We start from the raw sequence: 47215 nt of genomic DNA, 5'->3' as shown, positions 1-47215 counted from the left end.
TAAAAAGCCTGTTTAGCTAAAGACATTGAAAGCATGCTGGGTATATAAAGGGATTAGCGTTAATTATGTGATCCAGTGCACGCTTCTTTGTCGGGGGATGAAATAACCGAACCAAAGTAAAAAGGGCAAATTCAGCTATAGTTTGGTTGGCAAAATAGTGATGAAGAGGAAAATTTAAATAATTGTTCACCTTTTCGCTACTTATCCATTGAATTCGTTCCTGTGCCCCGTATAATTTGCTCGGTTTTTGCTGCTTGACTCAAAACAGTAAAGGCAGTGATATACGGCATTCAGTATACCTCCAGCTAGGTACTCGATACGGAGAGAACAAACGTCATGTCTGTATCCGGTATTTTACACAGTACACAGAGTGTGAAGGTTGCCAGAAAGCTATTGATACTGCAGTTATTGACCTTTGTTCTGCTCAGTGCAGTATTTGGTTTAAAAAGCCTGGAATGGACCCTATCGGCTCTTATGGGTGGGTTGGCCGCTTGGTTACCAAATATACTGTTCATGCTGTTTGCATGGCGTCATCAGGCGCAAACAACGGTCTCTGGACGGGTTGCCTGGTCCTTTGCAATTGGAGAAGCGCTGAAGGTGCTGGCTACGGTGATCTTAATGATTATCGCACTTGGCCTGTTTAAAGCGGCTTTTGCTCCGTTGGGGTTGGCCTATTTATCGGTGTTGATGACTCAGATTTTGGCACCGGCCGTCATTAACAGTTACCGTACTTAACTACTAAAGGGTAAGAGGCATCATGTCTGCATCAGGAGAAATCTCTACTCCACAAGAGTATATCAGTCACCATCTGACTCAGCTTCAGATCGGGACGGGATTCTGGTCGATTAACATCGATTCGATGTTTTTCTCCGTGTTCCTCGGAGTACTCTTTCTGGTTATTTTCCATCGCGTAGCCAAAAACGCCACCAGCGGTGTCCCGGGGAAGCTGCAAACCGCAGTTGAACTGGTCGTTGGTTTCGTCGACAGCAGCGTGCGTGACATGTATCACGGCAAAAGCAAAGTGATTGCACCTCTCGCGCTGACCGTCTTCGTCTGGGTGTTTATGATGAACCTGATGGATTTGCTGCCAATTGATTTGCTGCCGACTATCGGTGAAAAATTGCTTGGTCTGCCTGCGTTGCGTGTGGTTCCAACGGCTGACGTGAACATCACGTTGTCCATGGCGCTTGGCGTATTCATTCTGATTCTTTTCTATAGCATTAAGATGAAAGGCTTTGGCGGTTTCATCAAAGAACTGACAATGCAGCCATTCAATCATCCGGTTTTCATTCCGATTAACCTGATTCTTGAAGGTGTCAGCCTGCTGTCTAAACCAGTTTCACTGGGTCTGCGACTGTTTGGCAATATGTATGCGGGTGAGTTGATCTTCATCCTTATTGCTGGCCTGTTGCCGTGGTGGTCACAGTGGATCCTGAATGTGCCTTGGGCCATTTTCCACATCCTGATCATTACGCTGCAAGCCTTTATTTTCATGGTTCTGACGATCGTCTATCTCTCGATGGCATCTGAAAAACACTGATTTTCTTTCAACACTACTGCGTTTTAACTGAAACAAACTGGAGACTGTCATGGAAAACCTGAGTATGGATCTGCTGTACATGGCTGCCGCTGTGATGATGGGCCTGGCGGCAATCGGTGCTGCAATCGGTATCGGCATCTTGGGTGGTAAATTCTTGGAAGGTGCTGCACGTCAGCCTGACCTGATCCCTCTGTTGCGTACACAGTTCTTTATCGTTATGGGTCTGGTCGATGCAATCCCAATGATTGCGGTTGGTCTGGGTCTGTACGTGATGTTTGCTGTCGCCTAACATTGAGCTTGCTCACTGTTAATCGAACTACATCAAATAATTCACTTTGAAAGAGGCATTGTGCTGTGAATCTTAACGCAACAATCCTCGGCCAGGCTATCGCGTTCGTCCTGTTTGTCGTGTTCTGCATGAAGTACGTATGGCCGCCAATTATGGCTGCCATCGAAAAACGTCAGAAAGAAATTTCTGAAGGTTTATCTTCCGCAGAACGCGCAAAAAAAGAGCTGGACTTAGCGCAAGCCGATGCGACCGACCAACTGAAGAAAGCCAAAGCTGAAGCTCAGGTAATCATCGATCAGGCGAACAAGCGTAAAGCCCAAATCGTCGACGAAGCAAAAGCTGAAGCCGAGCAGGAACGTAACAAGATCGTGACGCAAGCCAAGGCAGAGATTGACGCCGAACGCCAACGCGCCCGTGAAGAGTTGCGTAAGCAAGTCGGGATTTTGGCCATTGCTGGCGCCGAGAAGATCATCGAACGTTCCGTGGATGAAGCTGCTAACAGCGACATCGTTGATAAACTGGTCGCTGAACTGTAAGGAGGGAGGGGCTGATGTCTGAATTTGTAACTGTAGCTCGCCCCTACGCCAAAGCAGCTTTTGACTTTGCCGTTGAGCACCAAAGCTTAGACCGCTGGCAGTCCATGTTAGCGTTCACGGCTGAAGTCACGCGCAATGAACAAATCGAAGAACTGCTTTCCGGTGCTAGCGCGCCTGAAACTTTGTCTAAAACGTTTATTGCCGTATGTGGTGACGAACTCGACGACGCAGGCCAAAACCTGATTAAGGTGATGGCTGAAAATGGACGTTTACGCGTTCTACCGCAAGTACTGGAGCAGTTTATTGAACTGCGCGCCTCTCTTGAGGCTGTTGCTGAAGTTGAAGTAACTTCAGCAAATCCGCTTACGGAAGAACAGCAGGCAAAAATTGCCGCTGCGATGGAAAAACGTCTGTCTCGCAAAGTTAAGCTGAATTGCAAAATTGACAAGTCTGTTCTTGCCGGTGTCGTAATCCGTGCAGGTGATATGGTGATTGATGGCAGCGTTCGCAGTCGTCTGGAACGCCTGGCAGACGTCTTGCAGTCTTAAGGGGACTGGAGCATGCAACTGAATTCCACCGAAATCAGCGAACTGATCAAGCAGCGCATTGCTCAGTTCAATGTGGTGAGCGAAGCTCACAATGAAGGTACTATCGTTTCCGTCAGTGACGGGATCATCCGCGTGCACGGCTTAGCCGATGTCATGCAAGGCGAAATGATTGCGTTGCCGGGTAACCGTTACGCTATCGCCCTGAACCTGGAGCGCGACTCTGTAGGTGCCGTTGTAATGGGCCCTTACGCTGACCTCGCCGAAGGTATGAAAGTAAAATGTACTGGCCGTATCCTGGAAGTTCCTGTTGGCCGTGGCCTGTTAGGTCGCGTTGTTAACACCTTGGGTGCGCCAATTGATGGTAAAGGTCCGGTAGAGCACGACGGCTTCTCAGCTGTTGAAGCGATCGCACCTGGCGTTATCGAACGTCAGTCCGTCGATGAACCTGTGCAGACAGGTTATAAGTCCGTTGATGCCATGATCCCAATCGGTCGTGGTCAACGTGAACTGGTCATCGGCGACCGTCAAACCGGTAAAACCGCTCTGGCGATCGATGCGATCATTAACCAGCGTGATTCCGGCATCAAATGTATCTATGTGGCTATCGGCCAGAAAGCGTCCACTATTTCTAACGTGGTTCGTAAACTGGAAGAGCACGGCGCACTGGCAAACACCATCGTTGTTGTTGCAACTGCATCAGAATCTGCTGCACTGCAATACCTGGCACCGTACTCCGGTTGCGCAATGGGTGAATACTTCCGTGACCGCGGTGAAGACGCACTGATCGTTTATGATGACCTGTCTAAACAGGCTGTTGCTTACCGTCAGATCTCCCTGTTGCTTCGTCGTCCACCAGGTCGTGAAGCTTACCCAGGCGACGTTTTCTATCTCCACTCCCGTCTGCTGGAACGTGCTGCGCGTGTAAACGCCGAGTATGTTGAAGCATTCACCAAGGGTGAAGTGAAAGGCAAAACGGGTTCCCTGACTGCGCTTCCAATCATCGAAACGCAAGCGGGCGACGTTTCCGCGTTCGTTCCGACCAACGTAATTTCGATTACTGATGGTCAGATCTTCCTGGAATCTAACCTGTTCAACGCCGGTATTCGTCCTGCGGTTAACCCGGGTATTTCGGTATCCCGTGTGGGTGGTGCTGCTCAGACTAAGATCATGAAGAAACTGTCCGGTGGTATTCGTACCGCTCTGGCACAGTATCGTGAGCTGGCTGCGTTCTCGCAGTTCGCTTCAGATCTGGATGAGGCAACCCGTAAACAGCTGAACCACGGTCAGAAAGTGACTGAGCTGCTGAAACAGAAACAATACGCTCCGATGTCAATCGTTGCGCAGTCTCTGATTATCTTCGCAGCAGAACGTGGTTATCTGGAAGACGTTGAGTTGTCTAAAGTCGGTAGCTTCGAAGCGGCACTGTTGGCTTACGCCGACCGTGAGCACGGCGAGCTTCTGCAGCAAATCAACCAAACTGGTGCGTATAACGATGAGATCGAGGGTAAATTCAAAAATATCCTTGATACCTTCAAAGCAACCCAGTCCTGGTAACACCTCGCGGCCTTGCTGCCCTGCCTCTGGCAGATAAGCAGCAGGCCGTTTGGTAATGAGGAGAAGCAGAGATGGCCGGCGGAAAAGAGATACGTAGTAAGATCAGCAGCGTGCAAAACACGCAAAAGATCACTAAAGCGATGGAAATGGTCGCCGCCTCCAAAATGCGTAAAACGCAGGATCGCATGGCGGCCAGCCGTCCTTATGCAGAAACCATTCGTGAAGTGATTGGTCACCTTGCGCTTGGGAATCTGGAATACAAGCACCCGTACCTGGATGAGCGTGAAATTAAGCGCGTCGGGTATCTGGTGGTGTCTACCGACCGTGGTCTTTGTGGTGGTCTGAACATTAACCTGTTCAAGAAACTGCTGTCAGAGATGAAAGGCTGGTCCGAAAAAGGTGTTGAAGTTGATCTCGCACTGATCGGTTCCAAAGCAGCTTCTTTCTTCGGCTCCGTTGGGGGCAACGTTGTTGCTCAGGTGACTGGCATGGGGGATAACCCTTCTCTGTCAGAACTGATCGGGCCGGTGAAAGTGATGTTGCAGGCTTTCGACGAAGGTCGTTTAGACAAGTTATGCGTTGTTAGCAATAAGTTCGTCAATACCATGTCCCAGGAACCACGTATCGTTCAGTTGTTGCCTCTGCCACCTGCAGAAGACGGCGAACTGGCGAAAAAATCCTGGGATTACCTGTATGAGCCGGACCCTAAAGCACTGCTGGATACTCTCCTGCGTCGCTATGTGGAATCCCAGGTTTATCAGGGCGTCGTAGAAAACCTGGCCAGCGAACAGGCCGCGCGAATGGTAGCGATGAAAGCCGCAACCGATAACGGCGGCAGCCTGATCAAAGAGCTGCAGTTGGTATACAACAAAGCTCGTCAGGCCAGCATCACTCAGGAACTCACCGAGATCGTCGGGGGAGCCTCCGCGGTTTAAGCTAGGTTTACGAATTACGTAGAGGATTCAAGATGGCTACTGGAAAGATTATCCAGGTAATCGGCGCCGTGGTGGACGTCGAGTTCCCTCAGGATGCAGTACCGAACGTGTACAATGCTCTTGAGGTAGAAAACGGTACCTCCAAACTGGTGCTGGAAGTACAGCAACAGTTAGGCGGCGGCGTTGTTCGTTGTATCGCAATGGGTACCTCAGACGGCCTGCGTCGCGGTCTGAAAGTGAACAACCTGGAACACCCAATTGAAGTACCGGTGGGTAAAGCGACTCTGGGTCGTATCATGAACGTATTGGGTGAACCAATCGACATGAAAGGTGCAATCGGCGAAGAAGAACGTCGTGCGATTCACCGTGCTGCGCCTTCTTATGAAGAGCTGGCAAACTCTCAGGAATTGCTGGAAACCGGTATCAAAGTTATGGACCTGATGTGTCCGTTCGCTAAGGGCGGTAAAGTCGGTCTGTTCGGTGGTGCGGGTGTAGGTAAAACTGTAAACATGATGGAGCTGATCCGTAACATCGCGATCGAGCACTCCGGTTATTCTGTGTTTGCAGGCGTGGGTGAGCGTACTCGTGAGGGTAATGACTTCTACCACGAAATGACTGACTCCAACGTTATCGACAAAGTTTCCCTGGTGTATGGTCAGATGAATGAGCCACCAGGTAACCGTCTGCGTGTTGCACTGACCGGCCTGACTATGGCGGAGAAATTCCGTGATGAAGGTCGTGACGTACTGCTGTTCGTTGACAACATTTACCGTTACACCCTGGCCGGTACCGAAGTGTCCGCACTTCTGGGCCGTATGCCATCGGCGGTAGGTTATCAGCCAACGCTGGCGGAAGAGATGGGCGCTCTGCAAGAACGTATCACCTCTACCAAAAGTGGTTCCATCACCTCCGTACAGGCCGTTTACGTTCCTGCGGATGACTTGACTGACCCATCACCTGCTACCACCTTCGCTCACTTAGATGCGACCGTGGTTCTGAGTCGTCAGATCGCGTCACTGGGTATTTACCCGGCGGTTGACCCACTGGATTCCACCAGCCGTCAGCTGGATCCACTGGTTGTTGGTCAGGAACACTACGATGTGGCTCGTGGCGTGCAGTCTATTCTGCAACGTTACCAGGAACTGAAAGACATCATCGCGATCCTGGGTATGGACGAGTTGTCAGAAGATGACAAACTGGTTGTATCCCGTGCGCGTAAAATTCAGCGTTTCCTGTCCCAGCCATTCTTCGTGGCCGAAGTCTTTACCGGTTCTCCGGGCAAGTTCGTATCGCTGAAAGATACCATTCGTGGTTTCAAAGGCATTATGGACGGCGACTACGATCACCTGCCGGAACAAGCGTTCTACATGGTTGGCACCATTGATGAAGCAGTGGAAAAAGCCAAAAAACTGTAACGCTAGCTTGTTGTGAGAGAGGATGACATGGCTGAAAAAGCTTACCATCTGGATGTTGTCAGTGCGGAAAAACGTATGTTTGCCGGCATGGTACAAAAGATCCAGGTGACGGGTAGCGAAGGCGAACTGGGTATTTTCCCGGGGCATGCTCCGCTGCTCACCGCCATCAAGCCTGGCATGGTGCGCATTGTTAAAGAACACGGTGAAGAAGAGTATATCTATCTTTCCGGCGGCATCCTTGAGGTGCAACCGAATGCAACGACCGTGTTGGCTGATACTGCAATCCGTGGGCAAGACCTCGACGAAGCGCGAGCGCTTGAAGCTAAGCGCAAAGCGGAAGAACACATTAGTGGTTCTCACGGCGACGTTGATTACGCTCAGGCGTCAGCGGAACTGGCTAAGGCGATCGCGAAACTTCGCGTTATCGAACTAACCAGAAAAGCGATGTAACTAAATCAGTTTAAAAAGCGACCTTCGGGTCGCTTTTTTTTTGTTTTTAAAAAAGCGTATTTTCAGTCATTTCCCCAAGGTTAATTTTCGATTTTAGTGGAATACTTGGACGATTAGTGGACGCTTTACCCTCCGTTTTTTTGCTGTAGTCTATGTCGTGTTCAACCCTTGCTGGCTGCGGCTTTCGGGTGGTTTTTGAAGCGAAATATGTAGTAATCCGTCCATTGAACGGATTACATTTGTCACTCAAATTGGATTTGTCAGGTTACCTATGTCGAACAGCACACTGAGTGTGGTGATCCTTGCCGCGGGCAAGGGAACACGCATGTATTCCAACCTTCCAAAAGTTCTTCATTCCTTGGCGGGCAAGCCAATGGTCCAGCACGTTATTGATGCGGCTACGCAGGTCGGCGCGCGCAACGTGCATCTGGTCTATGGTCACGGTGGCGATTTATTGAAGAAAAATCTGGCGGGCAGTGATCTGAACTGGGTATTGCAGGCAGAGCAACTGGGGACCGGTCATGCGATGCAGCAGGCGGCGCCTTATTTTGCCGATGACGAAGATATCCTGATGCTGTACGGCGATGTTCCGCTGATTTCCGTCGATACGCTGAATAATTTACTGCAAGCCAAACCGGAAGGTGGCATAGGTTTACTGACGGTGGTGCTGGATGATCCCACTGGCTATGGGCGTATCGTCCGTGAGAATGGCATCGTTACCGGCATCATTGAGCAAAAAGATGCCAGCGAAGAACAGCTGAAAATCCGTGAAATTAACACCGGCATCCTGGTCGCCAATGGCGCGTCATTAAAACGCTGGCTCAGCCAACTGAGCAACAACAATGCGCAGGGTGAATACTACATCACTGACATTATTGCGATGGCGCACGCCGAAGGACATATCATCGCGACGGTGCATCCGGCGCGTAACAGTGAGGTGGATGGTGTGAATAACCGCCTGCAACTGTCCCGTCTTGAACGCGTATATCAGAGTGAACAGGCAGAGCGTCTGTTGCTCGAAGGCGTAATGCTGATGGATCCGGCGCGGTTTGATCTGCGTGGCGAACTGTCGCACGGTATCGACGTACTGATAGATACCAATGTCATTATCGAAGGTCACGTAAAACTGGGTGACCGCGTCAAGATCGGCGCAGGCTGTGTGCTGAAAAATTGCGTTATCGGCGACGATTGCGAAGTCAGTCCGTACAGCGTATTCGAAGATGCAGTGCTGGAAAGCGGCTGTACGGTCGGGCCTTTTGCCCGTCTGCGTCCCGGCGCTGAACTGGCAGAAGGTGCGCATGTTGGCAATTTCGTTGAAATCAAAAAAGCGCGTCTCGGCAAAGGCTCAAAAGCGGGCCATCTCTCCTATCTTGGCGATGCTGATATAGGGGATAACGTCAATATCGGCGCAGGTACCATTACCTGTAACTACGACGGCGTAAATAAGCATAAGACCATCATCGGGAATGATGTCTTTGTAGGTTCAGATTCTCAACTGGTCGCGCCCGTGACAGTGGGGAATAACGTGACCATCGCCGCCGGTACAACGGTCACCCGCGACGTGCCGGACAAAGGTTTAGTGTTAAGCCGGGTGCCTCAGTTACATAAACCAGACTGGCAGAAACCGGTAAAGAAAAAATAAGCTGTTCATAATAATTCCCCACTCTCTACAAGGCTCGGGGAACCGCAAGTACACCGGAAAACGGGGCTTGTGGATAAATCAGGTCAGGCATCAAAAAAGGTCCCGAAAGGACCTTCATTAGGAATAAAACTGATGTGTGGAATTGTAGGCGCAGTAGCGCAACGCGATATTGCTGAAATTCTGTTGGAAGGTTTACGTCGTCTCGAATACCGCGGTTATGACTCCGCCGGGCTGGCTGTCATTGATGCTGCGGGAAAAATGGGCCGCTTACGTCGTCTGGGTAAAGTCCAGATGCTGGCTGATGCACTGGACGAACATCCTTTGCAGGGCGGCACCGGTATTGCTCACACGCGATGGGCCACTCATGGCGAACCTTCTGAAGCGAATGCTCACCCGCATGTATCTGATTACATTGCCGTCGTGCATAACGGTATTATCGAAAACCACGAACCTCTGCGTGAATTACTGACTGAACGCGGCTACCGTTTTGATTCTGAAACGGATACTGAAGTGATCGCACATCTGGTGCATTGGGAACAACTTCAGGGCGGTACGCTGCTGGAAGTCGTACAGCGTGTGATCCCGCAACTGCGTGGCGCTTACGGTACTGTGGTGATGGACAGGCGCGACCCGTCTGTCCTGGTGGCCGCCCGTTCCGGTAGCCCGCTGGTGATTGGTCGTGGCGTTGGGGAAAACTTCATTGCTTCCGACCAGTTGGCACTGTTACCTGTGACCCGTCGCTTCCTGTTCCTTGAAGAAGGGGATGTGGCTGAAATTAAACGCCGTTCTGTCAGCGTTTATGATAAAACCGGCCATGCCGTTGAGCGTGAAGAAATTGAATCTAAAGTGCAGTACGACGCTGGTGATAAAGGCGTATACCGTCACTATATGCAAAAAGAGATCTACGAACAGCCGCTGGCAATCAAAAACACCCTGGAAGGGCGTTTCAGCCACGGTGAAGTGAACCTCAGCGAGCTGGGCGAAAAAGCGGACGAAATCTTATCGCGTGTTCAACATGTGCAGATTATCGCCTGTGGCACGTCATATAACTCGGGAATGGTGGCGCGTTACTGGTTTGAGTCACTGGCTGGCATGCCTTGTGATGTTGAGATCGCTTCAGAGTTTCGCTATCGCAAATCTGCCGTTCGTCCGGGCAGCCTGATCATCACGCTTTCTCAGTCTGGTGAAACGGCAGATACGCTGGCCGCGCTGCGTTTGTCAAAAGAGCTGGGTTATCTCGGTTCTCTGGCAGTGTGTAACGTAGCCGGTTCTTCACTGGTGCGTGAATCCGATCTGGCGCTGATGACCAAAGCAGGCACCGAAATCGGCGTGGCATCAACCAAAGCGTTCACCACACAACTGACCGTTCTGCTGATGCTGGTGGCGCGTATGGGGCGCCTGAAAGGGATGAATCCGCAAGTTGAGCACGATATTGTTCACGCGCTCCAGGCGTTGCCTGCGCGTATCGAACAAATGTTGTCGCTGGATAAAACCATCGAAACGCTGGCCGAAGGTTTTTCTGATAAACATCACGCTCTGTTCCTCGGCCGTGGTGATCAGTATCCGATTGCGATGGAAGGTGCGCTGAAGCTGAAAGAGATTTCTTATATTCACGCGGAAGCCTATGCGGCGGGTGAGCTGAAGCATGGTCCGCTGGCGCTGATTGACGCAGATATGCCGGTGATCGTGGTGGCACCAAATAACGAATTGCTGGAAAAACTGAAATCGAATATCGAAGAAGTGCGCGCCCGTGGCGGTTTGCTGTATGTCTTTGCCGATCAGGATGCCGGTTTTACCGACAGTGAAGGCATGAAGATTATCCAGCTGCCACACGTTGAGGAAATTGTCGCACCTATTTTCTATACCGTTCCGCTACAGTTGCTGTCCTACTACGTTGCCCTGATTAAAGGTACCGACGTTGACCAGCCACGTAACCTGGCGAAATCTGTGACTGTCGAATAAGACTGTCCGGTTTCAGCTATGCGATATATAAGCGCCTCCCGGGGCGCTTTTCTATTTTCAGAATGTTTTTGCCTGATTCCCCACTTTCCCGGCAGCCGATCACGATTCTCCCCTCTCAGGCTTCGTAACCCGCCCCGGATAAGGTATAGTTCGCGTTTTTCTGAAGGTACCCCGCTGAATGCTGACCAATTCCTCCATTCGTCTTAACAAATACATCAGCGAGAGCGGAATTTGCTCGCGCCGCGATGCCGATCGTTACATCGAACAGGGAAATGTTTTTATTAACGGCAGGCGTGCCGCGGTAGGCGCTCAGGTATTTGCCGGCGATGTGGTGAAAGTGAATGGTCAGGTTATCGAACCGCGAGATGAAGAAGATCTGGTACTGATCGCGCTGAACAAACCTGTCGGCATCATCACCACGATGGAAGAAGGTGAGCGGGACAACATCCGTGATTTCGTTAACCACAGCAAACGCGTCTTCCCGATTGGCCGTCTGGATAAAGATTCCCAGGGCCTGATTTTACTGACCAATCACGGTGATCTGGTCAACAAAATCCTGCGTGCCGGTAACGACCACGAAAAAGAATACATCGTCACCGTCAACAAGCCGATCACAGACGAGTTTATTGCCGGTATGGGCGCGGGCGTGCCGATGCTTGGCACGGTGACCAAGAAATGCAAAGTAAAGAAAGAAGCACCCATGGTGTTTCGTATTACGCTGGTACAGGGGCTTAACCGACAGATCCGCCGTATGTGTAAGCACTTCGGTTATGAAGTCACTAAGCTTGAGCGCGTGCGTATTATGAACATCAACCTGAAAGGTGTTCCACCGGGAGAATGGCGGGATTTAACCGATGATGAATTGATCGAGTTATTCAGGCTGATTGAAAACTCCTCGTCTGAAGATAAACCGGCGAAAAAAACGCAGGCAAAGCATACTCAGGCTAAAAAAGCGGTTGTCACAAAACCGGCTGCCACAAAAACAAAAAATACCGAAAAACCTGAAGCTAATTCTGCATCCCGCAAGCGTTTTGCCCAGCCTGGTCGTAAGAAAAAAGGGCGTTAATTTACCTGTTTTTCATTATCTGCCGGTGTAATAACCGGCTTTTCCCGCTTAAAACACCTTCATATTGCCCGGGTGGTTCGAATTGTGAACGGTGTCATAAAACTGTCATATAACGTACATTTTACTGTCACTAAACTGTCCTATTTTCCTCCTGTGCCAAACACTTTAATTAACGTCGACATCAGTCGGGAAGTTTAAAACCACCAGGAGTGGAACATGAAATTGATGCGTAACACCGTCGCCGGTCTTGTAGCAGCGACTTTCTCCCTCACAGCAATGTCTGCTTTCGCTGCCACTAACCTGACTGGCGCTGGCGGCACCTTCCCCGCACCTGTCTACGCTAAGTGGGCTGACGCATATCAGAAAGCAACCGGTACTCAGGTGAACTACCAGGGCATCGGTTCTTCCGGCGGCGTAAAACAAATCATCGCCAAGACCGTTGATTTCGGCGCATCTGATGCACCGATGAAAGAAGAAGATCTGAATAAAAATGGCCTGTTCCAGTTCCCTACCGTGATCGGTGGCGTGGTGCTGGCTGTTAACATCCCTGGCATCAAATCTGGTCAGCTGACACTCGATGGCGCAACGCTGGGTGACATTTACCTCGGTAAAATCAAAAAGTGGAACGACGCAGCGATCACTAAGCTGAACCCGGGTGTGAAATTGCCAGACACCAACATCGCAGTGGTGCGTCGTGCTGACGGTTCCGGTACTTCGTTCGTATTCACCAGCTATCTGGCGAAAGTCAACAGCGAGTGGAAAGACAAAATCGGTGCAGGTTCAACGGTGAACTGGCCAACGGGTCTCGGTGGCAAAGGCAATGACGGTGTGGCCGCATTCGTACAGCGTCTGCCAGGTTCAATCGGTTACGTTGAATATGCTTATGCTAAGCAAAATAACCTGGCTTATACCAAGTTGGTCGATGCAGACGGCAAAGCTATCAGCCCGACGGAAGCCTCCTTCAGTGCAGCTGCTAAAGGCGCTGACTGGAGCAAAACCTTCGCTCAGGACCTGACCAATCAGAAAGGTGATAATGCGTGGCCAATCAGCTCCACCACTTTCATCCTGGTTTACAAAGATCAGCAAGATGCAGCGAAGGGCGCAGAAGTGCTGAAGTTCTTCGACTGGGCCTACAAAAATGGCACCAAACTGACAACTGATTTGGACTATGCCGCACTGCCAGCCTCTGTTGTAGAGCAGATCCGTGCAGCCTGGAAGACCAACATCAAAGACAGCAGCGGTAAAGCACTGTACTAGGAATACCCGTCATACCTGAAGCTGCACCGGCGTTAGCTGCGCTCGTTCACCCGAATCACTTACTTGAGTAAGCTCATCGGGATTCACTTGCTTGCTGCCTTGGTGCAACTCCAATTATTTTGGGTATAGTAACTCTGCTTCATTCCCTCTCCGGCCGGGGAGGGAATTAAATCTGAATTAAAAGAGAGTGGTATGGCTGAATACAAGCCGGCTATCAAGGCACCTGGCAAAAACGGTGACATCATCTTCGGCGCGCTGGTTAAACTGGCAGCGCTGATAGTGCTATTTATGCTGGGCGGCATTATCGTCTCGCTGTTTATTGCTTCTCTGCCGAGCATTGAAAAGTTCGGATTATCCTTCCTGTGGACGAAAACCTGGGATGCGCCGAACCAACAATTTGGTGCACTGGTGCCGATTTATGGCACGGTTGTAACCTCCATTATTGCCCTGCTGATTGCTGTTCCGGTGAGCTTTGGCATCGCATTATTTCTCACCGAGCTTGCACCTAACTGGATGAAGCGCCCGCTGGGGATTGCTATTGAACTGCTGGCGGCTATCCCCAGTATTGTTTATGGCATGTGGGGTCTGTTCGTTTTCGCCCCGCTGTTTGCGCAATATTTCCAGACGCCGGTGGGCGACGTGCTTTCCGGTATCCCGATTGTTGGCGAACTGTTTGCCGGCCCGGGTTTCGGTATCGGTATTCTGGCGGCAGGTGTCATTCTCGCCATTATGATCATCCCGTATATAGCTTCCGTTATGCGTGATGTATTCGAACAAACGCCGGTGATGATGAAAGAATCTGCTTACGGCATTGGTTGCACCACATGGGAGGTGATCTGGCGCATCGTGCTGCCGTTCACCAAAAATGGTGTGATTGGTGGCGTGATGTTAGGCCTGGGACGCGCACTTGGCGAGACCATGGCGGTGACCTTCATTATCGGTAACACCTACCAGCTCGACAGCGCATCGCTGTACGCGCCGGGCAACAGTATTACCTCCGCACTGGCGAACGAATTTGCCGAAGCGGAAGCCGGATTGCACACCTCTGCACTGATGGAACTGGGACTGATCCTGTTCGTCATTACCTTTATTGTTCTGGCGCTGTCGAAAATGATGATCCTGCGTCTGGCTAAGAAAGAGGGCCGTTAAGATGACGACACTCGACATGCAAAGTACCCCGGCGCTGCTGGAATCGCGTCGAAAACGTCAGGCGTGGCGCCGTCAGAAAAACCGTCTGGCACTGATGATCTCCATGCTGACCATGGCGTTTGGCCTGTTCTGGCTGGTGTGGATCCTGTTCACCACTATCGTTAAAGGTGTTGACGGAATGTCGCTGGCGCTGTTCATGCAGAACACCCCGCCACCGAATACGGCAGGCGGTGGTCTGGCTAATGCCATTGCGGGCAGCGGATTACTGATTTTATGGGCCACGTTGATTGGTACGCCACTGGGCGTCATGGCCGGGATTTATCTCGCCGAATATGGTCGTAAATCCTGGCTGGCGGAATTCATCCGTTTTATTAACGACATCCTGCTCTCCGCGCCATCGATTGTGGTGGGCTTGTTTGTGTACACCATCATGGTGGCAAAAATGGGGCATTTCTCAGGATGGGCGGGTGTGCTGGCGCTGGCGCTGTTACAGATCCCGATTGTTATCCGCACCACGGAAAATATGCTGAAACTGGTGCCGGACAGCCTGCGTGAAGCGGCTTATGCGCTGGGTACGCCGAAGTGGAAAATGATCTCAGCCATCACGCTGAAAGCCTCTGTTTCCGGCATTATTACCGGGATACTGTTGGCGATTGCCCGTATTGCCGGTGAAACCGCGCCGCTGCTGTTCACCTCGCTCTCCAATCAGTTCTGGAGCACCGACATGATGCAGCCGATTGCTAACCTGCCGGTCACCATCTTTAAGTTTGCGATGAGCCCGTTCGGCGAATGGCAACAACTGGCCTGGGCGGGCGTGCTGCTGATTACGGTTTGTGTGCTGTTACTGAACATCCTGGCGCGTGTGATTTTTGCCCCGAAAAAGCAATAAGTTAATTCATTATTGATGGCAGGCGATAACGGCTGCTGTCACTGTTTACCCGGCGTCGCCACGCGGCGCACGAAAAAGAGAGATGTCTTAATGAGTCGAATGACTGACGCATCCAACAGCAAAATTCAGGTTCGTGATCTGAACTTTTATTACGGCAAATTCCACGCGCTGAAAAATATTTCCCTGGATATTGCTAAGAACGAAGTCACGGCATTCATCGGCCCTTCAGGTTGTGGCAAATCCACGCTGCTGCGTACGTTTAACAAAATGTACCAGTTGTATCCGGAACAGCATGCTGAAGGTGAAATCCTGCTTGATGGCGAAAACATACTGGTTGATAAGCAAGATATCGCGCTGCTGCGTGCCAAAGTTGGCATGGTCTTCCAGAAACCGACGCCGTTTCCGATGTCAATTTATGACAACATTGCGTTTGGTGTCCGCCTGTTTGAGAAGTTGTCCCGCACGGACATGGATGAGCGCGTGCAATGGGCGCTGACTAAAGCCGCGCTGTGGAATGAATCCAAAGACAAGCTGCACCAGAGCGGTTATAGCCTGTCCGGCGGTCAGCAACAGCGTCTGTGTATCGCGCGTGGTATTGCGATCCGCCCTGACGTTTTATTGCTCGATGAACCTTGCTCCGCGCTCGATCCGATTTCTACCGGTCGTATCGAAGAACTGATCACCGAGCTAAAATCTGATTACACCGTGGTGATTGTGACCCACAACATGCAGCAGGCTGCGCGTTGTTCAGATCGCACTGCATTTATGTATCTGGGCGAACTGATCGAATACAGCGACACTGACTCGCTGTTCACTTCACCAGCGCGCAAACAGACTGAAGATTACATTACTGGCCGCTACGGTTGAGGTAAAAAGAATGGATAACCTGAACTTAAACAAACACATTTCTGGCCAGTTTAATGCAGAGCTTGAGCACATCCGCACACAGGTTCTGGCGATGGGTGGCCTGGTTGAGCAACAACTGACTGATGCCATCACTGCGATGCACAATCAGGATGCCGAACTGGCGCAACGCGTTATCAAAGGCGATGACAAAGTTAACCTGATGGAAGTGGCGATCGACGAAGCTTGTGTGCGCATCATTGCCAAGCGCCAGCCAACCGCCAGCGATTTACGTCTGGTGATGGCGATTATCAAAACCATTTCTGAACTCGAGCGTATCGGTGATGTGGCCGATAAAATCTGCCGCACGGCGCTGGAAAAATTCTCACATTTGCACCAGCCGTTGCTGGTCAGCCTGGAATCGCTGGGGCGTCATACCGTAGAGATGCTGCATGATGTGCTGGATGCTTTTGCACGTATGGATCTTGACGAAGCGGTGCGTATTTACCGTGAAGACAAAAAAGTGGATCAGGAATATGAAGGCATCGTGCGCCAGCTGATGACTTACATGATGGAAGATCCGCGGACGATTCCAAGCGTGCTGACCGCGCTGTTCTGCGCCCGTTCTATCGAGCGTATCGGTGACCGCTGCCAGAACATTTGCGAGTTCATTTTCTACTTCGTGAAAGGTCAGGATTTCCGTCATGTCGGCGGCGACGCACTGGATAAATTACTGACAGACGGCAAAGACGCGCCGAAAGAATAACGGTTTGCTGAGATTGCCGCACAAAAAAGGCCTCAGACGAGGCCTTTTTGCTTTCAGATCGATACCAGCGTCCGATCAACACAATTATTTCATCACATATCGCAGGGCAACCATGACAGCCAGCTGGCGATAATGGGCGGTCTGTAAATCCCCTTCATCCGGATTTTCAAACAAAGCGCCGAACGTATATTGGTTAGCGACCTGGTGCACACACAGGCTGCTGATGAGGCGGTGAACGTCACGCGCCTGCGCATCATCCTTAAACAGATGGCTTTGTTTACCACGTTCAAGGATATCTTCCAGCAGCGTTAATGCCGTTTTGTTAATTTCACGGATGCTGGTGGACTGGCGGATAAACCGGCCACGCAGCATGTTTTCCGTGGACACAATACGGATGAATTCCGGATGAGAGACATGGAAATCAAAGCTGGCTTCCACCAGTTTAACGATCGCTTCCGCCGGTGGCAGGGAAGATAAGTCCAGTTCCAGTTCATGCTGACGAATACCGCGATAAACGTGCTCCAGCACCAGCATATACAGGGCTTCTTTGGTCTTATAGTGATAGACCACCATACGTTTCGTGGTACGGGCATTGGAGGCAATGTTTTCCATGCGCGCGCCCATCAGACCGGATTCAGCGAATTCAGCCAGAGCACTGTCGAAAATGCGCTGCCTGAGCCCTATCGGATCATTTTTACGTCCCGGCGCCGGGGAATTTTGGCTGCTCAGCGTCTTATCCTCTTCATTAACCCCATTCTCGCCACAGAGATTAACCATTGCTTCGTCCAGATACAATCTGTGCGTTCATACAACTTCGCCGCACTTGACGAACGTGGCATGAGGGTTCACTACTGTAAGTATCGAAGCCTGAATTAAAGGACGCCATTTTGCCTGCAACAACCCGGTTACATTCTATTGCGACAGTTTCAGTACCAGGAACTTTGCCAGAAAAACTCACTGCTATTGCGGCGGCAGGGTTTGATGGTGTAGAGATATTCGAAGATGATTTACTTAAAAGTCCGGTCAAACCGGCGGCTATCCGTAACCTGGCCGATTCCCTCGGCCTGCGCATTTTCCTGCTGCAACCTTTCCGTGATTTCGAAGGGGTGCCTGCGGAGAAGCGGGTTGAAAAACTTGCCAGCGCACGCCGTCAGTTCGATCTGATGAGCGAACTGGGATGCGACCATTTACTGGTGTGCAGCAATACTGATCCCGCCAGTTCGCCGGAGCGCGAGGTACAGATTGCCGATCTCGCGGCGCTGGCCGCAATGGCGCAGCCGTATGCTATCCGCATTGGCTATGAAGCACTGGCATGGGGGAAGCATATCAACCGCTACCGTCAGGCGTGGGATCGGGTGCGCGAGGTGAATAGCCCGGCGCTGGGTATCGTGCTCGACAGTTTTCATATTTTAGCGGTGGGTGACAATCTGGACCGTCTGGATGAAGTGCCGCTGGAAAAAATCAGTTTCCTGCAACTGGCCGATGCGCCGTTTAAAAACATGAACGTGCAGCAGTGGAGCCGCAGTTACCGCTGTTATCCCGGCCAGGGCGATTTACCGCTGGTAGATTTCGTCAGCACGCTGAACCGTAAAGGTTTCACGGGCCCGTGGTCACTGGAAATCTTTAATGATAAAACCCTGTCACTGGCCGATGGCCTGCGCTCCCTGACTGAGCTGGAAAAGCGGATGCAGGCTTACGATCCGTCCGCCTCTGAAAACTGATTCATTGCCAATATGTCATTCCTGACGTGACATATTGGCGATCATTCGCCCACTGCGCTTTGTTTATACTGAAAACCCTGTTCTCACATGGATGTTTTCATCATGACGCTTTTCTCTTCTCAGGCGATAAACCTTTCCCTTCGCGGCCGTACACAGGCTGAAATCCTCCATGAGCTGGCCGAAATGGCCGCTGGCCTTGGAAAAATTAACAATCCTAAAATTTTTGCGCAGGCACTCACCGTGCGTGAATTACATGGCTCTACTGGATTTGGTGACGGCGTCGCGCTGCCGCATACCCGTTCTGCCTGTGTCACATCCCCCGGTATTCTGGTAGCCAGAACTGCGCATCCGGTCACATGGAATGCCTCAGATGATGAGCCGGTTTCCTGCTGGCTGTGTCTGATGATCCCCGAAAATGGTTCAGACGCCGACACGTTGTTACTGTCTAAACTGTGTCGGAAAATGGTCAATCCAGATTTTATCGCAGCACTCAAAACCCGTGATGAACACGGCATTGTTGAGCTGATTTTCAACGCTATTTCCTGACAGGACGTCGGCAATGGAAAACAATTGGAGACTGGTCGCCGTGACCAACTGCCCGGCGGGTATTGCGCATACTTATATGGTGGCTGAGGCACTGGAAAGAAAAGCCCGTTCGCTGGGACACGATATTAAAGTTGAAACGCAGGGCGCCAGCGGCGTGGAAAATACACTGACCGCGCAGGAGATTGAGGCCGCAGATTTTGTCATTCTGGCGCTGGGCAGAACCCTCAGTGAAGACGATCGCCGTCGCTTTGCCGGAAAACGCGTACTGGAAATGAAAATTTCTGACGCGCTGAAAAACATTCCGCTTGTCTTCAACACGCTGGAAGAAAAAGCAATGTTAATGAAGGAGGCATCCGGCGTCAGGCTTGGTCAGCAGCCGGTGAAAGCCGACAGCATCATGAATCATCTGATGGCGGGTGTCTCAGCAGCTTTACCGTTTGTGATCGGCGGGGGATTGCTGGTGGCGCTGGCCAATATGCTGGTGCAGATGGGGTTGCCATATATTGCGCAGGGCAATGACGTTTCGCCATCCTTTACCTGGATTGTGGAATCCATCGGTTATCTGGGGTTCAAATTCATGATCCCGGTAATGGGTGCGTACATTGCCAGTTCGGTAGGCGATAAACCGGCGTTTGCCCCGGCCTTCCTGGTCAGTTATCTGGCCAATGACAGCGCGATTCTGGGCACCAGTTCCGGCGCAGGTTTTCTCGGCGCGGTGGTCCTCGGGTTAAGCATCGGCTATTTCGTCCGTGCATTGCGTAAAGTCCGACTTGGAAATTCACTTCAGCCATTGCTCGGCTCAATGCTGATCCCGTTCGTGACATTGGCGCTGTTTGGCCTGCTGACTTATTACCTGATCGGGCCCGTCATGGCCGGCATGATGGAACTCCTGCTGCATCTGCTCAATACCATCCCGATGTCGATGAAACTCGGCGCAGCCTGTCTGGTCGGCGCGATGCTGGCGTTTGACATGGGCGGGCCGGTCAACAAAACAGCGTGGTTTTTCTGTTTTTCACTGCTCGATAAAGGCATTTATGACTGGTATGCCATTGTCGGTGTGGTCGCGCTGATGCCGCCGATGTCTGCCGCACTGGCGACATTTCTCGCCCCTCGTCTGTTTACCGAACAGGAGCGGGGTGCTGCGGTCAGCACGCTGGTGGTAGGCGCCACGGTAGCCACCGAACCGGCTATTCCCTATGCACTTGCGGCTCCTCTGCCGATGATCACTGCCAACACGCTGAGCGGCGGCATTGCCGGAATGCTGGTGATGGTCTTTGGTCTCCGGCGGCTGGCACCCGGACTTGGGGTTTTCGATCCGCTGATTGGTCTGATGTCGCCGTGGTACAGCTTTTATCTGGTGCTAGGTATCGGGCTGCTGCTCAACGTGGCCTTCATCGTTATTTTCAAAAACTGGTGGATGAAGCGCCAGACGTTAAGGACAGCAACAGATGCGATCTGACATTTTAAAAGACGGTTTACTGGAAAAACTGGCACTGGCCTCCGGCGTCAGCGGTGATGAACAGGAAATCCGTGAAATCCTGTATCAGGCCGTCAAACCTCACGCAGGGGAAATTACTTTTGACGGCCTGGGAAGTTTTATCGCCCGTAAAGGTACGCGCGGGCCGAAGGTCGCGTTGATCGCGCATATGGACGAAGTGGGATTTATTGTTAAGCATATCAATGCGGAAGGCTTCATTTACTTTGATACCGTCGGTTCGTGGTGGAACCAGAGTATGCTCAATCAGCGTGTGGAAATAAAAACCGCCAGCGGGGAAAAAATCCCCGGCATTATCGGCTCGGTCTCACCTCATGCACTGACGGAGGAAGATAAATGCCATCCCGTGAAAATAGAAAAAATTTTCATTGATATTGGCGCGGCGTCGGCAGAACAGGTCAGAGAGCGTGGCGTGGCGGTGGGAGATTTTATTTGCCCTGAGCCCTTCTTCAGCACGTTTGGTGATGACGGCATTATGGCAAAAGCATTGGATAACCGTGCGGGCTGCGCCGTAGTGGCGGAGATTTTCCGCCAGTGCCAGAACCCGGATATCCAGCTTTATGCCGTGGCGACGGTGCAGGAGGAAGTTGGGTTGCGCGGTGCGCAGACGTCAGCGGAAGCCGTGAAACCTGATATCGCGATTGTGATAGACACCCTGGTGGCGGGTGATACACCGGGCCTCTGTCCTGTCGCCTTTCCCCTGAAACTCGGCGCAGGGCCAGCCATTTCTTTATTCGATAAGCGTTACATTGCTCACCGTAAATTAACGCAGCTTGTGAAGAATACCGCAGCAGAAATGGGTATTGATTTGCAGTTTTGCACACTCAAAACCGGCGCAACGGATGGCGGGCGTTATAACGTTATGGGCGGCGGAAGGCCGGTGATTGCATTGTGTCTGCCGACACGCTATCTGCATGCAAACGCCTCAGTGATTTGTGCTGCGGATTATAACATGCTGATCCGTCTGGTCGTTTCACTGGTAAATCATTACGGACAGGACGTTCATCAGCAGGTGACGCAATTTATCGGCTGACGGGCTGTGGAGAACTCAGGGATGTTGAATCCACGACAGAAAGAGATTTTATCCGCGCTCAGCCACCAGCGGATCAGCGGTCAGGCACTGGCAAGGTGCGCACGTATTTCCGTGCGTACCCTGTTGCGGGATATTGACTACATTAATTACCGGCTGGGCGCAGCTGGTAAAATTATCTCCGGCGCAGAGGGTTATCAGCTTTTAGTCGAAGAAGGGCGTGACATAGAGCGTCTGCTGGGGAATGCGGAGGACGCGCTCTTTCTGGCTCTGATCTTTAATGCCTGTCTGCCACTGGGAGCACTGGCTGATAAACTCCGTCTGAGTAAATCTGCCGTCATCGATCTCATCAGCGCAGTGCGCAAGAAATCCCGAACGCAGCCGCTGATAGGCTCACGGCCAAAACATGGTCATTCGCTTCTGCTCGACGACCGGCAAAAAGTTTTATTGCTGGCGAACCTGATTATCCGCAACCCCGCCTGTTGTGGCGAACATTGCGCGCATGCCTTCAGTGCGCGCATTGTGTCTGCCCGCTCACTGTTAACCACACTGGATTATCCTTTCGGTACGCCGCTCTTTCTGGCGGCGCTGGGGCTGGCGGTGGAATATCTGCCCGCAACCCACCTTTCGGTGGTGAAGATTCTGCAACCCTTGCGGCACAAGCTTTCCGGCATTACACCCGAGGCTATCCGCACGGTGTTAACGCGCGTCGCAACGCCGTTGCCGGGGCTTATCGATGAGGAACTGGTTGGTCAGCTGACCGACCATATTAAGCGCTCGGTGGCCTGCCCGACGATTCTGCCTGTCGCGCCGTTGCATGATTTTCGTAAAATCAAAACGACCTATCCTCAGGCATTTGACCTCAGTTTGTCTTTTGTACGCGAATTGAATCAGAGCCTGAAGATCGAGTTTTATGACGACGACTGGGCAGGATTATATTTCGCCTGTGCGCTGGAACGGACGCAATCTGCCGTGCTGAATCTGGTGGTTTACAGTGAATATTTGTCTATGGCGACGCTTAATAAAGAAATTATCGAGCGGGAGATCAGCGGTGTGAATGTGATTATCGCCACGCATCCGGAACAGCTACTTGCCAGCCTGCTTCATCAGCCTGTTGCGCTGGTACTCAATAATCACCGTCAATATCCGGCGATGGAGAATGCGACGGCGGTATGGTCTGTCAGTGAATTAGTCGGACATCGTGAACTGGAACAGCTGCGTGTCAGGCTGGCTGGACTGATGCTGTACCAGCACAGCGCTGTCTGTTTCCCGGAGAGTCTGTCTTTTACTTACGCGAATGCGCCGCAGGATAATTGGCAAAAGGTGATCAGCGGAATTTGCCAGCATCTTGTCCTGTGCGATGCGCTGACCGTCGCTGAGGCGGAGCTTATTGTGGCGCGGGAAGCGCAGGGCGAAAACCTGATCATTAATCATCTGGCTGTGCCGCATTGTTCCGGGCAGCGCGATCAGCCTTTTATCGGTATTTTTGTCCATCTGGAAAACCCGCTGCTGATTGAAAGTCAGCGGGTACAGAACGTCCTGGTGGTATGTGTGAATGCAAGAGGGCGGCAGGAATTAAAAATGTTCAGCCATCTTGCTGATGCACTGAACGGTTGCGAGAGTGCGCAACTGCTCGGACTGACCACCCACGCAAGCTTTATGCAATGTCTGAATAAGCCTTTCAGCGCGTGATCTTATATCCCATCTGACGCCAGATCTCCGGCAGTTCGTTCATGTCGTGAAAAGTGATGACCAGCGGGTGATCGAGCGGAGGATTATGCGGATCGGCGCAGTAATAAAAGACCGGAATACCGGCAGTGATCCCGGCCTGGGCACCCGCCACGGAATCTTCAACCAGAATGCAGTTTTCCACCGGCACATTCATGACCTCGGCGGCTTTGTACAATACGGCAGGATCAGGTTTCCAGCGCTGCAAATCGTAGCCACTGAACAGTTTATCACCCATAAAAGGGAGCAGGCCGGTCAGCCCGAGAGAGTGCTGCATTTTGGTGACCGGGCCGTTGGAGACAACGCACATCGGCACGGTAATTTGTTCGAGTAACTCATGCGCGCCGACAACCGGCTCAAGTTTGCTGTCGAAAAGCCGCGCAACATGCTGGCGGAACACCACTTCCATCTCTTCTTTCGGCACATCGATACCGTGTTCTTTATTGACGATAGCCACGATTTCGTAAAGTTTAACGCCCTTGTATTTCCTATACATTTCGTCGAATGAAACCGTCACGCCAAAATGCGCGAACATCTCAACATAGGCTTCGCAGCACAATAATTCACTGTCTACCAGCGTACCGTCGCAATCAAAAAAGACGCATTCAACCTGTGACATACTTTCTCCCTGTGAACACTTCATCTATTGGTAAGCATTCAGGCACTCTACCCCAACGATAGATTTAATCCCATACATCCAGTGCTGGCGCTTTAGGGCTAAAATCCTTAGGATACCCCCCGATTGTTTTCCCCTATTTTGGAACTCACCAATGAGCACACCACAGAGCAATGCGACTGCGGGTAAAGGACTGGCCGAACGTCTGTTTAAACTGACGCAGCACGGCACCACCGTACGCACCGAAACTATCGCCGGTTTAACCACCTTTCTGACCATGGTCTACATTGTTTTCGTGAACCCGCAAATTCTCGGCGTCGCGGGCATGGATAAACAGGCCGTGTTCGTGACCACCTGTCTGATTGCCGCGTTCGGCAGCATCCTGATGGGCGTGATCGCCAACCTTCCGGTCGCTCTGGCACCGGCGATGGGTCTGAATGCGTTCTTTGCTTTTGTGGTGGTGGGCGCGATGGGCGTTTCCTGGCAGATCGGGATGGGCGCGATTTTCTGGGGTGCCGTGGGTTTGCTGCTGCTGACCATTTTCCGCATCCGTTACTGGATGATTGCAAACATCCCGGTCAGTCTGCGCGTGGGTATCACCGCCGGTATCGGGCTGTTTATTGGCATGATGGGGCTGAAAAACGCCGGTATTATCGTCCCGAACCCTGACACCATCGTGACCATCGGAAACCTGACCTCACACAACGTGCTGCTCGGCGTGTTGGGCTTCTTCATTATTGCCGTGCTGGCATCGCGCAATTTTCACGCCTCGGTACTGGTGTCGATTATTGTCACGACAGTCATTGGTCTGATGATCGGCGACGTGCATTACACCGGTTTCTGGTCGATGCCGCCGAGCATCACTACGGTCGTCGGCCAGGTGGATTTGAAAGGTGCGCTGAATATCGGACTGGCAGGCGTCATTTTCTCCTTCATGCTGGTGAACCTGTTTGACTCCTCCGGCACGCTCATCGGTGTGACGGACAAAGCGGGTCTGGCGGATGCGCAAGGTAAATTCCCGCAGATGAAACAGGCCTTGTATGTCGACAGCATCTCGTCTGTCGCAGGCGCTTTTATCGGCACCTCTTCGGTTGGCGCTTACATTGAAAGCACTTCCGGCGTTTCTGTCGGGGGGCGTACCGGTCTGACGGCAGTCGTCACCGGTTTGCTGTTCCTGCTGGTTATCTTCATTTCTCCGCTCGCAGGTATGGTGCCGGAATACGCGGCTGCCGGTGCCCTGATTTATGTGGGCGTGCTGATGACCTCCAGTCTCGCACGCGTTTCATGGGATGATCTGACCGAAGCCGTTCCGGCATTCGTGACGGCGGTGATGATGCCGTTCAGCTTCTCGATCACCGAAGGTATCGCGCTGGGTTTCATCTCTTACGTGGTAATGAAACTGGGTACCGGTCGCTGGAAAGAAATCAGTCCGTGTGTGGTCGTTGTCGCCCTGCTGTTTGTGCTGAAAATCGCATTTGTTGACGGACATTGATTTTCGTGACGGCAAAAAAAACAGCCTGCAATTTTGCGGGCTGTTTGCATTTCTGAGGCTGTAGATTACTTGCTGACGCGACGCGTATAGTCGGCAAATGCCGTAAGCTGACCGCGCAGGAAATCGAGCGTGCCCTGATCAATCACTTCACCAATCTGCTCATCCACTTTGTTCTGGATCACGCCGCCCATAAATTCAGGTTTATTCATCACCATCGCATCCAGGAACACCAGAATCTGACGCAGGTGATACTGGCAACGTGCGCCGCCGACCGGGCCCATTGAGCTGGTCTGGATCAGCACCGGTTTACCCGCCAGTGGCTGATTCGGCAAACGGGAAATCCAGTCGATGGCATTTTTAAGGCCGCCTGGCACAGAATAGTTATATTCCGGCGTCACAATGATCACGCCGTCAGCCTGACGGATTTGCTCTGCTATGGCTTCTATATCGGCCGGAAAACCCTCTTCCTGCTGAATATCTGCATCATAAAGCGGCAGTGTACCGATGGAAGGCAACGCCTCAATACTGATGCCCTCTGGTGCCACTTTCGGCAAAGTACGGGCGACCATTCCGTTATAAGACGCTTTACGAAGACTGCCTAACAGTGTGACAAACTTCAGTGGTTGAGCTGACATGGGTAACTCCTGTTATGGGTGACTTTTCGAAAGGAATTGCCTGTAACCATAAACGAAAACATCACAACTGGCGTAAACAAACGTGTAGTTTTATTTAGCGGGTGGCAGGCTGATGAACTTCATGAAGTGTGGTGATTCAGATTGCTGATCGACTGACAGGGTTTGCGTGCGGGTAAAGCCGTTTTCAGGTTCATAACGCCAGCATTGCAAACGGATAATTGAGGGAGATTGCGCACAGGCCCAGGTAATTGAGCCTTCAATGTCACTCATCACCTGCGCCTCGGGCGTTATGGTAGACCGCAAACGACCCGAAGCGGGATTCAGGCTGAGCGTAAGCGGGCTCTGATCGTTCAGGCCGGACATTTTCAGCATGCTCTGGCGGATACACCACAGTTGAAGCGAGGATTCCACCGGATCCGATTGCATGGCAATCCAGGTTTTCTCCACGGCAGAAAGCTGTAATTGCTGTTGCGGATTCACCAGCGCACTGCGGGCATGAATGATTTCGAGATCGAGGCCGACTTTTCCTTCGCTGCTGATTAAAACACCGACGGTACTTCCGGCATACGCCAGACTGAAATCCGGCAGATCAGGGGATTCAAAACTTGGACGACCGCTCGGCAGCGTAATAACGTTGGGAAGCTCAGCGATGCCGTAAAGATAGAAAATCATTTCAGCCAGCAGAACGCGGCCGTTTAAGAAACGCTTGCGCTGTTTTTCGGAAAGGTGTCTGGCGAATAATATGATCTCTTTGGGCAACCGGTGTGTATCCGGTTCTGCATCCGTCATTGCCCATCTTGCAAAATGGCACGCCATTGTTCACTCCATGATTAATGGTTCGACCGCATTTTCTCAATTGTGCTAAAGAATAACATTAAGAGAAATCATTAAAAACCGCTTAAAACCCGCAGCACTGCACACTTTTTTCCCTTTTCCGACAATATTTCATCATCATAAAGTGAAAGCCATCACAGCCTAAGTCCCTTATTGAGAAAGAATATCATTGGAATGATGTTCTGGTTTTTTACGCATACCCTTCTCACGCCAGATATATCTACTATAGCAACATAAAGAAACGTCAGAAAATGCCGTTACTAATTAAGCAGCGATCTCGCTGCTTTGCCTGTGAGTGCCCAAAAATGTTAAAAACAACGCAATCCCGCTTTATCGCATTGATCAGCTTGTTTTTTATTGCGCTGGTCATCGTTACGCTTATCGTGATCCAGGTGTATATCGCTCCCCAGCTGAAGCAGACAGAAAGTAATCTGGTGGCTAATCAGGTGGATGACGTTGCAGTGGCAATTAATGACCGCTTGAATAAAGTTGAGTCTCAGGTACGGACCATTACCCAGACTGTCGCACAAATGGACAGCGACAGTATCGATCGTTTACTTCCGGCACTGGTTGATCAGTACGGTGACGCTGCGGTATTTGGCGGCGGGATCTGGCCACTGCCGAATCAACGCGATCCGGCCAAAATCAAATTCAGCACTTTCTTTGCCCGTAATAATAATAATCAGCTGACGGTCAATACCTTCTGGAACAGCGCTGAATCTCCCAACTATTTCGATCAGTCGTGGTATCTGGCGGCTTCAAAAGGTGAAAAGGGCCAGTGTGTCTGGGCGCCTGCTTATTTCGATGACGCCAGCACGCAGCCGCGGACTAACTGTGCGATGCCGATTTACAAAGGCGATAAACAATGGGGTGTCGCAACCATTGACGTCACACTGGGTTTCTTTAACCAACTGGTGACGGAGATGGAGAAAAAGGTCCATGCGAAAATTTATATCGTGGAAAAAGACGGCACAATTGTCGGTACCAGCCATTCTACCGATGAAAAATTGCCGAAACTGGCTTCACTGGGTGAGACTTCTCCCCTGGCGATGCAGATCCGCAAAAGTCTGGATCAGATCAACGGACAGGCGAGTCTGATCGCTGACTACGACAATGACGGCACGTCGCACACCCTATTCATGAGTAACATTCAGGGACCCTGGTTTATCGCCACTGATATGCCGACCAGCCAGTTACTGGCGCGCAGCCACAGCATTCTGGCGAGCCTCGGACTGGTTCAAATCCCGATGGTCTTGTTGTTACTGATCGTTCTGATCGCCGCAATTAAAATTTTCATGCGCCAGCTGGCAGCACTGAATAGAAATATCGCCCAGCTTTCCGCCGGCGGTGCCGACTTAACCCGTCGTTTGCCGGAAAGCCGAAGCCCTGAGTTCAATCAGATCAACCAGAATTTCAACGGCTTCCTGTCTTTCCTGCAGTCGATTCTGCGTCAGGTCGGCGACAGTAGTCTGGCGATCACCTCGGCCTCGCGTCAGATTGCCAGCGGTAACCTGGACTTGTCAGCACGAACCGAAGAGCAGGCCAGTTCGATTGTCGAAACGGCAGCCTCAATGGAGCAACTGACCAGCACCGTGAAACAGAACGCTGCCAATGCGGAAGGGGCTAACCAGCTGGCGCGTGATGCCTCTGCTGTTGCTGAGAAGGGCTCGGAGGTGGTGAAACTAGTGGTTGAGACCATGGGTTCGATCACCCGTTCTTCTCATAAAATCGTCGATATCATCAGCGTGATCGACGGCATCGCTTTCCAGACTAACATTCTGGCGCTGAATGCGGCGGTTGAAGCGGCGCGTGCCGGTGAACAGGGGCGTGGCTTCGCCGTTGTGGCATCCGAGGTACGCAGTCTGGCACAGCGCTCGGCCACTTCGGCGCGTGAAATCAAAAAACTGATCGAGGATTCGGTGGCAGATATCTCCACCGGCAGCGAACTGGTGGCGACCGCCGGGACGACGATGGATGAAGTCATGGGCGGCGTAAATAATGTTGCGACACTAATGAACGAAATCATGTCTTCCAGTCAGGAACAAAGTCTGGGCATTGAGCAGGTTAACGTCGCGATCACTCAGCTGGATAATGCGACGCAGCAGAATGCCGCGCTGGTTGAGCAGGTTTCGGCTGCCGCACAGGCGATGCAGGATCAGACCGTTCAACTGGAGACCGTGGTTGCAGGCTTTAAGCTCTGATCACGTTTGCTACAGAAAGTTAAATCAGGCGGTGAGTGAGCGATCACTCACCGTTTTTTATTTTGAACAGTGCCTCAGTAAAAGGTGTGTTCAGTCATAAAATTAATCAGGCTGGTGAGTTTGGCGCGTGGTCTGAAATCGGGCAGATACACCAGATGTACCGGACGTGGCTTCGGGATAAAAGACTCAAGCACAGGGATCAGTTTTCCGCTGGCAATATCACTGGCCAGAAGAACTTTGGGCTGCAACAGCAAACCGGCGCCTTCCAGCGCAGCGGCGCGTAATGCATGGCCGTCGTTTGATACATAACGGCTATGGACAGGCCACGCTGACGTGGTGTGCTCTGCATTCGCCAGATGCCAGCCTTCGCTCTGATTCCAGACTGTATGCACCAGACACGGGTGCGTTTTCAAATCTGCAGGCGAAGCGGGCATACCAAAACGCTGCAAATATTCCGGAGAAGCACAGATCACCATTTCATAGGGGGCCAGCGGCTTCGCGACCAGCCGGTCATCACCTGTTTCGCCAATGCGAATCGCCGCGTCAAAACCCTCTGCGAGCAAATCCACCCGGGCATTGCTCAGTATGAGCTCCACATTGATTTTAGGGTGTTTTTGCAGATAACGGGCCAGCATCGGCGCTACCACGCTGGAGCCGAGTGACACCGGCGCGCTGACCCGCAGCAGCCCGGTCGGTACGCTTTGCAGGCTTTCCATCGCGCTTTCCGTAAATTTCATCTGTTCCAGCACCCGTTTTCCATTCTCATAAAATACTTCACCGGCATCGGTCAGGCTTTGCCTGCGGGTGGTGCGTTGCAACAGGCGGGCATTCAGATACTTTTCTAACTGCTGAATATGCTTGCCAACCATCACTGCGGAGATCCCCAGTTTTTCTGCCGCGGTGCTGAAATTTCCGGTTTCTACTACGCTGACAAAGACTTCGATATTCCGCAGCTTATCCATATTACAAACCCTGAGTTAGAACAGAACGAATAATTCGAGTCTATATCTAACCCTCAGTTTGGTGAAAGATGAACCCACAAACATTATTGAGGAGTCTGTGATGAAAATTTTAGTGATTGGCGGGACGGGTACATTGGGTAAAGCCGTAGTGCGTGAGTTTGCCGGTGATCATGAGGTGATCACGGCAGGTAAAACACAGGGGGATTTTCAGGTAGATATCACTGACGAAAACAGCGTAAAAACGCTTTTCCAACGTACGGGTAAACTCGATGCGATTATCACAACCACAGGGAGCCTGCACTTCGGCCCGCTGACAGAAATGACTGCAGAACAATTCAATATTGGTTTACAGGATAAACTGCTCGGGCAGGTACGCATTGCGCTGATCGGTCAGGAATTTCTCAATGATGGTGGTTCCATCACGCTGACCAGCGGGATTATTGCTGATGAGCCCATCCGTCAGGGGGCCAACGCCACCACGGTGAATGCGGCAGTCGAGGGCTTTGTACGTGGTGCATCGATTGAGTTACCACGCGGGATGCGTATTAATGCCGTCAGCCCGACAGTGGTAGAAGAATCCCTTGCAGGCTATGGCCCGTTCTTCCCTGGCTTTGAAGCGGCCCCGGCAGCACGTGTGGCAAAAGCGTACCGCCGCAGTGTGGAAGGTGCACAGAACGGGCGGATTTATAAAGCCTGGTAAGGCCCGACCTTCTGAAGCCAATAAAAACCCGCATGTTAAAATGCGGGTTTTTATTGCGCATGACAGATTATTTGCCGATGCAGAAACTGGAGAAAATACGGCCCAGCAAATCATCGGATGTAAATTCACCGGTGATTTCACTCAGCGATTGCTGTGCCAGACGCAGTTCTTCTGCCAGTAATTCCCCCGCCCATGCACCAAGCAGCTGATCTTTACCCTGAACCAGATGCTGTGCAGCCTGTTCCAGCGCCTGTAAGTGACGGCGACGGGCAAGGAATCCACCTTCCATATTGTGATTAAAGCCCATCACCTGTTTCAGATGATCGCGCAGCAGGTCAACGCCGTCACCGGTACGGGCGGAAAGGCGAATAAGTGAGTGACCATTCACTTGTGTCTGCCCCAGCGCTTCGCCTGTGATATCGGCTTTATTACGCACAACCACGATAGGCAAAGAGGCTGGCAGGCGGGCCATAAATTCAGGCCAGATTTGTGCAGGTTCCGTGGCGGCCGTTGTGGTGCCGTCGACCATAAACAGTACCAAATCAGCTTGTTCGATCTCATTCCATGCACGTTCGATACCGATACGCTCAACTTCGTCGCTGGCATCGCGCAACCCGGCGGTGTCGATAATATGCAAAGGCATGCCGTCTAAGTGAATGTGTTCGCGTAAAACGTCACGGGTGGTGCCGGCAATATCGGTCACGATCGCGGCTTCACGACCGGCCAGTGCATTCAGCAGGCTGGATTTCCCGGCATTCGGACGCCCGGCAATCACCACTTTCATTCCTTCACGCAGCAGACTGCCCTGACGCGCTTCAGCACGCACCGCATCAAGATCGCCCATCACCGTATTGAGTTTGGCTTCGATTTTGCCGTCAGACAGGAAGTCGATTTCCTCGTCGGGGAAGTCAATAGCCGCTTCGACAAAGATCCGCAGGTGAGTGAGTGCTTCCACCAGATGATGAATACGGTTCGAGAAAGCGCCCTGTAATGAATTAACGGCTGAACGTGCCGCCTGCTCAGAACTGGCATCAATCAGGTCAGCAATGGCCTCAGCCTGCGCCAGATCGAGTTTATCATTGAGGAATGCACGTTCAGAGAATTCGCCCGGACGCGCAATACGTACATTTTCAAGCGCAATGATGCGTTTAAGCAGCAAATCCAGGATCACCGGCCCGCCGTGACCTTGCAGCTCAAGTACGTCTTCACCGGTAAAGGAATTCGGGCCGGGGAACCACAGCGCAATGCCCTGATCCAGCGTACTGCCATCGGCATCCTGAAACGGCAGATAATCGGCATAACGCGGCTTGGGCAGTTTGCCTAAGACAGCCTGTGCCACATCACGCGCCGCGCGGCCGGAAACGCGTAAAATGCCTACACCACCGCGGCCGGGGGGCGTTGCCTGGGCAATGATGGTATCTGAGGTGCTCATATTCATCTCTTTTGGTCTTTTTACGGATATGCAAAAGGCGATCAAATGATCGCCTTTGTTTTTTATCATCAAGTTTAGCTGTCAGGACGAAACCCGTCCTGACTTTCACTTATGACTTTTTCTTGTCGCGGCTATGCAGGCCACGTTTTTCCAGCCCGCGATAAATCAGCTGTTGCTGGAGAATGGTTACCAGGTTACTGACGATGTAGTACACCACCAGACCGGACGGGAACCACAGGAAGAACACGGTGAAGATGACCGGCATGAAGGTCATGATCTTCTGCTGCATCGGGTCGGTTACGGTGGTCGGCGACATCTTCTGGATGAAGAACATCGTGATACCCATCAGAACCGGCAGAATGTAGTACGGGTCTTGTGCTGACAGGTCATGGATCCACAGGATGAATGGCGCATGACGCAATTCAATGGAACCAGACAGCATGTAATACAGTGCCAGGAAGATTGGCATCTGAATAACCAGCGGCAGACAGCCCCCCAGCGGGTTCACTTTCTCGGACTTATACAGCGCCATCATTTCCTGACTCATGCGCTGTTTGTCATCCCCGATACGCTCACGCATGGCGGCCAGTTTAGGCTGCAACATACGCATTTTCGCCATCGACGTGTACTGTGCGCGGGTCAGGGGATACATGATACCGCGGACAATAAAGGTGATAACGATGATCGAGAAGCCCCAGTTACCGACAAACCCTTGAATGAATTTCAATAGTTTGAACAGTGGCTGAGAGATGAACCACAACCAACCGTAGTCAACCGTCAGGTCAAGGTGTGGCGCGATTGCAGCCATCTTGTCCTGAATTTCCGGGCCAACCCACAGGATCGAAGCAACTTGTTGCTGTGCGCCCGGTGCAACGGTAAACGGTGTGCCTTTAAAGCCAATCGTTGAAATACCGTTATTGGTAGTCGTGAAGAAAGTGTTGGTGTCTTTCGCTGATGGGATCCACGCCGTTGCAAAGTACTGCTGCAACATTGCAACCCAACCGCCCTGAGTCGTGACATTCAGTGCATCGCTCTTATCGAACGCATACTTCTGATATTTGTCATCGCTTGAGGAATATGCCGCGCCGCGGAAAGTGTGAAGGGCAAAGTTATTACTGCCGGTATCACGGTGCTTAGGCAATTCGGTGGTTTGTTTCAGCTGACCGAACATAGTCAGGTCAAGCGGGGTTGCCGTGGTGTTGTTGATATTGTATTCAACGTTTACCGCGTAAGAGCCACGTTTGATCACGAAGGTTTTGGTATAAATTGCACCGTTTGCCGCCGTGTAAGTCATCGGAATGCGCAGTTCAGACTGACCTTCAGCCATCGTGAAGGTATCGGAGCTCGCCTGGAACAGAGGGCGTTCGCCGTTAGCCGGATTGTCTGGACCGTTTTTGCCTGTCAGGCCACTTTGTGCCTGATAGAGGAAATTAGGAGTCGTTTCTAATAACTGGAAAGGCTGGTCAGAACCCAAAGACGTCGGGTAAGCCTTCAGCAGAGCCTGCTCAATGTCGCCACCACGGGTGTTGATCGTTAATGACAGCACATCACTGTTAACTGTAATTAATTTGCCCTGTCCGCTATCAGGAACAGCCTGATTAGCAGCATCACCGTTTGCAGTGTTCGCAGTCTGTTGCGTGGTCTGGTTGGCCGGTTGCGGAGCGTGGTCCGTTTGCCATGCCTGCCAGATCATGAAAGACACGAACAGCAGAGCGATGAGGAAAAGATTGCGTTGCGAATCCATCGTTAGTGTTCTCTGTTATTGTCGGTTTTCGGCGGTACGGGGTCATCACCACCTGGGTTCAAAGGATGGCATTTTAATACGCGTTTCAAAGTCAACCAACTGCCTTTTAACATGCCAAAACGACCAATTGCTTCAATACCGTATTGAGAGCAGGTTGGTCGAAAGCGGCAATGTGGCCCGAGCAACGGACTGATGAATAACTGATAACCACGTATCAGCTTTATCAGGATGCGGGAGCCTGTCGGCAATGTCGACGCCATAATTTCTCCAACGCTTCCGTCAGCGCGCGATTATCTAAATCGGCGACACCCTTTTTGGCTACTACCACAAAATCCATCGACGGCAGCGTATGCTGATTCAAGCGGAAACTTTCGCGGGTGAGGCGTTTGATCCGATTGCGTTCATGTGCGCGTTTGACGTGTTTTTTTGCGACGGTGAGACCGATGCGGGGATGCCCCAGCTCGTTCAGGCGGCCGAGTATCGTGATTTGCGGCGTGCCAGCCCGTTGTGGCTGCTGGAAGACGAAAGTGAAATGACGGGGAGTTAACAAACGTAACTCCCTGGGAAAAGCGAGCTTAACCACTAAATAGGTTAGCTTTTATTACTTAGAAGCTGACAGACGGGTACGGCCTTTCGCACGACGGCGAGCCAGAACCTGACGACCATTTTTGGTGGCCATACGAGCACGGAAGCCGTGGCTACGGTTGCGCTTCAATACGGACGGTTGGAAAGTGCGTTTCATGGCGATTTCTACCTAAACTTAAATTATTACTGATCAGTAAACGCGAAGACATTTCGGCGAAAAAACGACCGGTGCCTTTGTCGCAACATATAAAGAAGCGGGATTGTAATAACTGTACAGTCCTGAGTCAATTTACATTGCCAGAAATGGTTCAAGTGTTTACCAGAATTGCCCGTGGTCACACCGCAATATCCATCTGGTTATGACCATCAGGAACACAGGCTTCACACGTAGGGCTGAGGATTATACGGACTCTGCCATAAATCGCAAGGATCCTCGGCTGATCCTTATCCACAGGCGTGAGATCTTCCTCGCAGAGTGTTGAAATTTAGCTCAGCGGACTCCTATTTTTTCAGCAGAGTGATGATTACATCGCCTAATTTAAAAAGGATCGGCTAAGCTTACCCACTTGCCGATTGCTGCCTGTGGATAAAAAGGATCTAAACTGTCAGGAAGGGGAGGATCTCTGTGCCGGATTGCGTTATGATCCGCCATTCCGATCGCGATCCCGGCTGGGATGCTTTCGACAAAAATCGCAAAAAGCGGTTCGCACGTGACTTTACGCCACTGACAGGGTGGTAAGAGAAATTTCCCCCATTGACGGGCGGAACGTGTGCCAAAAATCATGATTTAAAAAACATCCTGATCCTTTTCTTTTTTGATACTTGTTCGAGTGGAGTCCGCCGTGTCACTTTCGCTTTGGCAGCAATGTCTTGCCCGTTTGCAGGATGAACTACCTGCCACAGAATTCAGTATGTGGATACGCCCCCTGCAGGCGGAACTCAACGACAATACGTTGGCGCTGTATGCCCCGAATCGTTTTGTCCTGGATTGGGTTCGTGACAAATACCTAAACAATATTAACGGTTTGCTTAATGATTTCTGTGGCCCGGATGCACCGTTGCTGCGTTTTGAAGTCGGCAGCAAGCCGGTGATCCAGCGTGTCAGTCAGCCTGTCGCCGCCAGTGTCAGTTCCCAGGCTGCGCCTGCCATTCCGCGTCTGGCACCTTCCCGTCCAAGCTGGGATAGCTCACCGGCTCAGCCCGAGCTGTCCTATCGTTCTAACGTCAACCCGAAACATACCTTTGATAACTTCGTAGAAGGTAAATCTAACCAGCTGGCCCGCGCGGCGGCGCGTCAGGTGGCAGATAATCCGGGAGGCGCGTACAACCCGCTCTTCCTTTATGGTGGCACCGGTCTGGGTAAAACCCACTTATTGCATGCGGTCGGTAACGGCATCATGGCGCGTAAAGCCAATGCTAAAGTGGTGTACATGCATTCCGAGCGTTTTGTACAGGACATGGTCAAAGCCCTGCAAAACAACGCCATCGAAGAGTTCAAACGGTACTACCGTTCTGTCGATGCGTTGCTCATCGATGACATTCAGTTCTTTGCTAATAAAGAACGTTCTCAGGAAGAGTTTTTCCACACCTTTAATGCCCTGCTGGAAGGCAATCAGCAGATCATCCTGACCTCGGATCGTTATCCGAAAGAGATCAACGGGGTTGAAGATCGTCTGAAATCGCGTTTCGGCTGGGGACTGACGGTGGCGATCGAGCCGCCGGAATTAGAGACCCGCGTGGCGATCCTGATGAAAAAGGCGGACGAGAACGATATCCGGCTGCCGGGTGAAGTCGCCTTCTTTATTGCTAAACGTCTGCGCTCTAATGTGCGTGAGCTTGAAGGCGCACTGAACCGCGTGATCGCCAACGCCAACTTTACCGGCCGTGCGATCACTATCGACTTCGTTCGTGAAGCGTTGCGCGATTTGTTAGCGCTTCAGGAGAAGCTGGTCACTATCGATAATATTCAGAAAACAGTGGCCGAATATTATAAAATCAAGGTCGCTGACCTGCTTTCCAAACGGCGTTCCCGTTCGGTAGCCCGCCCACGCCAGATGGCGATGGCGCTGGCGAAAGAGCTGACCAACCACAGCCTGCCAGAAATCGGCGATGCGTTCGGTGGTCGGGACCATACCACGGTGTTGCACGCCTGCCGTAAAATAGAGCAGTTGCGTGAAGAAAGTCACGACATCAAAGAAGATTTCTCCAACTTAATCAGAACATTATCTTCCTAGCGCTATGAAATTTATTGTTGAACGTGAGCATTTGCTGAAACCACTGCAACAGGTCAGTAGCCCGCTGGGTGGACGACCAACGTTGCCTATTCTGGGTAACCTGTTATTACAGGTAACGGATGGCGCGCTGTCGCTGACCGGGACGGATTTGGAAATGGAGATGGTGGCGAAAGTCGCGCTGTCTCAGCCACATGAAGCGGGCGCCACCACGGTGCCGGCACGTAAATTCTTTGATATTTGCCGTGGATTGCCGGAAGGCGCGGAAATTTCCGTCGCTCTCGACGGCGATCGCATGCTGGTAAAATCAGGCCGCAGCCGTTTCTCGCTGTCGACTCTGCCAGCCACAGATTTCCCAAATCTGGATGACTGGCAAAGCGAAGTAGAATTCACCCTGCCGCAGGCTACGCTGAAACGCCTGATCGAAGCCACGCAGTTCTCCATGGCACATCAGGACGTTCGTTATTATTTAAACGGCATGCTGTTTGAAACCGAAGGTGAAGAGCTGCGTACTGTTGCGACCGACGGTCACCGTCTGGCGGTGTGTTCTATGTCAATCGGCCAGTCCCTGCCGTCGCATTCGGTGATCGTGCCTCGTAAAGGCGTGATGGAACTGGTGCGTCTGCTTGACGGCGGTGACACCACATTGCAGCTGCAAATCGGCAGCAATAATATCCGTGCTCACGTTGGCGATTTTATCTTTACCTCTAAGCTGGTTGACGGTCGCTTCCCGGATTATCGCCGCGTATTGCCGAAGAATCCGGACAAAACGCTGCAAGCCGGCTGTGATTTACTGAAACAGGCGTTTGCCCGCGCAGCGATTCTTTCTAATGAAAAATTCCGTGGCGTGCGTTTGTATGTCAGCCATAACCAGCTGAAAATCACCGCGAATAACCCGGAACAGGAAGAAGCAGAAGAAATTCTGGATGTCGGCTATGAAGGCACCGAAATGGAAATCGGTTTCAACGTCAGTTACGTACTGGATGTGCTCAACGCCCTCAAGTGCGAAGATGTGAATCTGCTGCTGACGGACTCTGTCTCCAGCGTGCAGATCGAAGACGCTGCGAGCCAGTCGGCCGCCTACGTCGTCATGCCAATGAGGCTCTGATCGGGCTGTCTTACTTGTCATTTTGCGCTTGGGCAGTGCTTGCAATGCTCACGTACCTGAGTACGCTCCGCTTGCTGTGCGCTGTCCGCACGCAAACTGACAGCGACGATGACGCCCTGGAATGGATGTAGATGGCCTTAACGCGCTTACTGATAAAAGATTTCCGCAACATCGAGGCGGCGGATTTGGATCCGTCGTCCGGTTTTAACTTTCTGGTTGGTCCCAATGGCAGCGGTAAAACCAGTGTGCTCGAAGCGGTATATACGCTGGGGCATGGCCGCGCTTTTCGCAGTTTGCAGGCAGGACGTGTTATCCGTCACGAGCAGCCGGAGTTTGTGCTCCATGCGCGTGTGGATGACGGCGGTGATCGCGAATTGTCGATTGGCCTGAGCAAAAGTCGTCAGGGCGACAGTAAAGTGCGCATTGATGGCAGTGACGGCCACAAAGTGTCGGAACTGGCCCAGATGCTGCCCATGCAACTTATCACACCCGAAGGCTTTACCCTGCTTAATGGCGGGCCGAAGTACCGGCGGGCGTTTATTGACTGGGGTTGTTTTCATCACGACCCCGGTTTTTTTATCGCCTGGAGCAACCTGCGACGGTTACTCAAGCAGCGCAACGCCGCGCTGCGACAGGTGAGTCGTTATGCGCAAATTCGTGCCTGGGATCAGGAACTGATCCCGTTAGCCGAACGCATTAGCGAATGGCGGGCGGCTTACAGCGACGCGATCGCAGCTGATATCAGCGCGACCTGCGCGCAATTCCTGCCTGAATTTGCCCTCAGTTTTTCTTTCCAGCGTGGATGGGACAAGGAAACTGAGTACGGCGAGTTGCTGGAGCGTAATTTTGAACGCGACAGAGCCTTAACCTATACCGCATCAGGCCCGCATAAAGCGGATTTCCGCATTCGTGCCGACGGCACGCCGGTGGAAGATTTACTGTCCCGCGGGCAGCTGAAATTACTGATGTGTGCGCTGAGACTGGCGCAGGGTGAGTTCCTCACCCGACAGAGCGGGCGGCGTTGCCTGTATCTTCTTGACGATTTTGCCTCCGAGCTGGACGCCGACCGACGTCGGTTGCTGGCCGATCGCCTGAAAGCCACCCGGGCACAGGTTTTTGTCAGTGCGATAAGCGCTGAGCAAGTGACCGATATGATGGGTGAAAAGGGCAAGATGTTCCGCGTGGAACAAGGTAAAATAGCCGTTCTATCACAGGACTAAAAATGAGCGAGAAACGTTGATGTCGAATTCTTATGACTCCTCAAGTATCAAGGTATTAAAAGGGCTGGACGCGGTGCGTAAGCGCCCCGGCATGTATATCGGCGATACCGATGACGGCACTGGTCTGCACCACATGGTATTCGAGGTTGTGGACAACGCTATCGACGAAGCCCTCGCGGGCCACTGTAAAGAGATTCAGGTCACGATCCATGCGGATAACTCTGTTTCCGTACAGGATGATGGTCGTGGTATTCCGACCGGCATTCATGAAGAAGAGGGCGTTTCTGCTGCTCAGGTCATCATGACCGTGCTTCATGCTGGCGGTAAATTCGACGATAACTCGTATAAAGTCTCCGGCGGCCTGCATGGCGTGGGTGTTTCCGTCGTTAACGCCTTGTCAGAAAAACTGGAACTGGTTATCCGCCGTGAAGGCAAAGTGCACACCCAGACTTATGTGCATGGCGAGCCTCAGGATCCGCTGAAAGTCATTGGCGATACTGACGTAACCGGTACCACGGTACGTTTCTGGCCGAGTTTCCAGACCTTCACGAATCACACTGAATTCGAGTATGACATCCTGGCAAAACGCCTGCGTGAACTGTCATTCCTGAACTCCGGTGTGGCAATCCGTTTGCTGGATAAACGTGATGGTAAGAATGATCATTTCCATTATGAGGGCGGTATCAAAGCCTTCGTGGAATACCTGAACAAGAACAAAACCCCAATCCACCCGACCGTATTCTATTTCTCTACGGTTAAGGACGATATTGGTGTTGAGATTGCATTGCAGTGGAATGACGGTTTCCAGGAAAACATTTACTGCTTCACCAACAATATTCCACAGCGTGATGGCGGGACTCACTTAGCCGGTTTCCGTTCGGCGATGACCCGTACCCTGAACGCCTACATGGATAAAGAAGGTTACAGCAAGAAATCCAAAATCAGTGCCACCGGTGACGATGCCCGTGAAGGCCTGATTGCTGTTGTTTCTGTTAAGGTGCCTGATCCTAAGTTCTCTTCACAGACCAAAGACAAACTGGTTTCTTCAGAAGTGAAAACGGCTGTTGAAACGCTGATGAACGAAAAGCTGGTGGATTACCTGATGGAAAACCCGTCAGACGCCAAAATCGTTGTCGGTAAAATCATTGATGCGGCGCGCGCCCGTGAAGCGGCCCGCAAAGCGCGTGAAATGACCCGCCGTAAAGGCGCGCTGGATCTGGCTGGCTTGCCAGGCAAACTGGCGGATTGTCAGGAACGTGACCCGGCTCATTCCGAACTGTACTTAGTGGAAGGGGACTCTGCGGGCGGCTCTGCAAAACAAGGCCGTAACCGTAAGAACCAGGCGATTCTGCCGTTGAAAGGTAAAATCCTCAACGTAGAGAAAGCGCGCTTCGACAAAATGCTCTCTTCGCAGGAAGTCGCGACACTGATTACTGCGCTCGGTTGCGGCATTGGTCGTGACGAATACAATCCGGACAAACTGCGCTATCACAGCATCATCATCATGACCGATGCCGACGTCGATGGTTCACACATCCGTACTCTGCTGCTGACTTTCTTCTACCGTCAGATGCCTGAAATTGTAGAACGTGGTCATGTGTTTATCGCACAACCGCCGTTGTACAAAGTGAAAAAAGGTAAGCAGGAACAGTATATTAAAGATGACGAAGCCATGGATCAGTATCAGATTTCCATCGCGATGGACGGGGCAACGTTACATGCCAACGCCCATGCACCGGCCCTGGCGGGTGAACCGCTGGAGAAACTGGTGGCTGAACATCACAGCGTGCAGAAAATGATTGGCCGTATGGAACGTCGTTATCCGCGTGCTCTGCTGAATAACCTGATCTATCAGCCAACGCTGCCGGGGTCTGATCTGACTGATCAGGCGAAAGTTCAGGCCTGGATGGAATCGCTGGTCGCGCGTCTCAATGAGAAAGAGCAGCACGGCAGTTCTTACAGCGCGATCGTGCGTGAAAACCGCGAACATCAGCTGTTCGAACCGGTTCTGCGTATCCGTACGCACGGTGTCGATACGGATTACGATCTGGATGCTGACTTCATCCAGGGCGGCGAATACCGCAAAATCTGTGCACTGGGTGAACAGCTTCGCGGCCTGATCGAAGAAGATGCCTTCATCGAACGTGGCGAACGCCGTCAGCCAGTGACCAGCTTCGAGCAGGCCCTGGAATGGCTGGTGAAAGAGTCCCGTCGTGGCCTGTCGATTCAGCGATACAAAGGTCTGGGCGAGATGAACCCTGATCAGCTGTGGGAAACCACCATGGATCCTGAGCAACGTCGCATGTTACGTGTGACGGTGAAAGATGCCATCGCGGCTGACCAGTTGTTCACCACGCTGATGGGCGATGCGGTTGAACCGCGTCGCGCCTTTATCGAAGAGAACGCCCTGAAAGCGGCCAATATTGATATCTGATCAAGGCATGAGCTGATAAAAAGTCCGAACCGGGAAACCGTTTCGGACTTTTTTTTCGTCTGACGCACCCCGCATTCCGGCTGGCTTTACAGCGGGTAATCGCGTTAGCATTGAGCAAGATTTCTTAAACTCTGAGGATGCTATGGCTATTGAATTAATTGCAATTGATATGGACGGGACGTTGCTCAATCCGCAGCATGAAGTGACACCCGCCGTTAAAAAAGCGTTGTCAGAAGCACGGGCGAAAGGTGTGCAAATCGTTCTGGCGACCGGCCGTCCTTTTATCGGTGTACAGCGCTATCTGATGGAACTGGATTTACAGCAGGACGGTTGTTATTGCATCACCAATAATGGCGCGCTGGTGCATAATGCCAAAGATGGCAGCGTGATCGCCGAAATAGCCCTCAGAATTGATGATTATCATTACTTCGAACAACTCGCCCGTCAGCTTGGTGTGCATTTCCATGCCCTGACAAAAAATGATCTGTTTACCGCTAACCGTCATATCAGCAAATACAGCGTACATGAATCCTACACCACCGGCATTCCGCTGCAATTCTGTCCGGCAGAGGAAATGGATCCGGCGCTCACGTTCCCGAAAGTGATGATGATTGATGATCCGCAACTGCTGGACCGCGCTATCAGCCAGCTTCCTGCTGAGGCAAAAGAACGCTACACCATCATGAAAAGCTCGCCGTATTTCCTTGAAATCCTTGATAAGCGCGTGAATAAAGGCGAAGGCGTGAAGGCACTGGCAGAAAAACTGGGTATTGCGCGTGCGAGTGTGATGACGCTCGGCGACCAGGAAAATGACATTGCGATGCTGGAATATGCCGGGATTGGCGTTGCGATGGGAAATGCGCTGGACAGCGTAAAAGCCGTCAGCCAGTTCGTCACCAAAACGAACACTGAAGACGGTGTGGCGTTTGCAATCGAGAAGTTCGTTCTGAACGTCTGAACCTGTAAGGCAGAAGGAGCCACGCGGCCATGGAAAAACAATTAACTTCTGATGCCCGCGGGCATCAGCTGACTAACATTAACGTCTGGACGCCGGACAGCCAGTGGCTGGCGTATGACGTGCGCCCGCATGGTGGTTCTTTTACCGGCTCAACCATTGAGCGGGTGAATGTCGAAACGGCTGAGGTACAAGTGCTTTATCAGGCACATCACGGCGCACACGTGGGTGTGGTAACCGTCAGCCCGGATCTGCCTGCCCGTTATGCGTTTATTCATGGCCCGGAAAATCCGGATGAAAGCTGGCAGTATGATTTTCATCACCGTCGCGGTGTCATCGTCTCAGAGCCTGCAGGCGAAAAGGCCGTGACGCTGGATGCGATGGACATCACCGCCCCTTTTACCGCCGGAGCCCTGCGCGGTGGCTCACATGTTCACGTATTCAGCCCGGACGGTTCGCGTCTGAGTTTTACCTATAATGACCATGTGTTGCATGAACGTGCGCCGGCACTCGACCTGCGTAATGTTGGCGTCGCTGTTTCAGGTTATCCGGTAGTTTCTCCAAAACATCACCCGCGTGAATACGATGGAAGCCATTTCAGCGTTCTGGTTAGCAAAACTACGCCCTGTCCTCAGCCCGGCAGCGATGAAATCAACCGGGCTTATGAAGAGGGCTGGATCGGGCATGAAGGCTATCTGAAACCGGATGGCAGCCGTCAGCGATGGGCACTGGCCTTTATCGGCGATACTCTTTCCGCCCGCGGCGAAAAACATCCTGAAGTCTATGTGGTGGATTTGCCACACCATGATCAGGATTACCGTCAGTCGGGTGATAAACCTTTGCAGGGCACACCGGAAACGCTGCCCGCGCCCCCTTCAGGCGTAAAGCAAAGGCGCATCACCTTTACTGAAAACGGCATCGCTACCCAGCCACGCCACTGGCTACGCACATCGCCGGATGGCGAACAGATTGCGTTTCTGATGAAAGACCAAAACGGAGTCGTGCAGGTCTGGACGGTTTCACCGAACGGGGGCGAACCGGTGCAAATCAGCCATACCGGGCAGGGGGTTCAGTCTGCGTTCAGCTGGAGTCCTGATGGAAAATCGCTGGCACTGGTATGCGATAACAGCGTGATGCGTCTTGATGTTAAAAGCGGAGAAATGCAGCGGTTAACGCAGAGAACGGAGATTACGCCTTGCGCCGATGCGGTCGTGTATTCACCGGATGGCAGCAAAGTGGCGTTTATGCGCCAGTGTGGGAAATTCGCTCAGATTTTTGTTACCGACGCTCAGTAGCTCTTTTAGTAAACCGGCCAGGGTTTGAAACGGTCCCATAATGTTGGCCGGTTTTTTACGCTTATTTTTTATGCGCCGAAGACTTGTGACCGCGATCGGTGGTGGTCATGGGCGGGATGTGATCAATATCGACACCGTTGCTCAACGCAATATTGTGTTCTTCACTGGCTTTGACGCGATCCCGCGTCGTCACTTTTCCGCTACGAAAGTAATCATAAGGCAACAATACCGTATCCAGCACTGCGCTGAACGGCAAATCAATTAACAGCAGCGGCGTCATCGCCCAGCTGGTTTCATCACTTTTTATCATATTTACATCAGCGCGTGCGCCTGAATAATATCCGGTATCGCCACCTGTATGGCTCATTACGCTGGAGCAACCGCTCGTCGCTAAAAAAACACATCCTGTCATCAGCGGCGTTAATGCAAATTTCATCATGTTAGAACTCATCTTATGCTGTCAGGCTGAGCTTGTACGTCAAGGTGACTTATACCACTCAGCACAAAAAATTAACAAAGCAAGCTGTAGCTCTGTGGCTGCGATCCCATTAAGTGTAATTACTATTTGAAATATTGCAGGAATCTGCCTGCTCTCTCTGTCTTTTCGCTCCGGTCCGTTATGTATTTTGGCCTTCATCATATAAACCACAGCCAAATTTTTTGTTTTTTCTGGCTTGAAAATTTTCCTTTCGTCTCCATTTTTACTGTACGACGCAGGAGGAGAAACGCCGGAAGGGTTTTTCAGTCATCACTGTGTCGCGGGTCGGTCCGCCAGGAGGACGACTCAACAATACTCGCTGAATATCAGGAGAAGTTGTCATGCGTAATTTTGATTTATCCCCGTTATACCGTTCTGCCATTGGTTTTGACCGTTTGTTTAATCTTATCGAATCGGGTCAGAATCAGGGTGGCGGCTATCCCCCATATAATGTCGAGCTGGTTGACGAAAACCATTACCGGATTGCTATCGCAGTTGCAGGTTTTGCCGAATCAGAGCTGGACATTACTGCGCATGACAACATGCTGCTGGTCAAAGGTGCGCATGCACCCGCCGACACCGGGCGGACCTATTTATATCAGGGCATTGCCGAACGTAATTTCGAACGCAAATTTCAGCTGGCGGAGCATATTCAAATAAAAGCCGCCAATTTGTCGAACGGTTTGCTGTATATCGATCTGGAACGTGTCGTTCCTGAATCGTCCAAACCACGGCGTATCGAAATCCGCTGATTTAGCGGCAATAAATCACCAGCGGCTATCTTTACTGACCGCCAGAAAATGAAAAAGTTTAGGCTCGCCGTCAGGGGGCTGTACCGTCACATCCAAAACGGATGATGGCATTAATCATCTCGCTTCAAAGAAGGAGTTACATTATGCGTAATTATGATATTTCCCCATTGCTGCGTCAGTGGATTGGTTTCGATAAATTAGCCAGTTCAATGCAGGGGGCCGATCAGGTTTTCCCTCCTTACAATATTGAAAAGTCGGATGACAACCATTACCGCATTTCACTGGCGCTGGCGGGTTTCCAGCAAAGTGAACTGAATATTGAAGTCGAAGGGCCACGATTAACGGTCAGCGGCACACCGGCTCAGCCGGAAACGCAGGTGGAATATCTGCATCAGGGGTTAGTGATTAAGCCTTTCACCCTGAGTTTCACGCTGGCAGAGCATATGCACGTTTCGGCCGCTGAATTTACCCATGGCCTGCTGCATATCAATCTGGTGCGCGAAGTACCGGAAGCGCTGCAACCACAAAAAATCGCGATCGGCACTGAGAAACCAGCGCTGGAAAACCAGTCTGAATAAGACGGTTTCAGCCCAATAAAGAAAGGGAGGACATTAATATGTCCTCCCTTTTTCTTTGTGCCGACCCGTTCTCAATAAATCGCGCTCAGTTACTGATTTTCGGCGTGTGCTTTTTCCACTTCTTCGGCCAAAATTTGCACGCCGCGCTCGATCTGCTCGGCGTCAGGGACGTAGTTCATTCGCATACACTGATGGGTATGTGGCCACGGGTGTTCCAGCCCCGGGAAGAAGTAATCGCCCGGCACCATCAGTACGCCGCGTTGTTTCAGCCGCTGATACAACACTTCTGTGGTGATCGGCAAATCCTTAAACCACAGCCACAGGAAAATCGCGCCTTCCGGTTTGTGGATCAGACAACGTTCTTCCGGCAGGTAACGGCGCAGCGTGGCAATGGTTTCCTGTACGCGCTGATAGTAGAACGGTTTGATCACCTCTTCAGAGAGGCGCAATAAATCGCCGCGTACAATCATCTCATGGGCGATGGCCGGGCCGACGCTGCCCGGCGACAGGCTGATAATGCCGTTCATATTGCTAATCGCTTTGATGATTTTCTCATCGGCAATCACGATACCGCAACGGGAACCCGGCAGGCCGAGTTTTGACAGGCTCATGCACAGGATAATATTCGGGTTCCACAGTGGCGTGGCGTCGGTAAATACAATGCCGGGGAACGGTACACCATAGGCATTATCGATTAATAACGGAATATCTTTCTGCTGCGCCAGTGCATCGAGCCGGATCAGTTCTTCGTCAGTAATGACGTTACCGGTCGGGTTGGTCGGGCGGGAAACACAGATCAGGCCGATGTCATCGGTGATATTCAGGTGATCGAAATCGACGTGATATTTGAACTGGCCTTCCGGCAGTAATTCGATGTTAGGCTTGGCCGACACAAACAGATTTTCATCCAGACCGGCGTCGGCATAACCGAGATATTCCGGTGCCAGCGGGAACAACACTTTTGACATACTGCCGTCGGCGCGACGTCCGGCGAACAGGTTGAACAAATAAAAGAAAGCACTCTGGCTGCCGTTGGTCAGCGCAATATTTTGCGCATCAAGCTGCCAGCCCAGTTCTTTCTGTAACATTTCTGCCAGCGCATGTCGCAACACATCTTTGCCCTGCGGCCCGTCGTAATTGCACAGCGCTTCGGTCAGCTTGCCTGCGGCCAGCATATCTGTCAGCAGCGTCTGGAAATAATCCTGCATCTCAGGAATTTGCGCCGGATTTCCGCCGCCCAGCATCACCGCGCCAGGGGTGCGTAAACCGTCATTCATATCGCCCATCAGACGTGTGATACCTGAAAAACGAGTAAATTTGTCACCGAAAGCAGAAAACGTCATAGAAAGCTTTGTATGTTATCGAAATGTGATGACCACCATAACGTCTGCGGCCGGGCAGTGCAATCCGACCACCGGGGTTTAACGCAGCATTTCCTTTCAGAGTGTTACAGGAATGAGTGGGATAAATTATGTCAGGAAATTATATATACCCCTGACCTTATTATGATTTGCTTACTGACAGAGTAATAAAACTCGCCTGTGTTTTCATTTTTACGAATGGCATAATTATTATTCGAAAATACATAAGCCAGGTTAATAC

At 51.7% G+C, this 47215-nt stretch carries 45 protein-coding genes; 33 read left to right on the top strand and 12 right to left on the bottom strand.

The window, feature by feature from the left end; all coding sequences use genetic code 11:
* Window positions 1-336: 336 nt before the first annotated feature.
* The 17 genes from atpI (at window position 337) to phoU (ending at window position 16841) form a co-directional block, all read left to right on the top strand.
* Window positions 337-735, top strand: coding sequence for a F0F1 ATP synthase subunit I (atpI, locus tag J1785_RS24830; RefSeq protein ID WP_129954135.1), 399 nt, complete (start codon window positions 337-339; stop codon window positions 733-735).
* A 22-nt stretch (window positions 736-757) separates the two neighbouring features.
* Window positions 758-1540 (top strand): F0F1 ATP synthase subunit A, encoded by a 783-nt coding sequence (atpB, locus tag J1785_RS24825; protein ID WP_129954133.1) that lies wholly within the window; start codon window positions 758-760, stop codon window positions 1538-1540.
* 49 nt (window positions 1541-1589) lie between these two features.
* Complete coding sequence (atpE, locus tag J1785_RS24820; RefSeq protein WP_004093904.1) at window positions 1590-1829, top strand: F0F1 ATP synthase subunit C; 240 nt, start codon at window positions 1590-1592, stop codon at window positions 1827-1829.
* A 65-nt stretch (window positions 1830-1894) separates the two neighbouring features.
* The gene (gene atpF / locus J1785_RS24815) at window positions 1895-2365 is read left to right on the top strand and encodes a F0F1 ATP synthase subunit B (protein WP_120133800.1); all 471 of its coding nucleotides are present in this window, start codon (window positions 1895-1897) and stop codon (window positions 2363-2365) included.
* 14 nt (window positions 2366-2379) lie between these two features.
* A complete protein-coding gene (atpH, locus tag J1785_RS24810; RefSeq protein WP_015699277.1) occupies window positions 2380-2913 on the top strand; it encodes a F0F1 ATP synthase subunit delta in 534 nt (177 codons plus the stop codon).
* A 12-nt stretch (window positions 2914-2925) separates the two neighbouring features.
* Window positions 2926-4467 carry a F0F1 ATP synthase subunit alpha gene (gene atpA, locus J1785_RS24805; protein ID WP_013577682.1) on the top strand — a complete coding sequence of 514 codons (1542 nt, stop codon included), beginning with the start codon at window positions 2926-2928 and terminating at the stop codon, window positions 4465-4467.
* 71 nt (window positions 4468-4538) lie between these two features.
* Window positions 4539-5402: a F0F1 ATP synthase subunit gamma gene (gene atpG / locus J1785_RS24800; protein ID WP_013577683.1), complete on the top strand. Its 864-nt coding sequence runs from the start codon at window positions 4539-4541 to the stop codon at window positions 5400-5402.
* 32 nt (window positions 5403-5434) lie between these two features.
* Entirely contained in the window at window positions 5435-6817 is a 1383-nt protein-coding gene (gene atpD / locus J1785_RS24795) for a F0F1 ATP synthase subunit beta (protein ID WP_013577684.1), read from the top strand.
* Window positions 6818-6844: 27 nt separating this feature from the next.
* The gene (locus J1785_RS24790; RefSeq protein ID WP_101077831.1) at window positions 6845-7267 is read left to right on the top strand and encodes a F0F1 ATP synthase subunit epsilon; all 423 of its coding nucleotides are present in this window, start codon (window positions 6845-6847) and stop codon (window positions 7265-7267) included.
* Window positions 7268-7538: 271 nt separating this feature from the next.
* On the top strand, window positions 7539-8909 hold the full coding sequence (gene glmU / locus J1785_RS24785; protein ID WP_129954131.1) for a bifunctional UDP-N-acetylglucosamine diphosphorylase/glucosamine-1-phosphate N-acetyltransferase GlmU: 1371 nt from the start codon (window positions 7539-7541) through the stop codon (window positions 8907-8909).
* Between the two features lie 132 nt (window positions 8910-9041).
* Window positions 9042-10871, top strand: a complete 1830-nt coding sequence (gene glmS / locus J1785_RS24780; protein WP_217220958.1) for a glutamine--fructose-6-phosphate transaminase (isomerizing) — start codon at window positions 9042-9044, stop codon at window positions 10869-10871.
* Window positions 10872-11049: 178 nt separating this feature from the next.
* A complete protein-coding gene (rluF, locus tag J1785_RS24775) occupies window positions 11050-11937 on the top strand; it encodes a 23S rRNA pseudouridine(2604) synthase RluF (RefSeq protein ID WP_217220957.1) in 888 nt (295 codons plus the stop codon).
* A 216-nt stretch (window positions 11938-12153) separates the two neighbouring features.
* Window positions 12154-13194 (top strand): phosphate ABC transporter substrate-binding protein PstS, encoded by a 1041-nt coding sequence (pstS, locus tag J1785_RS24770; protein WP_129954125.1) that lies wholly within the window; start codon window positions 12154-12156, stop codon window positions 13192-13194.
* A gap of 192 nt (window positions 13195-13386) precedes the next feature.
* The gene (gene pstC / locus J1785_RS24765; protein ID WP_129954123.1) at window positions 13387-14343 is read left to right on the top strand and encodes a phosphate ABC transporter permease PstC; all 957 of its coding nucleotides are present in this window, start codon (window positions 13387-13389) and stop codon (window positions 14341-14343) included.
* Window position 14344: 1 nt separating this feature from the next.
* A complete protein-coding gene (gene pstA, locus J1785_RS24760) occupies window positions 14345-15232 on the top strand; it encodes a phosphate ABC transporter permease PstA (protein WP_129954121.1) in 888 nt (295 codons plus the stop codon).
* Between the two features lie 99 nt (window positions 15233-15331).
* Window positions 15332-16099, top strand: a complete 768-nt coding sequence (gene pstB, locus J1785_RS24755; protein ID WP_013577692.1) for a phosphate ABC transporter ATP-binding protein PstB — start codon at window positions 15332-15334, stop codon at window positions 16097-16099.
* A gap of 10 nt (window positions 16100-16109) precedes the next feature.
* On the top strand, window positions 16110-16841 hold the full coding sequence (gene phoU, locus J1785_RS24750; protein ID WP_112290873.1) for a phosphate signaling complex protein PhoU: 732 nt from the start codon (window positions 16110-16112) through the stop codon (window positions 16839-16841).
* 84 nt (window positions 16842-16925) lie between these two features.
* Here the strand turns inward: phoU and J1785_RS24745 are convergent, their stop codons facing one another.
* Window positions 16926-17618 carry a TetR/AcrR family transcriptional regulator gene (locus J1785_RS24745; protein WP_129954119.1) on the bottom strand — a complete coding sequence of 231 codons (693 nt, stop codon included), beginning with the start codon at window positions 17616-17618 and terminating at the stop codon, window positions 16926-16928.
* A 164-nt stretch (window positions 17619-17782) separates the two neighbouring features.
* On the opposite strand from J1785_RS24745, the gene J1785_RS24740 reads away from it, so the two are divergent.
* The 5 genes from J1785_RS24740 (at window position 17783) to J1785_RS24720 (ending at window position 23325) form a co-directional block, all read left to right on the top strand.
* Complete coding sequence (locus J1785_RS24740) at window positions 17783-18562, top strand: sugar phosphate isomerase/epimerase family protein (protein ID WP_238483369.1); 780 nt, start codon at window positions 17783-17785, stop codon at window positions 18560-18562.
* Between the two features lie 102 nt (window positions 18563-18664).
* Window positions 18665-19108 carry a fructose PTS transporter subunit IIA gene (locus J1785_RS24735; protein WP_217220955.1) on the top strand — a complete coding sequence of 148 codons (444 nt, stop codon included), beginning with the start codon at window positions 18665-18667 and terminating at the stop codon, window positions 19106-19108.
* A 13-nt stretch (window positions 19109-19121) separates the two neighbouring features.
* Window positions 19122-20567, top strand: coding sequence for a PTS fructose-like transporter subunit IIBC (locus J1785_RS24730; protein WP_217220954.1), 1446 nt, complete (start codon window positions 19122-19124; stop codon window positions 20565-20567).
* Window positions 20557-21636 (top strand): zinc-binding metallopeptidase family protein, encoded by a 1080-nt coding sequence (locus J1785_RS24725; protein ID WP_217220953.1) that lies wholly within the window; start codon window positions 20557-20559, stop codon window positions 21634-21636. The genes J1785_RS24730 and J1785_RS24725 overlap by 11 nt, the downstream gene beginning before the upstream one ends.
* 21 nt (window positions 21637-21657) lie before the next feature.
* A complete protein-coding gene (locus tag J1785_RS24720; RefSeq protein WP_217220952.1) occupies window positions 21658-23325 on the top strand; it encodes a PTS sugar transporter subunit IIA in 1668 nt (555 codons plus the stop codon).
* Here J1785_RS24720 and yieH read toward each other — a convergent pair.
* Window positions 23315-23980 carry a 6-phosphogluconate phosphatase gene (gene yieH / locus J1785_RS24715; RefSeq protein WP_217220951.1) on the bottom strand — a complete coding sequence of 222 codons (666 nt, stop codon included), beginning with the start codon at window positions 23978-23980 and terminating at the stop codon, window positions 23315-23317. The genes J1785_RS24720 and yieH overlap by 11 nt on opposite strands.
* 151 nt (window positions 23981-24131) lie before the next feature.
* Here yieH and J1785_RS24710 point away from each other — a divergent pair, with 151 nt between their 5' ends.
* Window positions 24132-25469, top strand: coding sequence for an NCS2 family permease (locus J1785_RS24710; protein ID WP_047609954.1), 1338 nt, complete (start codon window positions 24132-24134; stop codon window positions 25467-25469).
* Between the two features lie 65 nt (window positions 25470-25534).
* Here the strand turns inward: J1785_RS24710 and J1785_RS24705 are convergent, their stop codons facing one another.
* Together J1785_RS24705 and J1785_RS24700 are read right to left on the bottom strand one after the other, a co-directional pair.
* Window positions 25535-26104: an NADPH-dependent FMN reductase gene (locus tag J1785_RS24705; protein WP_129954105.1), complete on the bottom strand. Its 570-nt coding sequence runs from the start codon at window positions 26102-26104 to the stop codon at window positions 25535-25537.
* 90 nt (window positions 26105-26194) lie between these two features.
* Window positions 26195-26920, bottom strand: a complete 726-nt coding sequence (locus tag J1785_RS24700) for a 4'-phosphopantetheinyl transferase family protein (protein WP_129954103.1) — start codon at window positions 26918-26920, stop codon at window positions 26195-26197.
* A gap of 323 nt (window positions 26921-27243) precedes the next feature.
* Between J1785_RS24700 and J1785_RS24695 the strand changes: the two genes are divergently transcribed.
* Entirely contained in the window at window positions 27244-29139 is a 1896-nt protein-coding gene (locus J1785_RS24695) for a methyl-accepting chemotaxis protein (protein ID WP_217220950.1), read from the top strand.
* 74 nt (window positions 29140-29213) lie between these two features.
* Here the strand turns inward: J1785_RS24695 and J1785_RS24690 are convergent, their stop codons facing one another.
* Window positions 29214-30101, bottom strand: coding sequence for a LysR substrate-binding domain-containing protein (locus J1785_RS24690; RefSeq protein ID WP_217220949.1), 888 nt, complete (start codon window positions 30099-30101; stop codon window positions 29214-29216).
* A gap of 100 nt (window positions 30102-30201) precedes the next feature.
* Between J1785_RS24690 and J1785_RS24685 the strand changes: the two genes are divergently transcribed.
* A complete protein-coding gene (locus J1785_RS24685; protein ID WP_217220948.1) occupies window positions 30202-30801 on the top strand; it encodes a short chain dehydrogenase in 600 nt (199 codons plus the stop codon).
* 67 nt (window positions 30802-30868) lie between these two features.
* On the opposite strand, the gene mnmE is transcribed toward J1785_RS24685, so the two are convergent.
* The 5 genes from mnmE to rpmH form a co-directional block, all read right to left on the bottom strand.
* Window positions 30869-32233, bottom strand: coding sequence for a tRNA uridine-5-carboxymethylaminomethyl(34) synthesis GTPase MnmE (gene mnmE, locus J1785_RS24680; protein WP_217220947.1), 1365 nt, complete (start codon window positions 32231-32233; stop codon window positions 30869-30871).
* Window positions 32234-32342: 109 nt separating this feature from the next.
* Window positions 32343-33977, bottom strand: a complete 1635-nt coding sequence (gene yidC, locus J1785_RS24675) for a membrane protein insertase YidC (RefSeq protein WP_129954093.1) — start codon at window positions 33975-33977, stop codon at window positions 32343-32345.
* A 2-nt stretch (window positions 33978-33979) separates the two neighbouring features.
* Window positions 33980-34237: a membrane protein insertion efficiency factor YidD gene (gene yidD / locus J1785_RS24670; protein WP_095924029.1), complete on the bottom strand. Its 258-nt coding sequence runs from the start codon at window positions 34235-34237 to the stop codon at window positions 33980-33982.
* On the bottom strand, window positions 34201-34560 hold the full coding sequence (gene rnpA, locus J1785_RS24665; RefSeq protein WP_071823635.1) for a ribonuclease P protein component: 360 nt from the start codon (window positions 34558-34560) through the stop codon (window positions 34201-34203). The genes yidD and rnpA overlap by 37 nt, the downstream gene beginning before the upstream one ends.
* 18 nt (window positions 34561-34578) lie before the next feature.
* Complete coding sequence (rpmH, locus tag J1785_RS24660) at window positions 34579-34719, bottom strand: 50S ribosomal protein L34 (protein WP_009637487.1); 141 nt, start codon at window positions 34717-34719, stop codon at window positions 34579-34581.
* Window positions 34720-35404: 685 nt separating this feature from the next.
* On the opposite strand from rpmH, the gene dnaA reads away from it, so the two are divergent.
* The 6 genes from dnaA to J1785_RS24630 all read left to right on the top strand — a co-directional run bounded on the left by dnaA (window position 35405) and on the right by J1785_RS24630 (window position 43805).
* Window positions 35405-36796 carry a chromosomal replication initiator protein DnaA gene (gene dnaA / locus J1785_RS24655; protein ID WP_129954089.1) on the top strand — a complete coding sequence of 464 codons (1392 nt, stop codon included), beginning with the start codon at window positions 35405-35407 and terminating at the stop codon, window positions 36794-36796.
* 4 nt (window positions 36797-36800) lie between these two features.
* The gene (dnaN, locus tag J1785_RS24650; protein WP_129954088.1) at window positions 36801-37901 is read left to right on the top strand and encodes a DNA polymerase III subunit beta; all 1101 of its coding nucleotides are present in this window, start codon (window positions 36801-36803) and stop codon (window positions 37899-37901) included.
* A gap of 131 nt (window positions 37902-38032) precedes the next feature.
* The gene (gene recF, locus J1785_RS24645; protein ID WP_129954086.1) at window positions 38033-39121 is read left to right on the top strand and encodes a DNA replication/repair protein RecF; all 1089 of its coding nucleotides are present in this window, start codon (window positions 38033-38035) and stop codon (window positions 39119-39121) included.
* A gap of 19 nt (window positions 39122-39140) precedes the next feature.
* Window positions 39141-41555, top strand: coding sequence for a DNA topoisomerase (ATP-hydrolyzing) subunit B (gyrB, locus tag J1785_RS24640; protein WP_129954084.1), 2415 nt, complete (start codon window positions 39141-39143; stop codon window positions 41553-41555).
* A 142-nt stretch (window positions 41556-41697) separates the two neighbouring features.
* Window positions 41698-42513, top strand: coding sequence for a sugar-phosphatase (gene yidA, locus J1785_RS24635; RefSeq protein WP_129954082.1), 816 nt, complete (start codon window positions 41698-41700; stop codon window positions 42511-42513).
* Between the two features lie 29 nt (window positions 42514-42542).
* Entirely contained in the window at window positions 42543-43805 is a 1263-nt protein-coding gene (locus J1785_RS24630) for a YidR family protein (protein WP_217220946.1), read from the top strand.
* A 61-nt stretch (window positions 43806-43866) separates the two neighbouring features.
* Here J1785_RS24630 and J1785_RS24625 read toward each other — a convergent pair whose 3' ends face one another.
* Window positions 43867-44244, bottom strand: a complete 378-nt coding sequence (locus J1785_RS24625; RefSeq protein WP_129954078.1) for a YceK/YidQ family lipoprotein — start codon at window positions 44242-44244, stop codon at window positions 43867-43869.
* Window positions 44245-44624: 380 nt separating this feature from the next.
* Here J1785_RS24625 and ibpA point away from each other — a divergent pair, with 380 nt between their 5' ends.
* Together ibpA and ibpB are read left to right on the top strand one after the other, a co-directional pair.
* Entirely contained in the window at window positions 44625-45035 is a 411-nt protein-coding gene (ibpA, locus tag J1785_RS24620) for a small heat shock chaperone IbpA (protein ID WP_014333282.1), read from the top strand.
* 143 nt (window positions 45036-45178) lie between these two features.
* Window positions 45179-45613: a small heat shock chaperone IbpB gene (gene ibpB, locus J1785_RS24615; RefSeq protein WP_129954076.1), complete on the top strand. Its 435-nt coding sequence runs from the start codon at window positions 45179-45181 to the stop codon at window positions 45611-45613.
* Between the two features lie 89 nt (window positions 45614-45702).
* Here the strand turns inward: ibpB and J1785_RS24610 are convergent, their stop codons facing one another.
* Window positions 45703-46956, bottom strand: coding sequence for a valine--pyruvate transaminase (locus J1785_RS24610; protein WP_129954074.1), 1254 nt, complete (start codon window positions 46954-46956; stop codon window positions 45703-45705).
* Between the last annotated feature and the right edge of the window lie 259 nt (window positions 46957-47215).

This window comes from Rahnella perminowiae (assembly GCF_019049755.1).
Taxonomy (GTDB): Bacteria; Pseudomonadota; Gammaproteobacteria; order Enterobacterales; family Enterobacteriaceae; genus Rahnella; species Rahnella perminowiae.
Note: the sequence above shows the minus strand (reverse complement) of the source record. Positions and strands in the feature narration are given on the sequence as shown.

What these genes read in the sequence shown, in the direction of transcription:
- J1785_RS24630 (WP_217220946.1), top strand. Translation starts at nt 42,543, where the DNA reads ATGGAAAAACAATTAACTTCTGATGCCCGCGGGCATCAGCTGACTAAC.
- pstC (WP_129954123.1), top strand. Translation starts at nt 13,387, where the DNA reads ATGGCTGAATACAAGCCGGCTATCAAGGCACCTGGCAAAAACGGTGAC.
- recF (WP_129954086.1), top strand. Translation starts at nt 38,033, where the DNA reads ATGGCCTTAACGCGCTTACTGATAAAAGATTTCCGCAACATCGAGGCG.
- yidA (WP_129954082.1), top strand. Translation starts at nt 41,698, where the DNA reads ATGGCTATTGAATTAATTGCAATTGATATGGACGGGACGTTGCTCAAT.
- yidD (WP_095924029.1), bottom strand. Translation starts at nt 34,237, where the DNA reads ATGGCGTCGACATTGCCGACAGGCTCCCGCATCCTGATAAAGCTGATA.
- mnmE (WP_217220947.1), bottom strand. Translation starts at nt 32,233, where the DNA reads ATGAGCACCTCAGATACCATCATTGCCCAGGCAACGCCCCCCGGCCGC.
- J1785_RS24720 (WP_217220952.1), top strand. Translation starts at nt 21,658, where the DNA reads ATGTTGAATCCACGACAGAAAGAGATTTTATCCGCGCTCAGCCACCAG.
- J1785_RS24685 (WP_217220948.1), top strand. Translation starts at nt 30,202, where the DNA reads ATGAAAATTTTAGTGATTGGCGGGACGGGTACATTGGGTAAAGCCGTA.
- J1785_RS24695 (WP_217220950.1), top strand. Translation starts at nt 27,244, where the DNA reads ATGTTAAAAACAACGCAATCCCGCTTTATCGCATTGATCAGCTTGTTT.
- yieH (WP_217220951.1), bottom strand. Translation starts at nt 23,980, where the DNA reads ATGTCACAGGTTGAATGCGTCTTTTTTGATTGCGACGGTACGCTGGTA.
- rpmH (WP_009637487.1), bottom strand. Translation starts at nt 34,719, where the DNA reads ATGAAACGCACTTTCCAACCGTCCGTATTGAAGCGCAACCGTAGCCAC.
- gyrB (WP_129954084.1), top strand. Translation starts at nt 39,141, where the DNA reads ATGTCGAATTCTTATGACTCCTCAAGTATCAAGGTATTAAAAGGGCTG.
- ibpA (WP_014333282.1), top strand. Translation starts at nt 44,625, where the DNA reads ATGCGTAATTTTGATTTATCCCCGTTATACCGTTCTGCCATTGGTTTT.
- pstA (WP_129954121.1), top strand. Translation starts at nt 14,345, where the DNA reads ATGACGACACTCGACATGCAAAGTACCCCGGCGCTGCTGGAATCGCGT.
- glmU (WP_129954131.1), top strand. Translation starts at nt 7,539, where the DNA reads ATGTCGAACAGCACACTGAGTGTGGTGATCCTTGCCGCGGGCAAGGGA.
- J1785_RS24735 (WP_217220955.1), top strand. Translation starts at nt 18,665, where the DNA reads ATGACGCTTTTCTCTTCTCAGGCGATAAACCTTTCCCTTCGCGGCCGT.
- atpE (WP_004093904.1), top strand. Translation starts at nt 1,590, where the DNA reads ATGGAAAACCTGAGTATGGATCTGCTGTACATGGCTGCCGCTGTGATG.
- rluF (WP_217220957.1), top strand. Translation starts at nt 11,050, where the DNA reads ATGCTGACCAATTCCTCCATTCGTCTTAACAAATACATCAGCGAGAGC.
- atpD (WP_013577684.1), top strand. Translation starts at nt 5,435, where the DNA reads ATGGCTACTGGAAAGATTATCCAGGTAATCGGCGCCGTGGTGGACGTC.
- phoU (WP_112290873.1), top strand. Translation starts at nt 16,110, where the DNA reads ATGGATAACCTGAACTTAAACAAACACATTTCTGGCCAGTTTAATGCA.
- atpA (WP_013577682.1), top strand. Translation starts at nt 2,926, where the DNA reads ATGCAACTGAATTCCACCGAAATCAGCGAACTGATCAAGCAGCGCATT.
- dnaN (WP_129954088.1), top strand. Translation starts at nt 36,801, where the DNA reads ATGAAATTTATTGTTGAACGTGAGCATTTGCTGAAACCACTGCAACAG.
- J1785_RS24610 (WP_129954074.1), bottom strand. Translation starts at nt 46,956, where the DNA reads ATGACGTTTTCTGCTTTCGGTGACAAATTTACTCGTTTTTCAGGTATC.
- J1785_RS24745 (WP_129954119.1), bottom strand. Translation starts at nt 17,618, where the DNA reads ATGGTTAATCTCTGTGGCGAGAATGGGGTTAATGAAGAGGATAAGACG.
- J1785_RS24690 (WP_217220949.1), bottom strand. Translation starts at nt 30,101, where the DNA reads ATGGATAAGCTGCGGAATATCGAAGTCTTTGTCAGCGTAGTAGAAACC.
- pstS (WP_129954125.1), top strand. Translation starts at nt 12,154, where the DNA reads ATGAAATTGATGCGTAACACCGTCGCCGGTCTTGTAGCAGCGACTTTC.
- atpB (WP_129954133.1), top strand. Translation starts at nt 758, where the DNA reads ATGTCTGCATCAGGAGAAATCTCTACTCCACAAGAGTATATCAGTCAC.
- J1785_RS24710 (WP_047609954.1), top strand. Translation starts at nt 24,132, where the DNA reads ATGAGCACACCACAGAGCAATGCGACTGCGGGTAAAGGACTGGCCGAA.
- atpG (WP_013577683.1), top strand. Translation starts at nt 4,539, where the DNA reads ATGGCCGGCGGAAAAGAGATACGTAGTAAGATCAGCAGCGTGCAAAAC.
- atpH (WP_015699277.1), top strand. Translation starts at nt 2,380, where the DNA reads ATGTCTGAATTTGTAACTGTAGCTCGCCCCTACGCCAAAGCAGCTTTT.
- pstB (WP_013577692.1), top strand. Translation starts at nt 15,332, where the DNA reads ATGACTGACGCATCCAACAGCAAAATTCAGGTTCGTGATCTGAACTTT.
- J1785_RS24705 (WP_129954105.1), bottom strand. Translation starts at nt 26,104, where the DNA reads ATGTCAGCTCAACCACTGAAGTTTGTCACACTGTTAGGCAGTCTTCGT.
- ibpB (WP_129954076.1), top strand. Translation starts at nt 45,179, where the DNA reads ATGCGTAATTATGATATTTCCCCATTGCTGCGTCAGTGGATTGGTTTC.
- J1785_RS24790 (WP_101077831.1), top strand. Translation starts at nt 6,845, where the DNA reads ATGGCTGAAAAAGCTTACCATCTGGATGTTGTCAGTGCGGAAAAACGT.
- J1785_RS24725 (WP_217220953.1), top strand. Translation starts at nt 20,557, where the DNA reads ATGCGATCTGACATTTTAAAAGACGGTTTACTGGAAAAACTGGCACTG.
- glmS (WP_217220958.1), top strand. Translation starts at nt 9,042, where the DNA reads ATGTGTGGAATTGTAGGCGCAGTAGCGCAACGCGATATTGCTGAAATT.
- atpI (WP_129954135.1), top strand. Translation starts at nt 337, where the DNA reads ATGTCTGTATCCGGTATTTTACACAGTACACAGAGTGTGAAGGTTGCC.
- yidC (WP_129954093.1), bottom strand. Translation starts at nt 33,977, where the DNA reads ATGGATTCGCAACGCAATCTTTTCCTCATCGCTCTGCTGTTCGTGTCT.
- J1785_RS24700 (WP_129954103.1), bottom strand. Translation starts at nt 26,920, where the DNA reads ATGGCGTGCCATTTTGCAAGATGGGCAATGACGGATGCAGAACCGGAT.
- J1785_RS24730 (WP_217220954.1), top strand. Translation starts at nt 19,122, where the DNA reads ATGGAAAACAATTGGAGACTGGTCGCCGTGACCAACTGCCCGGCGGGT.
- J1785_RS24625 (WP_129954078.1), bottom strand. Translation starts at nt 44,244, where the DNA reads ATGATGAAATTTGCATTAACGCCGCTGATGACAGGATGTGTTTTTTTA.